Origin of the sequence: Zestomonas insulae (assembly GCF_016901015.1) — a bacterium.
GTDB lineage: Bacteria > Pseudomonadota > Gammaproteobacteria > Pseudomonadales > Pseudomonadaceae > Aquipseudomonas > Aquipseudomonas insulae.
In genome coordinates this window covers 499,242-550,657 of record NZ_JAFEUP010000005.1, presented here as the reverse complement: position 1 = coordinate 550,657, position 51,416 = coordinate 499,242, and the positions used below count along the sequence as shown (strand labels likewise).

The following is a 51,416-nucleotide window of genomic DNA, read 5'->3' as shown; positions in this document are numbered from 1 at the left end:
TACATCGAGATGTTTTATAACCCCAAACGCCGGCACAGCAGCGCTATGCAGCTATCGCCAGTGGAGTTTGAAAAGCGCTATTTCCAAAGCTTGGAGAGTGTCTAGGAAAGCCGGGGCGATTCAAATAGCCTTTTCTGTGAAAGAAAATGAGGGTCCGAAGACTTTACTAGCAAAATTTAAGAGGCGATAGGCTCAGTTAAGATTCAACGTGATCAGAGAGGCCTGTCGCCTTCACACCTGCAGCACGATTTTACCAATCACAGCCCCGAATCAGAGGGACACTGGGCGGAGGTCTCGAAACATGCCTAGCCGACCTGCTAGTTGCGCCCGAATTGGCTTCTAGGTTACAGCAGGGATAAATCTTATTTTTCCGAGCCTCTAGGGCAGTGCGCCACAATGGGGCAAGATCGGATTGGTATGGACAAGACCATAAACCAACACCAGTCTGATAATCTTCTTCTATATATTCAGCAGACTCTCTGCCGCCAGATCGATAGGCAGCCCATAACGATTTAACGTCTCTGAATGCCATTATTGATGGCCTTATATCTTTAATGAAATCGCTAAAATCATCGTACAACAACGGTGCATACATCCAAACCAAAGAAGAATGCACTCCTAAGAAAGCACCATTATTGTGATCCCTCCAAGTGCTTAACTTTTCGATAGCGTGACGCATATCGCTACGGAACTGACTAGGAGACCTTGCCCCAAGCCTTGTAATTTCGCGATCAGATATGTATTTGGCATTGATAGCTAATAGGGCCGCCTCGATACAAACAACATACTCACATCCAAAAGCGTCATTAATAAATTTCGCTTTCTTATACTCAAACTCATTAGTGTTTGGTATTGCGCTAGCTTGGCTTAGGTGCCGACCATCACACCCGTTCCACATGACATCAAGATCATGCCCCTCGTAGGAGAATAATTTCCCACAGAATGGGCAATTCCTCCGCATAACAACATTATGCTTAACGCATATATTTATGCTAGCGCATTTAGTTCTACGCCAGTAAGAGAACCCAACTCTATCTACATCCTCTAACGCACACTTCGGACAATACGATGCACACTCACTGCCAGTGCTATAGACAAAGCCATTCGAGAAATACTCTTCCTGTGAGTATGAAATGTCCTGCCTGCTTTTGAATAATGAATTCTTGGGATACGAAGTATGATTGTGAACCATACGATTGAATCCATAACATCCAAACCATCCCAAAGCGGAGCAAACCAACTTCAACTCCTCCGAACGAATAGTTGATTTATATATTCGTTCAAGTTTTGGGCGGGTTACAGAATCCGAATTCAATAGGATGTTTCGAGCTAAAAACGAAGAGATCGACTCTTCCGGCTGAATAGTCGTCAGCATTGGTTTCAATATAGAAGTTGGCTGTACGGACAGATGGACCGTCAAGCATCCAGCCGATCGGCTTTGGGAGGGCCGAGGCCCTCCTATGCGGTTGCGACAGTTTTTATTGTTTCGCGACAGTTTTTATTGTCTAAAACCAAGCGAGCGCGGCGCTGGGAGTGGCTTATTCGACGGTCACCGACTTGGCCAGATTGCGCGGCTGGTCGACGTCGGTGCCCTTGAGCACCGCGACGTAGTAGGACAGCAACTGCAGCGGCACGGTGTAGAGGATCGGCGCCAGCGCGTCGATGATGTGCGGCACGTGCACCACGTGCGTGCCGTCGCCGTTCTCCAGGCCGGCGTCGCGGTCGGCGAACACCACCAACTCGCCACCGCGGGCACGGACTTCCTGCAGGTTGGACTTGAGCTTCTCGAGCAGCTCGTTGTTCGGCGCCACGGTGACCACCGGCATGTCGTTGTCGACCAGCGCCAGCGGGCCGTGCTTGAGCTCGCCGGCCGGGTAAGCCTCGGCGTGGATGTAGGAGATTTCCTTGAGCTTCAGCGCACCTTCCATGGCCACCGGGTACTGCGCGCCGCGGCCGAGGAACAGCGTGTGGTGCTTCTCGGCGAACAACTCGGCGACCTTCTCCACGGTCTTGTCCAGCGCCAGTGCCTCGCCAAGGCGCGCCGGCAGGCGGCGCAGCTCGTCGACCAGCTCGGCCTCGACCGCCGGGTCGAGGCTGCCACGCGCGCGGCCGAGGGCCAGGGTCAGCAGCATCAGGCCGACCAGCTGGGTGGTGAACGCCTTGGTCGAGGCCACGCCGATTTCCGGACCGGCCTGGGTCAGCAGGGTCAGGTCGGACTCGCGCACCAGCGAGCTGATGCCGACGTTGCACAGCGCCAGGCTGGCCAGGTAGCCGAGCTGCTTGCCGTTGCGCAGCGCCGCCAGGGTGTCGGCGGTCTCGCCGGACTGCGAGATGCTGACGAACAGGGTGTCCGGCTGCACCACCACCTTGCGGTAGCGGAACTCGCTGGCCACTTCAACCTGGCAGGGCAGCCCGGCGAACTCCTCGAGCCAGTAACGGGCGACCATGCCGGCGTGATAGCTGGTGCCGCAGGCGACGATCTGCACGTTGCGCACTTGGGCGAACAGCGCAGCCGCCTGCGGGCCGAAGGCCTCGACCTGCACCTGCTGCTGGCCGAGACGGCCTTCCAGGGTGCGCTGTACCACGCTCGGCTGCTCGTGGATTTCCTTCAGCATGAAATGGCGGAACTCGCCCTTGTCGGCGGCTTCCGCGCCTTCGTGGTACTGCACCTGTTCACGCTGCACCGGGCGGCCGCTGGCATCCCAGATCTGCACGCTGTCGCGGCGGATTTCGGCGATATCGCCCTCCTCCAGGTACATGAACTGGTCGGTGACCTGGCGCAGGGCGAGCTGGTCGGAGGCGAGGAAATTCTCGCCGTGGCCGAAGCCGATCACCAGCGGGCTGCCGCTGCGCGCGGCGAGCAGGCGATCCGGTTGCTTGGCGCTGATCACCGCCAGGCCGTAGGCGCCGTGCAGCTCGGCCACCGTAGCCTTGAGCGCGCTGGTCAGGTCGCCGACGTCGCGCAGCTTGTGATCGAGCAGGTGGACGATCACTTCGGTGTCGGTGTCCGAGCTGAACACGTAGCCGAGGCCCTTGAGGCGGCTGCGCAGCTCCTCGTGGTTCTCGATGATGCCGTTGTGCACCACCGCCAGGTCGCTGCCGGAGAAATGCGGGTGGGCGTTGCGCTCGCTCGGCGCGCCATGCGTGGCCCAGCGGGTGTGGGCGATGCCCAGGCGGCCCGCCAGCGGTTCGCCGTCGAGGGCGCGCTCCAGCTCGCTGACCTTGCCGACCCGGCGGCGTCGCTCAAGCGCGCCGGCGCTGCTGAACACCGCCAGGCCGGCGCTGTCGTAGCCGCGGTATTCCAGGCGCTTGAGGCCTTCGACGAGGATTGCGGTGATGTTGCGTTCGGCGATAGCGCCCACGATGCCGCACATAGTGTCTTCTCCTTTCGCTTCAGGCGGCGACGCACATCAGCTTGATGCCGCGCGCCTGGATCTGGTGGCGCCACTCTGGGGACAGGCGCTCGTCGGTAATCAGGGTGTGTACGCTGCTCCACGGCAGCTCGAGGTTGGGAATCCGCCGGCCGAACTTGTCGGCCTCGACCATCACGATGACTTCGCGCGCCACCTCGGCCATCACCCGCGACAAGCCGAGCAGCTCGTTGAAGGTGGTGGTGCCGCGCTGCGGGTCGATGCCGTCGGCGCCAATGAACAATTGGTCGAAATCATAGGAGCGCAGCACCTGCTCGGCGACCTGGCCCTGGAAGGACTCCGAATGCGGGTCCCAAGTGCCGCCGGTCATCAGCAGCACCGGCTCGTGCTCCAGATCACTGAGGGCCTTGGCGACATTCAGCGAGTTGGTCATCACCACCAGGCCAGGCTTGAAACCGAGCTCGGCGATCATCGCTGCGGTGGTGCTGCCGCTGTCGATGATGATCCGCGCGTGCTCGCGGATCAGCCCCACCGCGGCGCGGGCAATCGCCTGCTTGTACGGCGAGACCGGCTGGCTGGCGTCGCCGATCAGCTCCTGGGGCATCGACACTGCGCCGCCATAGCGGCGCAGCAGCAGGCCGTTCTTCTCCAGCTCGGCGAGATCCTTTCGAATCGTAACTTCCGAGGTGCTGAAGCGCTTGGCCAGTGCATCGACGCTAACCTCGCCCTGCTCGCCCAGCAGGGCGAGTACGGCGTGACGGCGCTGTGGGGTGTTGCGTTTGGTCATCTAAATCTTTCGATTCGAAACTTAGTAGCGCAATTCAAAACCTGTAGCCGCCTGCCGTCAAGTCTCGCGCATGAAAAAGGCGGCCCTACGGCCGCCTTGTTTCACTTCTTGAGCTTCTCCGGCCGCTTCCAGCCGTCGATGTTGCGCTGTTTGGCGCGCCCCACCGCCAGCGCCGCGGCGGGAACGTCCTGGGTGATCACCGAGCCGGCCCCGGTGGTCACTCCGGCGCCAAGGGTCAGCGGCGCAACCAGCGAGCTGTTGGAACCGATGAACACGTCCTCGCCCATCACCGTGCGGTGCTTGTTGGCGCCGTCGTAGTTGCAGGTGATGGTGCCGGCGCCGATGTTGGTCCGCGCGCCGATCTCGGCATCGCCCAGGTAGCTCAGGTGGCCAGCCTTGGCGCCCTCGCCGAGCACCGCGTTTTTCAGTTCGACGAAGTTGCCGACGTGCGCCTTGGCGCCGAGCACTGCGCCGGGGCGCAGGCGGGCGAACGGACCGCAATCGGCACCCTCGCCGAGCTCGGCGCCTTCCAGGTGGCTGTTGGCCTTGACCACCGCGCCACGCCGCAGGGTGCTGTTCTTGATCACGCAGTTGGCGCCGATCTCCACGTTGTCCTCGATCACCACGCGCCCCTCGAGGATCACGTTGATGTCGATCAGCACGTCGCGGCCAACCGTCACTTCGCCGCGCACATCGAAGCGCGCCGGATCGCGCAGGGTCACGCCCTGGGCCATCAGCTGGCGGCCGGCGCGCCACTGGTAGTGGCGCTCCAGTTCGGCGAGCTGGATACGGTCGTTGGCGCCCTGCACTTCCATTGGCCCCTGCGGCTGCTCGGTGGCGACCACCAGGCCGTCGGCGACCGCCATGGCGATCACGTCGGTCAGGTAGTACTCGCCCTGCGCGTTGTCGTTCTTCAGGCGGCCCAGCCAGTCGGTCAGACGCGCGCGCGGCACGGCGAGAATGCCGGTGTTGCCCTCGCGCACGGCGCGCTGCTCGGTCGTGGCGTCCTTGTGCTCGACGATCGCGGTGACCTGCCCGGCGGCATCGCGCAGGATGCGCCCGTAGCCGGTCGGGTCCGGCAGCTCGACGGTGAGCAGCGCCAGTTGCTGGCTGCCGGCCTTGGCCAGCAGGCGTTCCAGCGTGGCGGTCTCGATCAGCGGTACGTCGCCGTAGAGGATCAGCACCTGCTCGGCGCTCAGCCCTGGCAGCGCCTGGGCGACCGCATGACCGGTGCCGAGCTGCTCGGCCTGCAGCACGAACTGCAGGTCGTCCGCCGCCAGCCGCTCGCGCACCTGCTCGGCGCCGTGGCCGATCACTACGTGGATACCCTGCGGCTGCAGCGCCCGTGCGGTATCGATGACGTGACCGAGCATGGACTTGCCGGCCACCGGGTGTAGCACCTTGGGCAGCGCGGAACGCATGCGGGTACCTTGGCCGGCGGCGAGGATGACGATATCGAGGGACATGGCGAAGGATCCTAGAACGATGGCACGGGCGACGGATTGAGCGCCGCGCCGTGAAAACGGCGGAAAAGAAAAAGGGTAGCCAAGGCTACCCTTTTACTCGATCGCGATGAAGTCGCCGGCTTAGCCGCCGAACTTCTTGCGGACCTGCTGAATGGTGCGCAACTGAGCGGTTGCCTCGGCCAGACGGCCGGCGGCAGCGCCGTAGTCGAACTCGGCACCTTTGCTGTGCAGGGCCTTCTCAGCTTGCTTGAGTGCTTCCTGAGCAGCGGCCTCGTCGAGGTCGCCGGCACGTTGCACGGTGTCGGCCAGGACCTTGACCATGTTCGGCTGCACTTCCAGGAAACCACCAGAGATGTAGAACACCTCGGCTTCGCCACCCTGCTTGATCAGGCGAATCGGACCCGGCTTGAGGTCGGTGATCAGCGGCGCGTGACCCGGCGCGATACCCATATCGCCGAGGTTGCCGTGCGCGATAACCATCTCCACCAGACCGGAAAAGATCTCGCCTTCCGCGCTGACGATGTCGCAATGGACTGTTATAGCCATACGCTTGCCTCACATCAGCGCCCGTTGCCGGGCGCCAGGTGGATTACAGTTTCTTGGCTTTCTCGATCGCTTCGTCGATGCTGCCGACCATGTAGAACGCCTGCTCCGGCAGGTGGTCGTAGTCACCGTTGAGAATGCCCTTGAAGCCAGCAATGGTGTCTTTCAGCGACACGTACTTGCCCGGCGAACCGGTGAAGACTTCGGCCACGAAGAACGGCTGGGACAGGAAGCGCTGGATCTTACGAGCACGGGATACCAGTTGCTTGTCGGTCTCGGACAGTTCGTCCATACCGAGGATCGCAATGATGTCTTTCAGCTCTTTGTAGCGCTGCAGCACGTACTGGACGCCGCGCGCGGTGTCGTAGTGCTCCTGGCCGATCACCAGCGGATCGAGCTGGCGAGAAGTCGAGTCCAGCGGATCAACGGCCGGGTAGATACCCAGCGAGGCGATGTCACGGGACAGAACGACGGTGGCGTCCAAGTGGGCGAAGGTGGTCGCCGGCGACGGGTCGGTCAGGTCGTCCGCAGGAACGTAAACGGCCTGGATCGAGGTGATCGAACCGGTCTTGGTGGAGGTGATGCGCTCTTGCAGGGCGCCCATTTCCTCGGCCAGGGTCGGCTGATAACCCACTGCGGACGGCATACGGCCGAGCAGTGCGGACACTTCGGTACCGGCCAGGGTGTAACGGTAGATGTTATCGACGAACAGCAGAACGTCGTTACCTTCGTCACGGAACTTCTCGGCCATGGTCAGGCCGGTCAGCGCCACGCGCAGACGGTTGCCTGGCGGCTCGTTCATCTGACCGTAGACCAGGGCTACCTTGTCGAGAACGTTGGAGTCCTTCATCTCGTGGTAGAAGTCGTTCCCTTCACGGGTACGCTCACCCACACCAGCGAACACGGAATAACCGCTGTGCTCGATGGCGATGTTACGGATCAGTTCCATCATGTTCACGGTCTTGCCGACACCGGCACCACCGAACAGACCGACTTTACCGCCCTTGGCGAACGGGCAAACCAGGTCGATAACCTTGATGCCGGTTTCCAGCAGCTCGTTGCCGCCGGCTTGATCGGCGAACGACGGAGCTTCGCGGTGGATGGTCCAACGCTCTTCTTCGCCGATCGGACCAGCTTCGTCGATCGGGTTGCCGAGCACGTCCATGATCCGGCCCAGGGTCGCTTTACCGACCGGTACCGAGATGCCGGCGCCCGTGTTGGCGACGTCCAGACCGCGTTTCAGGCCTTCGGTCGAACCCATGGCGATGGTACGTACCACGCCGTCGCCCAGCTGCTGCTGAACTTCCAGAGTGGTCTCAACGCCTTGAACTTTAAGGGCGTCGTAGATAGCCGGCACCTGATCACGCTGGAACTCCACGTCGATCACGGCGCCGATGATTTGAACGATACGTCCGCTACTCATATCTGGTTCCTCTAAATTTTGAACCGTTAAACCGCGGCAGCGCCGCCGACGATTTCCGAGATCTCTTGGGTGATCGCTGCCTGACGCGCCTTGTTGTAGATCAGCTGCAATTCGCTGATCAGCTCACCGGCGTTGTCCGTGGCGTTCTTCATCGCGATCATCCGCGCCGCTTGTTCAGCTGCGTTGTTCTCGACCACCGCCTGGTACACCTGCGATTCCACGTAACGCACCATCAAGCCGTCGAGCAGCTCCTTGGCGTCGGGTTCGTAGAGGTAGTCCCAGTGATGCTTGAGGTCTTGATCCGGATCGGCCACCAGCGGAACCAGCTGCTCCACTGTCGGCTTCTGCGTCATCGTGTTGATGAACTTGTTCGAGACCACGGACAGGCGATCAATACGACCGTCCAGGTAGGCATCGAGCATCACCTTGACGCTGCCGATCAGATCATTGATCGACGGCTCTTCGCCCAGGTGACTGATGGCCGCGACCACGTTACCGCCATAACTGCGGAAAAACGCCGCGCCCTTGCTGCCGATCACGCAGAGGTCGATCTCGACACCCTGTTGGCGGCTGCTGCTCATGTCCTTGACCAAGGTCTTGAACAGGTTGATGTTCAAGCCGCCGCACAGTCCACGGTCACTGCTCACCACGATATAGCCTTCGCGCTTTACTTCGCGCTCGACCATGAACGGGTGACGGTATTCCGGGTTGGCATTGGCCAGATGACCGATCACCTGGCGAATACGCTCCGCGTAGGGACGGCCGGCCGCCATGCGCATTTGTGCCTTGCGCATTTTGCTCACCGCCACTTTTTCCATGGCATTGGTGATCTTTTGCGTGCTTTTGATGCTCGCAATCTTGCTGCGAATCTCTTTTGCGCCTGCCATTTCACACCTATCGGTTTAGCAAGCGGGGGCCTTCCGGCCCCCACCGCGGCTTACCAGGTTTGGGTGGCCTTGAACTTCTCGATGCCGGCTTTGATGGCCGCGTCGATATCGTCGTTGAAGTCACCCTTCACGTTGATCTTCGCCATCAGTTCGGCGTGATCGCGGTTGAAGTAAGCAATCAGAGCCTGCTCGAAGTTACCGACCTGCTTGATCTCGATGTCCTGCAGGAAGCCACGCTCAGCGGCGTACAGCGACAGCGACATGTCGGCGATCGACATCGGCGCGTACTGCTTCTGCTTCATCAGCTCGGTCACACGCTCACCGTGCTCAAGTTGCTTGCGGGTGGCTTCGTCCAGGTCCGAGGCGAACTGGGCGAAAGCCGCCAGTTCACGGTACTGGGCCAGTGCGGTACGGATACCGCCCGACAGCTTCTTGATGATCTTGGTTTGCGCGGCACCACCAACACGGGATACCGAAACACCGGCGTTCACTGCCGGACGGATGCCGGAGTTGAACATGGCGGATTCCAGGAAGATCTGACCGTCGGTGATCGAGATCACGTTGGTCGGAACGAACGCGGAAACGTCGCCAGCCTGAGTTTCGATGATCGGCAGAGCGGTCAGCGAACCGGTTTTGCCGGTCACGGCGCCATTGGTGAACTTCTCGACGTACTCTTCGGAAACGCGGGAAGCGCGCTCCAGCAGACGGCTGTGGAGATAGAACACGTCGCCCGGGTAGGCTTCACGGCCTGGCGGACGGCGCAGCAGCAGGGAGATCTGGCGGTAGGCCACGGCTTGCTTGGACAGATCGTCATAGACGATCAGCGCGTCTTCGCCGCGGTCGCGGAAGTATTCGCCCATGGTGCAGCCGGCGTACGGCGCCAGGTACTGCAGTGCGGCGGATTCGGAAGCACTGGCTGCCACCACGATGGTGTTGGCCAGGGCACCGTTCTCTTCCAGCTTGCGCACCACGTTGGCGATGGTCGATTGCTTCTGACCGATAGCCACGTACACGCACTTAATGCCGCTGTTCTTCTGGTTGATGATCGCGTCGATCGCCAGAGCGGTTTTACCGATCTGACGGTCACCGATGATCAGCTCGCGCTGGCCACGGCCAACCGGGATCATGGCATCGACCGACTTGTAACCGGTCTGCACCGGCTGGTCGACCGATTTACGCCAGATCACGCCCGGCGCCACTTTCTCGACCGCGTCGGTCGCGGTGGCGTTGATCGGGCCTTTGCCGTCGATCGGGTTACCCAGGGCATCGACCACGCGACCCAGCAGTTCCGGACCAACCGGAACCTCGAGGATGCGGCCGGTGCACTTGGCGCTCATGCCTTCGGCCAGGCCGAGGTAGCTGCCGAGTACCACAGCACCGACGGAGTCTTGCTCCAGGTTCAGTGCCATGCCGTAGATGCCGCCCGGGAACTCGATCATTTCGCCGTACATGACGTCGGCGAGACCGTAGATGCGCACGATACCGTCAGACAGGCTGACGATGGTGCCTTCGTTGCGGGCCTGGGAAGAGACGTCGAGTTTCTCGATGCGTCCCTTGATGATTTCACTAATTTCGGATGGATTGAGTTGCTGCATTGCTCTGCTGCCCCTTCAAACTCAGGATTTCAACGCTTCGGCCAGTTTCGCGAGTTTGCCGCGAACCGAGCCATCGATAACCAAGTCGCCGGCGTGGATCACGACGCCACCAATCAGGCTGGCATCCTCCACGACGTGCAGACGCACTTCCCGGCTGAGCCGTGCGCTGAGAACCTTGGCGAGTTTGTCTTGCTGTTCTGCGCTCAATGCGAAGGCACTGGTCACTTCCACTTCCACCGATTTTTCCTGCTCGGCCTTGTACAGCTCGAACAGTTCGGTGATTTCCGGCAACAACGCCAAACGGCTGTTGTCGGCCAGGACATTGAGGAAGTTCCGCACCTGGGCGTCGAACTTGTCACCAACCACCTCGACAAAGGCGTTGGCTTTTTCTGTGCTCGTCAGACGCGGGGCCGAGAGTACGCGCTGCATGGTTTCGTCTTGCGATACCGCTGCAGCCAGGCCGAGCATGGCTGACCAGGAGGCCAGTTGCTGATGGGCCTGGGCATACTCGAAAGCTGCCTTGGCGTAAGGTCGGGCCAGCGTGGTCAGTTCTGCCATGATCGCCCTCGCTTAAATTTCGGCTGCTAGCTTGTTAACCAGCTCCGCGTGCGCGTTTTGATCGACGGTGGCACCCAGGATTTTCTCGGCGCCGCTGACAGCCAGAGTACCCAGTTGGGCACGCAGGGCGTCTTTCACACCGTTCAGTTCCTGCTCGATCTCGGCCTGTGCCTGCGCCTTCACACGGTCGGCTTCGGTACGGGCTTGATCACGGGCTTCGTCGACGATCTGAGTCGCGCGCTTTTTCGCTTGCTCGATGATCTCGGCTGCCTGGGCCTTCGCCTCGCGCAGTTGCTGAGCCACTTTTTCGTGGGCCAGCTCCAGATCACGAGCCGCGCGGTTGGCAGCGTCCAGACCTTCAGCGATCTTCTTCTGGCGTTCGCGCAAAGCCGTGATGACCGGAGGCCATACGAACTTCATGCAGAACAGCACGAAAATGAAGAACGCAACGGCCTGGAAAATCAGGGTTGCATTAATGTTCACGCCAACACCTCGCTCGTTCGTTGTTTCGTCACACTAATCGACTCGAAATCGAGTGATTAGCCGGCGATTTGTCCAACGAAGGGGTTCGCGAAGGTGAAGAACAGGGCGATACCCACACCGATCATGGTCACGGCGTCGAGCAGACCGGCGACGATGAACATTTTAACTTGCAGCATCGGAACCATTTCCGGCTGGCGAGCAGCGCCTTCCAGGAATTTGCCGCCCAGCAGGCCGAAGCCGATAGCAGTACCCAGAGCACCCAGGCCGATCAGCAGAGCAACGGCAATCGCGGTCAGACCAACTACAGTTTCCATTTTTCCTCCGACTCTATGTCGTATTGGTTAAGGTTTGGTAAAGCGGGTTAAAGCAAAATCAGTGGTTGTCTTCGTGAGCCATCGACAGGTAGACGATGGTCAACATCATGAAGATGAACGCCTGAAGGGTGATGATCAGGATGTGGAACACCGCCCACGCCCAGTTCAGCGCAACACCCAGGGTGCTGAGCAGGAACATGCCACTGCCGAACATCACGGCAATCAGGATGAAGATCAGTTCGCCGGCATACATGTTGCCGAACAGACGCAGGGCCAGCGAAACCGGCTTGGCGATCAGGGTGACGAACTCGAGCAGGAAGTTCACCGGCACCAGGATGGCCTGCATGAGGATGTTCTTGCTGCTGAACGGATGCAGGGTCAACTCGCCGAGGAAACCGCCGATGCCCTTGACCTTGATGCTGTAGAAGATGATCAGCGCGAACACCGAGATGGCCATGCCCAGCGTGGCGTTCGGGTCGGTGGTCGGCACCACGCGGAAGAACAGGTGGTCGTTACCGGTGATCTTGGCGGCCAGCATCGGCAGGAAATCGACCGGCACCAGGTCCATCAGGTTCATCAGGAAGATCCAGACGAAGACGGTCAGGGCCAGCGGCGCGATCAGCGGGTTTCGACCGTGGAAGGTGTCCTTGACGCTGCCGTCGACGAACTCGACCAGCACTTCGACGAAGTTCTGCAGGCCGCCCGGCTGGCCGGAGGTGGCTTTCTTCGCCGCCATACGGAACAGCAGGATGAATACCAGGCCGAGCACCACGGACCAGCCGAGGGTGTCGACGTGGAACGCCCAGAAGCCCATTTCCTTCGCTTGTTCAGCGGTGTGGGCGAATCCCCAGTCACCCGACGGCAGACGCCCGAAGGTCAGGTTCTGCAGGTGATGCTGGATGTAGCCCGAAGCGGTTTGTTCTGCCATGTTTGCCTCAAACGCCCTAAGGTCTCGAAAATCTTGCTCTTACCAGCAGGGGTGCGAACCAGTTGACCGCCAGGGCCAGGAGGAACACGCCGAACAACGCCAGCGCTTCCAGAGGTTTCACCCCCACGAACGTCAGTGCGAACAGCACCGCCGTGAGAATCAGCTTGCCCGCCTCGCCGGCATAAAAAGACCGGACGATGGACTGGGCGGCCCGCGCTCCGCTAAAGCGAAACGCCTTGTGGGCGAAGTACAGATTGGGCAACCAGGCGATCAGCCCACCGCACAATCCCGAATATCCCGCGACCACACCTCGCCATTGCCACAACAGGACAACCGCCAGAACCACGGCGACGAGTTGGATCAGCAGTACCGGGAACACCGGCAGACGATGGAAAGGCAGGCGTTGCGGCTTGCGGTCATCCATCACTCGGGTCCTCGGCGTAACCAGCGGTCGGCGGCTGCTAAATCAATGACTTGGCATGTTTTGTGCCGACAAAATGCGCGCAGAGTATAGGGGGCGGTTCCCCCCTATTCAACTGCCCGGTAGTGATTTCCGACTACCCGCTACACCGCCATTTGTTTCAGCGGATGTGGGCCAGAACCCCTTGCAGTTCATCCAGCGAACTGTAGCGGATGACCAGCTGACCCTTGCCCTTCTGGCCATGCTTAATCTGCACCGGAGCCCCAAGCTTCTCGGCTAGACGCTGTTCCAGGCGGCTGATGTCCGGGTCGCTCTTCGGCTCGGCAACCGGCTTGTCCGGGGCGCTCAGCCAGTGACGTACCAGGGCTTCAGTCTGGCGTACGGTGAGGCCTCGTGCGACAACGTGTCGCGCCCCTTCGACCTGGCGTTCGGCCGGCAGACCGAGCAACGCACGGGCATGGCCCATCTCCAGGTCGCCGTGGGCGAGCAGGGTCTTGATCTCCTCTGGCAGGGCGATCAAGCGCAGCAAGTTGGTGATGGTCACGCGCGATTTGCCGACCGCCTCGGCGACCTGCTGCTGGGTCAGCTGGAATTCCTGCTGCAGGCGCTGCAGGGCGACTGCCTCTTCGATCGGGTTGAGGTCTTCGCGCTGGATGTTCTCGATCAACGCCATGGCGATGGCCGCTTCGTCCGGCACCTCGCGGACCAGCGCGGGAATCTTGTCCAGGCCGGCCTGCTGGCTAGCGCGCCAACGCCGCTCACCGGCGATGATCTCGTAGCGACCGCCACCGATCGAACGCACCACGATCGGCTGCATGACGCCCTGCACCTTGATCGAGTTGGCCAGCTCCTCGAGGGCAGTCGGATCCATGTCGCGGCGCGGCTGGTACTTGCCGCGCTGAATCAGCTCGAGCGGCAGGTGTTGCAGCTCGCGGGTGTCGGCCCGGGCGGCTTCATCCTGGAGCGCGACGACGGTGTGGCCTCCCAACAGGGCATCCAGTCCGCGTCCGAGACCTCGTTTTTTGCTGGTCATCGACGTTCCTTATGCTTTGGTGGCGGGCGCCGCTGCGCCGCGGGTGACACTGCGCTGGCGGCGCGACAGCTCGCCGGCCAGCGCCAGGTAGGCCAGCGCCCCACGGGATTGCTTGTCGTACACCAGCGCCGGCATGCCGAAGCTGGGCGCCTCGGCCAGGCGCACGTTGCGCGGGATAACCGTGTCGTAGAGCTGCTCGCCGAAATGTTCCTTGAGTTGCGCGGAGACGTCATTGGTCAGGCTGATGCGCGGGTCGTACATGGTGCGCAGCAGGCCCTCGATGCGTAGCTCCGGATTGAGCAGCTGGGCGATGCGCTGGATCGAGTTGATCAGGTCGGTGAGTCCTTCCAGCGCGTAGTACTCGCACTGCATGGGGATGATCACCCCATCGGCCGCGACCAGCGCGTTGACGGTGAGCATCGACAGCGACGGCGGGCAGTCGATGAGGATGTAGTCGTAGTTCTCCCGCACCGGGGCCAGTGCTTCACGCAGGCGTTTTTCCTTGGCCGGCAGGTTGAGCAGCGCGACTTCGGCGGCGGTGAGGTCGCGGTTGGCCGGCAGCAGCTGGTAGCCGCCGTGTTCGGAGAACTGCATGGCCTCGACCAGACTGCACTCGCCGATCAGCACGTCGTAGATGGAGTGCTCCAGACCGAGCTTGTCCACGCCGCTGCCGGTGGTGGCGTTGCCTTGCGGATCGAGGTCGACCAGCAGCACGCGGCGCTTGGTGGCAACCAGCGAAGCGGCCAGGTTGATGCAGGTGGTGGTTTTGGCCACGCCACCTTTCTGGTTGGCAATGGCAAACACTTTGGCCATGGTCGGCGTCTGTTCCAGTCAGTGAGTGCGGCGCAGTATCAACAGATGGCGCTGGCCTTGGCAACCGGGAACCTTGAGCACCTCGGTGCTTTCCAGGCGAAAGTCGGCGGACAGCGCCTGCAGCTCGTCATCGGGCTGCACACCCTTCATCGCCAGCCAGCGGGTATCGGTGTCGCCGAGGTGGCGGGTCCAGTCGGTGAAGTTCTTCAGTTCGCTGAACGCCCGCGAAACGATGCCGGCGAACGGCTGCGGCGGGGTGAAGGCCTCGACGCGGCTATTGACCACCTCGAGGTTGGCAAGTTTCAGCTCCAGCTTGACCTGGGTGAGGAAGCGGGTCTTCTTGCCGTTGGAATCGAGCAGGGTGAAACGCCGCTCGGGAAACAGGATCGCCAGTGGCACACCAGGCATGCCGCCGCCGCTGCCGACGTCGAGCCAGGTGTCGCCACCCAGCGCCACCGCCGGCACTACGCTGAGGCTGTCGAGCAGGTGGCGCGAAACCATCTCGTCCGGATCACGCACCGCGGTGAGGTTGTAGGCCTTGTTCCACTTGATCAGCAGGGCCAGGTAGGCCAGCAGCTGATCGTGCTGGGCGGGGCTCAACGCGACATCCAGGGCCCGCGCGCCTTGCGCGAGCTCCTCGGCTTGGCGCTCGGTTACCAAGGACATCAGGCGCTCTGCTCCAGTTGGCGGCCAGCGCCGCGTTTCTTCAGGTGAATCAGCAGCAGGGAAATCGCCGCCGGGGTGACCCCAGGAATCCGCGACGCCTGGCCGAGTGTTTCCGGCCGGGTGGCGCTGAGCTTGTGCTGGATTTCCTTGGAAAGCCCGGAAATCCCGGCGTAGTCCAGTTCGGTTGGCAGCCGGGTGTCTTCGCTGGCACGCAGGCGGGCGATCTCGTCCTGCTGGCGATCGATGTAGCCGGCGTATTTGGTCTTGATCTCGACCTGCTCGGCGACTTGCGGATCGTCCGCGCCGACGCCGGTGACCTCGGCCAACCCGGCGTAATCGATTTCCGGGCGGCTGAGCAGGTTGAGCAGGTTGTACTCGTGAGACAGCGGCGTGCCAAAACGCGCGGCGATGGCATCGCCCTGCGGAGTGTTCGGCCGCACCCAGGTGCTCTTCAGGCGCTGCTCTTCGCGTTCGATGCCTTCGCGCTTGGCGCAGAACGCCGCCCAGCGCGCATCGTCGACCAGGCCCAGCTCGCGACCTTTCTCGGTCAGGCGCAGGTCGGCGTTGTCCTCGCGGAGGATCAGCCGGTACTCGGCGCGCGAGGTGAACATGCGGTACGGCTCCTGCGTGCCGAGGGTGATCAGGTCGTCGACCAGCACGCCGATGTAGGCCTCGTCGCGACGCGGACACCAGCTGTCCTTGCCCTGCGCGCGCAGCGCGGCGTTGGCGCCGGCCAGCAGGCCCTGGGCGCCGGCCTCTTCGTAACCGGTGGTGCCGTTGATCTGGCCGGCGAAGAACAGCCCGCCAATCACCTTGGTCTCCAGGCTGTACTTCAGATCGCGCGGATCGAAGTAGTCGTACTCGATGGCGTAGCCGGGACGCACGATGTGGGCGTTCTCCATGCCGCGGATACTGCGCACGATCTGCAGCTGCACATCGAACGGCAGTGAGGTGGAGATGCCGTTGGGGTACAGCTCGTGGGTGTTCAGGCCTTCCGGCTCGATGAACACCTGGTGGCTGTCCTTGTCGGCGAAGCGGTGGATCTTGTCCTCGATCGACGGGCAATAGCGCGGGCCGATGCCCTCGATGACCCCGGAATACATCGGCGAGCGATCTAGGTTGCTGGCGATGATCTCGTGGGTGCGCGCATTAGTGTGGGTGATCCAGCAGCTGACCTGCTGCGGATGCTGCTCGGCGCGACCGAGGAACGACATCAGCGGAATCGGCGTATCGCCCGGCTGCTCGGTCATCACCGAGAAATCCACGCTGCGCCCGTCGATGCGCGGCGGCGTGCCGGTCTTCAAGCGGCCGACACGCAGCGGCTGCTCACGCAGGCGCTGCGCCAGGGCGATCGAGGGTGGATCGCCGGCGCGGCCGCCGGAGTAGTTCTGCAGACCGATGTGGATAAGTCCGCCGAGGAAGGTGCCGGTGGTCAGCACCACGGCTTCGGCGAAGAAGCGCAGGCCCATCTGGGTGACCACGCCTTTGACCTCACCCTGCTCGACGATCAGGTCGTCGCAGGCCTGCTGGAATATCCACAGGTTGGCTTGGTTCTCGAGATTCTCGCGGATCGCGGCCTTGTACAGCACGCGGTCGGCCTGTGCCCGGGTGGCGCGCACGGCCGGGCCCTTGCGGCTGTTGAGCACGCGGAACTGGATACCGCCGAGGTCGGTGGCGGTGGCCATGGCGCCGCCCAGCGCATCAATTTCCTTGACCAGGTGGCTCTTGCCGATGCCGCCGATCGCCGGGTTGCAGCTCATCTGCCCGAGGGTTTCCACGTTGTGCGTCAGCAGCAGGGTCTTCACGCCCATGCGTGCAGCGGCGAGCGCAGCCTCGGTACCGGCGTGGCCACCGCCGATCACGATCACGTCAAAACGGGAAGGGTAATCCACCACGCACCTCGTGCCTGTTCAGATAGGGGAATTGGGAAAGGCGGCAAGTATAGGGAGTTAGCCCCGCTGAATGAAGTCTTCTGCACAAAAAATAGCCAGTTCTGCATGGAGCTCTGCGGCTCTGCTCGATAAATAGAAATAAGAGAATGAATTTATATAAAGCCTTATTTTTATATTTACTCTTAGTGTGGAGCCTTTCTGTGGATAACCATCTGCAGGCCAGGAAAATCATGGTGTGCGCCAATGTATAAGGCTGTGCTGCTCCTGGCAGAAAGCTCTGTGAACCCCGGGGAGAGCCTGTGCATGAATCCTTTGGTTATCCACAGGTCGGGTTATCAGCCGTTTTCCAACAGGCTTATCGACCGAGTTCCGGGGCAGTTGTGCACAGGGCTCAGGTGCTGTGCATAAGGCGCAGGCGTACCCCTGCCGGATGGCAGGAGTCGAGTGGAAAGCTGGGTTACTTGCCGATACAGAAGCTGGAGAAGATCCGCCCGAGCAGGTCGTCGGAGCTGAACGCACCGGTGATCTCGCCGAGCGCCTGCTGGGCCTGACGCAGGTCTTCGGCGAGCAGTTCGCCGGCCCCGGCCAGAGTCAGCTGCGCATGGCCGTGTTCGAGATGGGCGGCCGCCTGACGCAGCGCCTCGAGGTGGCGGCGCCGCGCACTGAAGCCACTCTCGGCCGTCTGCTCGTAGCCCATGCAGGCCTTCAGGTGCTCGCGCAGCAGCTCCAGGCCGCGGCCGGATTTGGCCGACAGGCAGAGCGTCGCATGACCATCTTCGCTCAGCTCCATGCCGATGGTTTCACCGCTGAGGTCGGCCTTGTTGCGAATTAGCGTGACCTTGGCCGGCTCCGGGCGGCGGTCGAGGAATTCCGGCCAGAGGGCGAACGGATCGGCGGCTTCCGGTGCCGTGGCGTCGACCACTAGCAGCACGCGGTCGGCCTCGTCGATGGCTTTCAGCGCGCGTTCCACGCCGATCTTTTCCACCAGGTCTTCGGTGTCGCGCAGGCCGGCGGTGTCGACCACATGCAGCGGCATGCCATCGATGTGGATATGTTCGCGCAGCACGTCGCGGGTAGTGCCGGCGATCTCGGTGACGATGGCCGCCTCGCGCCCGGCGAGGGCGTTGAGCAGGCTGGATTTACCGGCGTTGGGGCGCCCGGCGATGACCACAGTCATGCCGTCACGCAACAGCGCGCCCTGGCCGGCCTCGCGTTGCACTGTGGATAAGTTGCTGCGCAGCGCCTCGAGCAGGCTCAACACATGGCCGTCGGCGAGGAAATCGATCTCCTCTTCGGGGAAATCGATGGCCGCCTCAACATAAATGCGCAGCGCGATCAGCTGTTCGGTAAGGCCGTGCACGCGCCGCGAGAACTCGCCCTGCAGCGAGCGCAGCGCGTTGCGCGCGGCCTGCGCCGAACTGGCTTCGATCAGGTCGGCGATCGCCTCGGCCTGCGCCAGATCGAGCTTGTCGTTGAGGAAGGCGCGTTCGCTGAACTCGCCAGGCCGCGCCTGTCGGGCGCCAAGTTGCAGGCAGCGCTGCAGGAGCATGTCCAGCACTACGGGGCCGCCATGCCCCTGCAGTTCAATGACGTCTTCGCCGGTGAAGGAATGCGGCCCGGGGAAGAACAGCAGCAGGCCCTGGTCGATCACCTCGCCCTGCTCATCGTGCCAGGATCCGTAGTGCGCATGCCGCGGCTTGGCTTCCAAACCGCTCAGGCTGATGCCGATGGCTCGTGCCAGCGGGCCGGAGACGCGCACGATACCGACCCCGCCACGACCCTGGGCGGTGGCGACGGCGGCGATGGTGGGCTGGGCTGCATGCATGGCGGCGCTCTCTGTGGATAACTAACAGATAGCAAAACGCCCCACGAGGGGGCGTCTTGTTGGTCGGCGAAGCGATCAGGCCTGCTGGGCGGCCGCGCGCTCGATCTGCCGGGTAATGTACCACTGCTGTGCGATCGACAAGCAGTTGTTGACCACCCAGTACAGCACCAGGCCGGCCGGGAACCACAGGAAGAAGAAGGTGAAGATGATCGGCATCAGCTTCATCACCTTGGCCTGCATCGGGTCCGGCGGGGTCGGGTTGAGCTGCTGCTGGATGAACATGGTGGCGCCCATGATGATCGGCAGGATGAAGAATGGGTCTTTGCTCGACAGGTCGGTGATCCACAGCAGCCAAGGGGTCTGGCGCATTTCCACGCTTTCCAGCAGCACCCAGTAGAGCGACAGGAACACCGGCATCTGCACCAGGATCGGCAGGCAGCCGCCGAGCGGATTGATCTTCTCCTTCTTGTACAGCTCCATCATCGCCTGGGACATCTTCTGGCGATCGTCGCCGAAACGTTCCTTGAGCGCCTGTAGCTTCGGCGAGACGGCACGCATGCGTGCCATCGACTTGTAGCTCGCCGCGGACAGCGGGAAGAACGCCAGCTTGATCAGGATGGTCAGCGCAATGATCGACCAGCCCCAGTTGCCGAGCAGGTTGTGGATATGTTGCAGCAGCCAGAAGATCGGCTGGGCAATGAACCACAGGATGCCGTAGTCGACCGTCAGCTCCAGGCCCGGCGAAAGTTCTTTCAGGTGCTTCTGGATCTTCGGACCAGCGTACAGCGTGGCGCTGGTTTCCGCCTGGCTGCCGGCGGCGACGTTGAGAGTCGGGCCGGTCAGCCCGACGATGTAGTTGCCTTGGGCGTCCTTGCGGGTCTGCAGAGTGTTCTGCTCACCCTTGGCCGGAATCCACGCGGTCACGAAGTAGTGCTGCAGCCAGGCGACCCAGCCGCCCTGCACGGTTTCCTTGAAGCCCTGCTTGTCCATGTCCTTCATCGACACTTTCTTGTAGGGCTCGGACGGCGTCCACAGCGCGGCACCCAGGTAGGTCGACACGCCGGTGGCGGTGCTCGACGACGGATCGGCGCTGCTGTCGCGCTTGAGCTGGGCGAACAGGTTGCCGCTCCACGGCTGGCCGCTCTGGTTGTCGATCTTATAGCCGACGCCGAACTCGTACTGACCGCGCTTGAACGCGTAGCGCTTGACGTAGTTGACCCCGCCTTCGCTGAGGGTCAGCTCGACCACCAGTTGGTCCTGGCCGTCGACCAGTTGGTAGCTCGCGGCCTTGCTGCTCCACAGTGCGCGGCCGCTGGCCTTGTCCGGGGCATTGCTGCCAATCAGGCCGCTTTGCGCCAGGTAGGTGCGCTCGCCGCCGTTGTCGAACAGCTGGAACGGCACGTCCGGGCGATCCTGACGGCGCGGGTAGGCCGGCAGGGTCAGCTGGACGATGTCGCCGCCACGCGGGTCGATGGCCAGATCGAGCACGTCGGTGCGCACGCGGATCAGCTGGTCGCTCGCCGCCGGGGTAGCGGCGACCGGTGCGGTGCTGGCGTCGGCCTGGGCGGTCGGTACGTCGTCATTGCTGGTGGTGCCAGGCGCCGTATCCGGCAGCGCCGCTGTCGCCGAGGGGGCAGCAGGGGCTGGGAGTGCGGCTTGACCGTAGTCCTGGTTCCATTGAAGGACCATCAGGTAGGACACGATTGCCAGGGCGACGATCAGGATCGAGCGTTTGATATCCATGATTACTCGGCCATCGAAGAAGGGCGGGAAGGGCTAACGGGAGGTACGGGATCAAAGCCCCCGGGATTCCAGGGGTGGCAACGACCGAGTCGGCGCAGGGTCAGCCAGCTGCCGCGCAGCAGACCATGCTGGTCGACGGCTTCATAGGCATAACAGGAACAGCTGGGATAGAAACGACAGTGACTGGCCATCAGGGGACTGATGGCGTAGCGGTAGAACTGGATCGGGATGAGCGCCAGTTTACGCATGCTGATCGTTGCCTGTAGCGGCCTGAGGCGGCGATTCCGTTGTGGGCTTGTTACGCGCGAGGCGCTTCCAGAGCTTGCCGAACTGATGTGCCAGCTCGGCATTTTCCTGGTCGCCAATACCCTTGCGCGCCACCACGACAATGTCCCAGCCGTTCAGCTCGAGCTGATGCAGACGGAACGAATTGCGGATGACACGTTTGAGGCGATTGCGCTCGACTGAGAGCTTGACGCTCTTCTTGCCGATGACCAACCCCAAGCGGGGATGGCCCTGATCGTTCTGGCGGGCGAGAAGCAGGACGTTCTTGCCGGGAACCTTGGCGCTGGGGGAGTCGAAGACCGTTTTGAAGTGTCGAGGAGTCAGCAGGCGCTTTTCCCGACCGAAGTCTTGACTCACCACCGGGACTGACTGATCAGACAGTCAGACGCTTACGGCCTTTGGCGCGACGACGCGACAGGACTTGGCGGCCGTTCTTGGTGGCCATGCGAGCACGGAAACCGTGAACACGAGCGCGCTTGAGAGTGCTGGGTTGGAAAGTACGTTTCATGACGTGTTACCTGGTGAGCGATGCGGGCCGGAATGGCCCCCGTTTTAAGAGACCGGCAATTCTAGAGAAAGCTGGAGGTCAGGTCAATTTCCAACCAGCCCTTCGAGTAATTAAATAAAGAAGAGAATGTATTAAAGCTTTTCTGTAGTGCTTGTAATGCTTAGGGCGGCCGCTTTCTGTGGAAAACTTGCTGCAGGGCCGACGTGGACTGCCGTTCAGTGTGCGGAAAGGTTGTCGATAAGCGGTGCCGAAGGTGTCGGTATCCTGCGCGCAGGCTGGGGATGAAAGCGGCTTTTGTCCACAGTGGTTCGTATCCGCTGCTTGTCCCCAGGCTTTTCCTAGGGGCTCAAGCGCGGTTATCCACATGGTTCTGACAGCGCCGATTTCGCTGCTTAGGTGGAATTAACACTTTGATTTTCCTTGGTCTCTGGGAAATCTTCATGTGGATAACTGGGGGGCTGGCCGCTACAATGCGAGCTTGCTTTTCAGCGGCGCAGCCGATTCGGGGGATATCTTGTCCGTGGAACTATGGCAGCAGTGCATCGAGCTTCTTCGCGATGAACTCCCGGCTCAACAATTCAACACCTGGATTCGCCCCTTGCAGGTCGAACTGGCCAGCGGCGAGCTGCGCGTCTATGCGCCGAATCGCTTCGTGCTCGACTGGGTCAACGAGAAGTACCTGGGTCGCTTGCTCGAGCTCCTCAGTGAGCGCAGCCAGGGTCTGGCGCCGGCACTGTCCTTATTAATAGGTAGCAAGCGCAGCGCAGCGGCGGTGCGCAGTCCTGCGCCGGTGGCGCCAGCTCCGGCTCCTTCGGTAGTGAGCCGCCAGGAAGTCGATAGCCTGGCCATCGAAGCCGGGCATGTCAGCCACGACCCAATGGCCGCAGTCAGCCCCCCGGTCGCCCCGGCGGTGCGTACCGAGCGCACGGTGCAGGTCGACGGCGCGCTGAAGCACACCAGTTACCTGAACCGCACCTTCACCTTCGAGAACTTCGTCGAAGGTAAATCCAACCAGCTGGCCCGCGCGGCGGCCTGGCAGGTCGCCGATAATCCCAAGCACGGCTACAACCCGTTGTTCCTTTATGGTGGCGTCGGTCTGGGGAAAACTCACTTGATGCACGCGGTGGGTAACCACCTGCTGAAGAAGAACCCGAATGCCAAGGTGGTCTACCTCCATTCCGAGCGATTCGTCGCCGACATGGTCAAGGCCTTGCAGCTCAACGCGATCAACGAGTTCAAGCGCTTCTACCGGTCGGTAGACGCCCTGCTGATCGACGACATCCAGTTCTTCGCCAAGAAGGAACGCTCGCAGGAAGAATTCTTTCACACCTTCAATGCGCTGCTCGAAGGTGGTCAGCAGGTCATCCTGACCAGCGATCGTTACCCGAAGGAGATCGAGGGTCTCGAGGAGCGCCTGAAGTCGCGCTTCGGCTGGGGGCTGACGGTGGCGGTCGAACCGCCGGAGCTGGAAACCCGCGTGGCGATCCTGATGAAGAAGGCCGAGCAGGCGAAGATCGACCTGCCGCATGACGCCGCGTTCTTCATCGCCCAGCGCATCCGCTCCAACGTGCGTGAACTGGAAGGGGCATTGAAGCGGGTCATAGCCCACTCGCACTTCATGGGCCGCGATATCACCATCGAGCTGATCCGCGAGTCGCTCAAGGACTTGTTGGCGCTGCAGGACAAGCTGGTCAGCGTCGACAATATCCAACGGACGGTCGCCGAGTACTACAAGATCAAGATTGCCGACCTGCTCTCCAAGCGGCGTTCGCGCTCGGTGGCACGGCCGCGCCAGGTGGCCATGGCGTTGTCCAAGGAACTCACCAACCACAGCCTGCCGGAGATCGGCGATGCCTTCGGCGGTCGCGATCACACCACGGTATTGCACGCTTGTCGTAAGATTGCTGAACTTAGGGAATCCGACGCGGATATCCGCGAGGACTACAAGAATCTGCTGCGCACTCTGACTACCTGATTCCAACGCAGCCCACGAGGCAAGGGACTAGACCATGCATTTCACCATTCAACGCGAAGCTCTGTTGAAACCCCTGCAACTGGTCGCTGGCGTCGTCGAACGCCGCCAGACCTTGCCGGTTCTTTCCAACGTTCTGCTGGTGGTCGAGGGGCAGCAGCTGTCGCTGACCGGCACTGACCTGGAAGTCGAACTGGTTGGCCGTGTCACTTTGGAAGAGCCCGCCGAGCCAGGCGAGATCACCGTACCGGCGCGCAAGCTGATGGATATCTGCAAGAGCCTGCCGAACGACGTGCTGATCGACATCAAGCTCGATGAGCAGAAACTCACCGTCAAGGCCGGGCGCAGCCGCTTCACTCTGTCGACTCTGCCGGCCAATGATTTCCCCAGCGTTGAGGAAGGCCCTGGCTCGCTGAATTTCAGCATGGCGCAGAGCAAGCTGCGACGCCTGATTGAGCGCACCAGTTTCGCCATGGCCCAGCAGGATGTGCGCTATTACCTGAACGGCATGTTGCTGGAAGTGCAAACCGGCCTGTTGCGCGCCGTCGCCACCGACGGGCACCGTCTGGCGATGTGCGCCATGGAAGCCGGTATCGAGCAGACCGAGCGCCACCAGGTGATTGTGCCGCGCAAAGGTATCCTCGAGCTGGCCCGCCTGCTCACCGACCAGGATGGCACGGTCAATATCGTCCTCGGCCAGCATCATGTGCGCGCCACCACCGGTGAGTTCACCTTTACCTCGAAACTGGTCGACGGCAAGTTCCCGGATTACGAGCGCGTGCTGCCGCGTGGCGGCGACAAGCTCGTGGTCGGAGATCGCCAGGCGCTGCGCGAAGCATTCAGCCGCACCGCCATTCTGTCCAACGAAAAGTACCGCGGCATTCGCCTGCACTTAGCGTCCGGTCTGCTGAAAATCCAGGCCAATAACCCCGAGCAGGAAGAAGCCGAAGAGGAAGTGGCGGTCGACTACAACGGCGCTTCGTTGGAGATCGGTTTCAACGTCAGCTACCTGCTCGACGTGTTGGGCGTGATGGGCACCGAGCAAGTCCGCCTGGTGATGTCCGATTCAAACAGCAGTGCGCTGCTTCAGGAAGCGGACAACGACGAGTCAGCTTACGTGGTCATGCCGATGCGGCTGTAAGGCCGCCTGGGTAATCACCACCTTACATGTCGCTCAGTCGTGTAACGGTCACCGCAGTGCGCAATCTGCAGGCGGTGACCCTCTCCCCCTCCCCCCGCATCAATATTCTGTATGGCGCCAACGGCAGCGGTAAAACCAGCCTGCTGGAGGCGATCTATCTACTCGGTTTGGCGCGTTCGTTTCGCAGTCAGCGCTTGCAGCCAGTCATTCAGTACGAGCAGGCCGCCTGCACGGTGTTCGCCCAAGTCGCACACGCAGATGGCGGGTTGTGCAATCTGGGCGTGTCGCGCGACCGCCAGGGCGATTTCAGCATTCGCATCGACGGGCAGAATGCGCGCAGCGCCGCGCAGTTGGCCGAAGTGCTGCCGCTGCAGCTGATCAATCCGGACAGTTTCCGCTTGCTCGAGGGTGCGCCGAAGATTCGTCGGCAGTTTCTTGATTGGGGAGTGTTCCACGTGGAACCGCGTTTTCTCGGTGCCTGGCAGCGCCTGCAGAAGGCCCTGCGGCAGCGTAACTCCTGGCTGCGCCATGGTACACTGGACGGCCCGTCGCAAGCGGCCTGGGACCGTGAGTTGAGCCTCGCCAGCGATGAGATTGACGGCTATCGGCGGGCCTACATCCAGGCGCTGAAACCGGTGTTCGAGAAGGTCCTGCGCGAATTGGTCGAACTCGATGGGCTGACCCTGAGTTACTACCGCGGCTGGGACAAGGATCGCGAGCTCAGTGCGGTGCTTGCCGGATCGCTGTTGCGCGATCAGCAGTTGGGGCACACCCAGGCGGGCCCCCAGCGTGCCGATCTGCGTTTGCGCGCCGGCGCACACAATGCCGCGGATATTCTCTCGCGAGGCCAGCAGAAGCTGGTGGTGTGCGCACTGCGAATTGCTCAAGGTCATCTCATGGGGCAGGCCAAGCGCGGGCAATGTATTTATCTGGTGGACGATCTGCCATCAGAGCTGGATGAACAGCATCGGCGTGCATTGTGCCGCCTGTTGGACGAACTGGACTGCCAGGTGTTCATCACCTGTGTGGAACACGAATTGTTATGTAATGGCTGGCGCGCGGACACGCCGGTTGCCCTGTTCCACGTGGAACAAGGCCGAATCACACCATGGGAGTGAAGGCATGAGCGAGAACAACACGTACGACTCCTCCAGCATCAAGGTGCTGAAAGGGCTGGATGCCGTACGCAAGCGCCCGGGCATGTACATCGGTGACACCGATGACGGCACCGGCCTGCATCACATGGTGTTCGAGGTGGTCGACAACTCGATCGACGAAGCGCTTGCCGGCCATTGCAGCGAGATCAGCATCACCATCCACCCGGACGAGTCCATCACCGTGCGCGACAACGGTCGCGGCATTCCGGTGGACATCCACAAGGAAGAAGGTGTCTCGGCGGCGGAAGTGATCATGACCGTCCTGCACGCCGGCGGTAAGTTCGACGACAACAGTTACAAGGTCTCCGGCGGTCTGCACGGCGTGGGCGTGTCGGTGGTCAACGCGCTGTCCAAGGAGTTGATCCTGACCATTCGCCGCAACGGCAAGGTGTGGGAGCAGGTCTATGTTCACGGCGTGCCGCAGGCACCGCTGGCACCGGTCGGCGACACCGAGGGTACTGGCACGGCAATTCACTTTAAACCGTCGGAAGCCACCTTCCAGAACATCCATTTCAGCTGGGACATCCTGGCCAAGCGCCTGCGCGAACTATCGTTCCTCAACTCCGGGGTCGGCATCGTCCTCAAGGACGAGCGCAGTGGCAAGGAAGAGGTGTTCAAGTACGAGGGCGGCCTGCGCGCGTTCGTCGAGTATCTGAACACCAACAAGACCGCGGTCAACCAGATCTTCCACTTCAACATGCAACGTGAAGAGGATGGGGTCGGCGTCGAAGTGGCGTTGCAGTGGAACGACAGCTTCAACGAGAACATCCTTTGCTTCACCAACAACATTCCGCAGCGCGACGGCGGTACCCACCTGGCCGGTTTCCGCTCGGCCCTCACCCGCCACCTGAACAACTACATCGAGCAGGAAGGCCTGGCGAAGAAGTTCAAGATCGCCACCACCGGTGACGATGCGCGGGAAGGCCTCACCGCGATCATCTCGGTGAAGGTGCCGGATCCCAAGTTCAGCTCGCAGACCAAGGACAAGCTGGTTTCGTCCGAAGTGAAAACTGCGGTGGAACAGGAAATGGGCAAGTTCTTCGGCGACTACCTGCTGGAGAACCCCAACGAAGCCAAGGCGGTGGTCGGCAAGATGATCGACGCAGCGCGGGCCCGTGAAGCCGCGCGCAAGGCGCGTGAGATGACCCGTCGCAAAGGCGCGCTGGACATCGCTGGCTTGCCCGGCAAGCTGGCCGACTGCCAGGAAAAAGACCCGGCGCTGTCCGAACTGTACCTGGTGGAGGGTGACTCCGCGGGCGGTTCTGCCAAGCAGGGCCGCAACCGCAAGACCCAGGCGATCCTGCCGTTGAAGGGCAAGATCCTCAACGTGGAGAAGGCTCGCTTCGACAAGATGTTGTCCTCGCAGGAAGTCGGCACCCTGATCACCGCGCTCGGCTGCGGTATCGGGCGTGAGGAATACAATATCGACAAGCTGCGTTATCACAACATCATCATCATGACCGACGCCGACGTCGACGGCTCGCACATCCGCACCCTGCTGCTGACCTTCTTCTTCCGTCAGCTGCCGGAACTGATCGAACGCGGCTACGTGTATATCGCCCAGCCACCGTTGTACAAGGTGAAGAAGGGCAAGCAGGAGCAGTACATCAAGGACGACGAGGCCATGGATGAGTACATGACCCAGTCGGCCCTGGAAGAGGCCAGCCTGCACGTCAACGAATCTGCGCCGGGCATCGCTGGTGAAGCGCTGGAAGCGCTGGTCAACGAGTACCGTGCGGTGATGAAGACGCTCAAGCGCCTGTCACGGCTGTACCCGCTGGAGATGACCGAGCACTTCCTGCACCTGCCCAAAGTCTCGCTGGACGACCTGTCCAGCCAGAGCGCCATGCAGGATTGGCTGGCGCGCTTCGGCGAGCGTCTGAAAACCACCGAGAAGTCCGGCCTGGCCTTCAAGGTCAGCCTGCGCGAAGACACCGAGCGCCACCTGTGGCTGCCGGAGGTCGAGCAGACCGCCCACGGCGTGTCCAGCTACATCACCTTCAACCGCGACTTCTTTGCCAGCAACGACTATCGCGCCGTTACCGCAATCGGCGAGCGGCTGAACAACCTGCTGGAAGACAGCGCCTACGTGAAACGTGGCGAGCGCAAGAAGGCGGTTGTCAGCTTCAAGGAAGCGCTCGACTGGCTGCTGGTGGAAAGCACCAAGCGCCACAGTATCCAGCGCTACAAAGGTCTCGGCGAGATGAACCCCGAGCAGCTGTGGGAAACCACCATGGACCCGGAAGCGCGCCGTATGCTCAAGGTCACCATCGAGGATGCCATCGCCGCCGACCAGATCTTCAACACCCTGATGGGTGACGAGGTCGAACCGCGCCGGGCGTTTATCGAGAGCAACGCCCTGGCGGTGTCCAACCTCGACTTCTGAGGTTGCACGTCCGCTGCACAGACCCCGACCTCGTGTCGGGGTTTTTTATGGGCGCTATAGTGGCGTGTCAGTCGTGTGGAGAGCCAAGAGATGGATCAGGAACAGCCGCCGGAGCCGGTCAGCGACGAGGCGATTCGCGCCTACATGCAGCGGCAGATTCGCTCCGGGCGGGTCAAGGCGGCGGTGCTGGTGGTGCAGAACCAGCAGGCCTTTCCCGAGGTGGCCGCGGAGCGCATCGTGCGTTGTTTCAACGAGCTGGAGTCACCCTATCTGAAGCGCTAGGAGCGCCTCAGACGTCAGCAGTGACCTGTTCGCTGCAGGTCTGCCGCGTGGCTTGCGCGTCCAGTTCGCGCTGGGCCTGTTCGACCCAGGCGAAGGCACGATCGTTGAGGTTGGCAATCGCCCGTGGGCCCTCGCCTTCGGCGTGCAGCACCGGGCCGATCACCACCTGGATGGTGCCTGGGTACTTGGCCCAGCCCTGCTTCGGCCAGAACACCCCGGCATTGTGCGCGATCGGCAGCACCGGCAGGTTGGCGTTCACCGCCAGCGCTGCGCCACTGCGCGAGAACTTGCCGATCTCGCCGACCGGAATCCGCGTGCCCTCCGGGAAGATCAGTACCCAGCAGCCCTGCTGCAGGCGCAGATGACCCTTCTGCGCCACCTGCTTGAGGGCGGCCTTGGGGTTGTCGCGGTCGATGGCGATCGGCTTGAGCAGGGCAATCGCCCAGCCGAAGAACGGCACATAGAGCAGTTCGCGCTTGAGCACCTGGCTTAGCGGCTCGAAGTAGCCGGAGAGGAAGAAGGTTTCCCAGGTGCTCTGGTGCTTGGCAAGAATCACGCAGGGTTGCGCGGGGATGTTCTCGGCGCCCTTCACTTCGTAGCGCAGGCCGACCATCACCTTGGCCAGGCCGACCGCAAAGCGGCACCAGGTCTGCACGATGAAGCGATAGCGGGTGCGGAAGTTGCCCAGCACGGGCAGGCAGAGCATGCCGATCAGGCACCAGACCAGCGCGCTCAGCGACAGCAGCAGGTAAAAGAAGAGGGTTCTGATGGCCTGCACTGTCGACATTGCGGTTCTACGCCTCGTTAACCAACTGATCGGCGACGGCCGCCAGATCATCGAAAATCAAAACCCCAGGCGGTAACGGTTTGCCCAGGGTGCGTTCGCCCTTGCCGGTCTTTACCAACACGGGCTGACTATCGACGGCCCGCGCGGCTTCAAGGTCACCGCTGCTGTCACCGACGAACCAGATGCCCTCCAGACTGACCTGATAATGCGCGGCGATCTGCTGCAACATGCCGGGTTTCGGCTTGCGGCAGGCGCAGCCATCGTCCGGTCCGTGCGGGCAGTAGACGATCAGGCCGAGCTCACCGCCCTGCTCCGCCACCAGCTGACGCAGGCGGCTGTGCATGGCCTCGAGGGTCGCCACATCATAATAGCCACGCGCGAGACCGGACTGGTTGGTGGCCACCGCCACTGTCCAGCCGGCCTGCGACAGGCGGGCGATCGCCTCGATGGCGCCCGGAATCGGGATCCATTCGGCGACGGATTTGATATAGGCGTCGGAGTCCTGGTTGATGACTCCGTCGCGGTCGAGGATCAGTAGTTTCATAGCCACTCGAAAGGTACTGCGGCGTTATCTCGCTCTCACCGCGCTCGCCAGAGGGCGAGCGCGGCGCGGAGCGATCAGCCGAGCAGCGAGATGTCGGCGACGCCGAGGAACAGGCCGCGCAGCTTGGCCAGCAAGGCGTAGCGATTGGCGCGTACCTGCGGATTCTCGGCGTTGACCAGCACCGCCTCGAAGAAGCTGTCGACCGGCTCGCGCAGCGCGGCCAGGCGCGCCAGCGCCTCGCTGTAGTGGCGTGCCTCGGCCAGCGGTTGCACGGCCTGGTCGGCCTGCTGGATCGCCGCATTCAGCGAGAACTCGTTGGGCGTCTCGAAGAAGTGCGCCTCGACCGTGGCGGCGACGCCGCCCTCGGCCTTGCTCAGCAGGTTGGACACGCGCTTGTTGGCGGCGGCCAGGGCTTCGGCTTCCGGCAGCTTGCGGAACGCCTGCACGGCCTGCACACGCTGGTCGAAGTCCAGCGGCGACGCCGGGCTGACCGCACGCACTGCCTGGTAGCTGGCGACTTCCACGCCTTCGTCTTCGTAACGCGCCCGCAGGCGGTCGAAGATGAAGTCGAGCACCTGGCTGGCCAGCCCGTCGGCCTTGACCTTGCCGCCGAACTGCTGGATGGCGAAGGCCACGGTTTCCGTCAGGTCGAGGTCGAGCTGCTTCTCGATGAGGATGCGCAGCACGCCTAGAGCGGCACGGCGCAGGGCGTAGGGGTCCTTGCTGCCGGTTGGCAGCATGCCGATGCCGAAGATTCCGACTAGGGTGTCGAGCTTGTCGGCCACCGCCACCGCGGCACCGGTGAGGGTGCTCGGCAGCTCGGCGCCGGCACCGCGCGGCATGTACTGCTCGGTCAGCGCCAGGGCGACATCGTTGGCCTCACCACCCTTGAGTGCGTAGTAGTAGCCGGCGATGCCCTGCATCTCCGGGAACTCGCCGACCATCTCGGTGGCTAGGTCGCACTTCGACAGCAGACCGGCCCGCGCGGCACGCTGGCCGTCACCGCCGATGCGCTCGGCGATGAACGCGGCGAGCATCGAGACGCGCAGCGCCTTGTCGTAGACCGAACCGAGCTGGGCCTGGAACACCACGTTGGCGAGACGCTGGTTGAAGCTTTCCAGCGGCTGCTTCTGGTCCTGCTTGAAGAAGAACTCGGCGTCGGTCAGGCGCGGGCGCACGACCTTCTCGTTGCCGGCGACGATCTGCGCTGGGTCCTTGCTGACCAGGTTGGCCACGGTGATGAAGCGCGGTAGCAGCTTGCCGTCGGCGTCGAGCAGGCAGAAGTACTTCTGGTTGTCCTGCATGGTGGAGATCAGCGCTTCCTGCGGCACGGCAAGGAAGCGTTCCTCGAAGCTGCAGACCAGCGGCACCGGCCACTCGACCAGCGCGGTGACTTCGTCGAGCAGCTCGGCCGGGACGATCGCACTGCCCTGCTGTTCGGCGGCCAGCGCAGCGACGCGTTGCTCGATCAGCGCGCGACGCTCGGCGAAGTCGGCCAGCACGTGGGCACTGCGCAGGTCTTCCAGGTAGGTGCTCGGCTTGGAGATGCGCACCTGATCCGGGTTGTGGAAGCGGTGACCGCGCGACTCGCGCCCGGCGCGCTGGGCGAGGATGGTGCAGTCCACCACCTCGTCGCCGAACAGCATCACCAGCCACTGGGTCGGGCGCACGAACTCTTCGCGGCGCGCCGCCCAGCGCATGCGCTTGGGAATCGGCAGCTCGTTCAGCGAGGTTTCGACGATGCCCGGCAGCAGGCCGGCGGCCGGCTGGCCGGGGATGTTCTGCGAAAAGCGCAGCTTCGGCCCGGACTGATCGATCTGCGCCAGCTCGACGCCACACTTCTTGGCAAAGCCGAGCGCGGCCTGGGTCGGTTGGCCATCGGCGCCGAACGCGGCCTGCAGTGGCGGGCCGTCGAGGTTGACGCTGCGGTCCGGCTGCTGGGTTGCCAGCTGCTCGACCAGCACCGCCAGGCGCCGCGGTGCGGCGTATACCTGGGCGCCGGCGTAGCTCAGGCCGGCGGCCTTGAGGCCCTTCTCGATGCCGGCCAGGAAGGCGCCGGCGAGGCTTTTCAGGGCCTTCGGCGGCAGCTCTTCGGTACCCAGTTCGACGAGGAAATCTTGTGCACTCATTCTGCAGCCTCCAGCTTGGCCAGTACTTCGTCACGCAGTTCGGGGCTGGCCATCGGGAAGCCGAGCTTGGCGCGCGCGTTCAGGTAACTCTGCGCCACGGCGCGGGCCAGGGTGCGCACGCGCAGGATGTAACGCTGACGCTCGGTCACCGAGATGGCGCGGCGGGCGTCGAGCAGGTTGAAGGTGTGCGAGGCCTTGAGGACCATCTCGTAGGTCGGCAGCGGCAGCTCCAGCTCGATCAGGCGGTTGGCTTCCGACTCGTAGAAATCGAACAGCTCGAACAGCTTCGGCACGTTGGCGTGCTCGAAGTTGTAGGTCGACTGCTCGACCTCGTTCTGGTGGAACACGTCGCCGTAGGTCACCGGGCCGAACGGGCCGTGGGTCCAGACCAAATCGTAGACCGAGTCGACGCCCTGCAGGTACATGGCCAGGCGCTCCAGGCCGTAGGTGATCTCGCCGGTCACCGGGTAGCACTCGAGGCCGCCGACCTGCTGGAAGTAGGTGAACTGGGTGACTTCCATGCCGTTCAGCCAGACTTCCCAGCCCAGGCCCCAGGCGCCGAGGGTCGGCGATTCCCAGTTGTCCTCGACGAAGCGGATGTCATGCACCAGCGGGTCGATGCCGATCGCCTTCAGCGAGCCGAGGTACAGCTCCTGGATGTTTTCCGGGTTGGGTTTGAACACCACCTGGAACTGGTAGTAGTGCTGCAGGCGGTTGGGGTTCTCGCCATAGCGACCATCCGCCGGGCGCCGGCTCGGCTGCACGTAGGCGGCGTTCCAGTTCTCCGGGCCGATGGCGCGCAGGAAGGTGGCGGTGTGGAAGGTGCCGGCGCCCATTTCCATATCGTACGGCTGCAGGATCACGCAGCCTTGCTGCGCCCAGTATTGCTGCAGGGCGAGGATCAAATCTTGGAAGGTGCGCACGGCAGGCGTAGGCTGGCTCACGAAAATTCACCTGTTCTGAGGCTGCGACAGAAAGGGCGGGAGTATACCCCAATAGTCGCCCCCTCCACTGCCCGGGAAGGCTTATGCCACGCTGCTTCTGGTGTTCTGACGATCCGCTGTACATGGCCTACCACGACGAGGAATGGGGGGTGCCGCTGCGCGATGCGCGGCAGCTGTTCGAACTGCTGCAGCTGGAAGGCGCGCAGGCCGGATTGTCGTGGTTCACCGTGCTGAAGAAGCGTGCGCGCTACCGCGAGGTGCTGCACGGCTTCGATCCCCAGCGCCTGGCGCAACTCAGCGATGCCGAGATCGAGCAACTGATGCAGGACTCGGGGATCATCCGCAACCGCCTCAAGCTCAAGGCGGTGCGGCAGAACGCCCAGGCCTGGCTGCGCCTGGACGATCCGGTCGAGCTGCTCTGGTCGTTCGTTGGCGGCCAGCCGAAGATCAATCGTTTCACCGGTCGCGGCGACGTGCCGGCGGTCACCGACGAGGCCGAGGCGATGAGCAAGGCGCTGAAGAAGGCCGGCTTCACCTTCGTCGGGCCGACCATCTGCTACGCCTTCATGCAGGCCGCGGGGATGGTCATGGACCATACCCTCGACTGCGATCGGCACGCCGCACTGAGCCGCTAAGCGCGCTACAACCACGGGGCGGGCGGCGGTTACAATGCGCGCCTTTGCGAATTTCGGGAGTTGCCTGTGGATAAGCTCAAAGGCGCGGTGATCGTCGGGGCCCTGCGGCTGTTCGCCCTGCTGCCCTGGCGGGCCGTGCAGGCGGTCGGCGCGGCGATCGGCTGGCTGATGTGGAAGCTGCCCAACCGTTCGCGCGAGGTGGCGCGCATCAACCTCAGCAAGTGCTTCCCCGAGCTCGACCATGTTGCGCTCGACGACCTGCTGCGGCGCACCCTGATGGACACCGGGCGGACCTTCACGGAAAGCGCCTGCGCGTGGATCTGGCCGGCGCAGCGCTCGATCGAGCTGATCCGCGAAGTGGAAGGCCTCGACGTGCTGCAGGCGGCGCTGGACAGCGACAAGGGCCTGGTTGGTATCACCAGCCACCTGGGCAACTGGGAAGTGCTCAACCACTACTACTGCAGCCTGTGCAAGCCGATCATTTTCTACCGCCCGCCGAAGCTCAAGGCGGTCGATGAACTGCTGCAGAAGCAGCGCGTGCAGCTCGGCAACCGTGTGGCGCCGTCGACCAAGGAAGGCATCCTCAGCGTCATCAAGGAAGTGCGCAAGGGCGGCGCGGTGGGCATTCCCGCCGACCCGGAGCCAAGCGAGAGCTCGGGCTTCTTCGTGCCGTTCTGCGCCACCCAGGCGCTGACCAGCAAGTTCGTCGCCGGCATGCTCGCCGGCGGCAAGGCCAACGGGGTGTTCATCCACGCCCTGCGGCTGGCCGACGGCTCGGGCTTCAAGGTGATCTTCGAGGCCGCGCCGGAAGGCATGTACAGCAGCGACGCGGAGACCTCGGTGGCGGCCATGAGTCAGGTGGTCGAGCGCTACGTGCGCACCTGGCCGAGCCAGTACATGTGGACCATGAAGCGCTTCAAGAAGCGCCCGGCCGGCGAGCCGCGCTGGTACTGATCCCCGCAGAAGGCGCCGAAAGGCGCCTTTTTTCTGCTAGATGCTGGGCGAATAGCGCATTTTGGGTTATTAAAACCGCTACCACCTGCCAGCGGGGCCATGCATGTCCAACCAGCGTCAGTATCCGCGTACGCCGATGAAGTGCCGCATCAAGATCTGCCACCCGAGCTTCGGCGAACTGGTCGCGCAGACCCGCGACCTGTCCGACGGCGGTGTCTACGTACGGCATACCGAGCTGCTCGCCCTGCCGCTCGGCACGCGGGTCACCGGGCAGGTGCAGGACCTGCCGTTCGATGCGCCGATCCTCAGCATGGAGGTGATGCGCGCCGACGCGGAGGGTGTCGGCCTGCGCTTCTGCACGGACGAGGATGCCCGGCAGTACGCCGCCGAGTGATCAGGGCGCCGTTGGCGCCGCCTTGTCCAGTTTGCGCAGGAACACATTCATCTCCTTCTCCGCCTGCTTGTCGCCGTGGCTCTGCGCCGCGCGGATGCCCTGCTGCCAGGCGTCGCGTGCACCGTCCAGGTCGTGCTGGGCCTGCAGGGCCTTGCCGAGCAGCTTCCAGGCCGCCGAGTAGTTGGCATCGAAGCCGACGCAGGCGCGCAGGTGCTCGGCGGCACGCGGATAGTCCTGCTGATCGAGATAGCCCTTGCCGAGGCCGAAGCGCAGCAGGGCGTTGTCGACGCCCTTGGCCAGCAGCTTTTCCAGTCCGTCGAGCATGCGTTGTTCCTCAGAAGAAGGTCAGGCCGACCTGGAACAGGCGTTCGACGTCGCGGATGTACTTCTTGTCGACGAGGAACAGGATCACCTGGTCGCCGGAGCGGATTTCGGTGTCGTCGTGGGCGATCAGCACCTCGTCGTTGCGGATCACCGCGCCGATGGTGGTGCCCGGCGGCAGGGCGATGTCCTCGACCCGGCGGCCGACCACCTTGCTCGACTTGGCGTCGCCGTGCGCGATCACCTCGATCGCCTCGGCGGCGCCGCGGCGCAGCGAGTGGGCGCTGACGATGTCGCCGCGGCGCACGTGGGTGAGCAGGCTGCCGATGGTCGCCAGCTGCGGGCTGATGGCGATGTCGATGTTGCCGCCCTGCACCAGGTCGACGTAGGCCGGGTTGTTGATGATGGTCATCACCTTGCGCGCACCGAGGCGCTTGGCCAGCAGCGAGGACATGATGTTGGCCTCGTCGTCGTTGGTCAGGGCGAGGAACAGGTCGGTGTCGTCGACATTCTCTTCCATCAGCAGGTCGCGGTCCGAGGCGCTGCCCTGCAGCACCACGGTGCTGTCCAGGGTGTCGGACAGCTGCCGGCAGCGCGCCGGGTTCATCTCGATGATCTTCACCTGGTAGCGGCTCTCGATCGCCTCGGCCAGGCGTTCGCCGATATGCCCGCCGCCGGCGATGACGATGCGCTTGTAGCTGTCCTCGAGACGCCGCAGCTCGCCCATCACCGCGCGGATGTCGCCCTTGGCGGCGATGAAGAACACCTCGTCGTCGGCCTCGATCACCGTGTCGCCCTTCGGCGCGATCGGCCGGTCGCGGCGGAAGATCGCCGCCACCCGGGTGTCGACGTTGGGCATGTGCTGGCGGATCTGGCGCAGCTGCTGGCCGACCAGCGGGCCGCCGTAGTAGGCCTTGATCGCCACCAGCTGGGCCTTGCCCTCGGCGAAGTCGATCACCTGCAGCGCGCCGGGGTACTCGATCAGGCGCTTGATGTAGTTGGTCACCACCTGCTCGGGACTGATCAGCACGTCGACCGGGATCGCCTCGTTGTCGAACAGCCCGGCGCGGGTCAGGTAGGCCGACTCGCGGACCCGGGCGATCTTGGTCGGGGTGTGGAACAGGGTGTAGGCGACCTGGCAGGCGACCATGTTGGTCTCGTCGCTGTTGGTCACCGCCACCAGCATGTCGGCGTCGTCCGCGCCGGCCTGGCGCAGCACCGTGGGGAACGAGCCGCGGCCTTGCACGGTGCGGATGTCGAGACGATCGCCGAGGTCGCGCAGGCGTTCGCCATCGGTGTCGACCACGGTGATGTCGTTGGCCTCGCTGGCCAGGTGTTCGGCGAGCGTCCCGCCGACCTGGCCGGCGCCGAGAATGATGATCTTCATCCGGAAGGAATCCTCAGCCGCGCGGACCGGCGGCGATCTTGATCAGCTTGGCATAGTAGAAGCCGTCGTGGCCGCCGTCCTGCGGTAGCAGCTGGCGGCCGTGCGCCTGTTTCACGCCGAACGGCCCGGCGATGTCCAGCTCACGGGCGCCCGGGGTGCGGGCCAGGAAGGCAGCGATGTTGTCCGAGTTTTCCTCAGGCAGCACCGAACAGGTGGCGTAGAGCAGCACGCCGCCGACCTCGAGGGTCGGCCATAGCGCATCGAGCAGTTCGCCCTGCAGCTGGGCCAGCGCCGGGATGTCCTCGGCCTGGCGGGTCAGCTTGATGTCCGGGTGGCGACGAATCACCCCGGTGGCCGAGCACGGCGCATCGAGGAGGATGCGCTGGAACGGCGTGCCGTCCCACCAGGCGGCGGTGTCGCGGCCGTCGGCGGCGATCAGAGTGGCGTCGAGGCCGAGGCGCGCGAGGTTGTCGCGCACCCGGACCAGGCGCTTCTCTTCCAGGTCGACGGCGACCACTGCGGCCAGACCCGGCTCGGCTTCGAGCAGGTGGCAGGTCTTGCCACCCGGTGCCGCGCAGGCGTCCAGCACGCGCTGGCCGGGTGCCAGTTCGAGCAGCTCGGCGGCCAGTTGCGCCGCCTCGTCCTGCACGCTGAGGCGGCCTGCGGCGAAGCCCGGCAATTGGGTGACGTCGCAGGCTTCGGCGAGCACCACGCCATCGCGGCTGTAGGCGCAGGCCGTGGCGGCGATGCCGGCGGTCTGCAGCTCGGCGAGGTAGGCGTCGCGGCTGCCGTGGCGGCGATTGACCCGCAGGATCAGCGGCGGATGGACGTTGTTGGCGGCGCAGATTGCCTGCCAGTGCTCCGGCCAGTCGGCCTTGAGGCGCTTCTGCAACCAGCGCGGGTGGGCGGTGTGCAGCACCGGGTCGCGGTCCAGCTCGGCGAACAGTTCCTGATGGTCGCGCTGGGCATTGCGCAGCACGGCGTTGAGCAGGCCTTTGAGCGAGGATTTCTTCAGCTTGTCGACGCAGGCCACCGTCTCGCCAATGGCGGCATGGGCCGGGATGCGCGTATGCAGCAGCTGGTACAGGCCGACCAGCAACAGCGCCTCGACATCGCGGTCGGCGGCCTTGAACGGCTTCTGCAGCAGCTTCTCGGCAAGCAGTGCCAGGCGCGGCTGCCAGCGTGCCGTGCCGAACGCCAGGTCCTGGGCCAGGCCGCGGTCGCGCGGCTCGACCTTGTCCAGCAGCGGCGGCAGGCTGCTGCCCAGCGAGGCCTTGCCGGAGAGTACCGAGGCCAGGGCGCGGGCGGCGGCCAGGCGCGGGTTCATTGGCCGAGCACCAGGCCCGGCGCGAACTGCTCGCGGCGGCTGTTGAACAGGTCGGCGAAGGCCAGCGGCTTGCCGCCCGGTAGCTGCAGGCGGGTCAGGCGCAGGCTGCCCGCGCCGCAGGCCACGGTCAGGCCGTCCTTGCTGGCGGCGAGGATCTGGCCCGGCTGACCACTGCCTTCGCCGAGGGTCGCGGCAAGCACCTTGAGGGGCTCGCCGCCGAGCAGGCTGTGAGTGCCCGGCCAGGGACTGAAGGCGCGGATGCGCCGCTCCAGTTCGGCGGCCGGCAGCTGCCAGTCGAGGCGGCCTTCGTCCTTGCTGAGCTTGTGCGCGTAGGTGGCCTGGGCATCGTCCTGCACCTCACCGACCAGATTGCCGGCGGCCAGGCCGTCGATCGCCTGCAGCACCGCCGGCGGGCCGAGTTCGGCGAGACGGTCGTGCAGGCTGCCGCCGGTGTCGCTGGCGGCGATCGGGGTGTGCACTTTGAGCAGCATCGGCCCGGTGTCGAGGCCGGCCTCCATCTGCATCACGGTGACGCCACTCTCGGCATCGCCCGCCTCCACCGCGCGCTGGATCGGTGCAGCACCACGCCAGCGCGGCAGCAGCGAGGCGTGGCTGTTGATGCAACCGAGTCGCGGGATGTCCAGCACCACCTGCGGCAGGATCAGCCCGTAGGCGACCACCACCAGCAGGTCGGGCTGCAGCGCGGCCAGTTCGGCTTGTGCCTCGGCATTGCGCAGGCTGGCCGGCTGGTGCACCGGGATGTCGTGGGCGGCGGCGAGTTGCTTGACCGGGCTCGGCGCCAGTTTCTGCCCGCGACCGGCCGGGCGGTCCGGCTGGGTGTACACGGCGACGATCTGGTGCCGACTGGCGAGCAGGGCTTTGAGGTGCTCGGCGGCGAAATCGGGGGTGCCGGCGAAGACGATACGCAGGGGCTCGGTCATGGGTTCACCAAAATGAAAAAAGGCTTGCCGGAGCAAGCCTTTGGATCGGGGCGTCAGGCGCGCTGGCGATGCTGCTTTTCCAGCTTCTTCTTGATCCGGTCGCGCTTGAGGCTGGACAGGTAGTCGACGAACAGCTTGCCGTTGAGGTGATCGCACTCGTGCTGGATGCACACGGCGAGCAGGCCTTCGGCGATTTCCTCGAACGGCTTGCCATCGCGGCCGAGCGCCTTGATCCGCACCTTCTGCGGGCGGTCGACGTTCTCGTAGAAGCCGGGCACCGACAGGCAGCCTTCCTGGTACTGGTCCATGTCCTCGGTCAGTGCTTCGAACTCGGGGTTGATGAACACCCGCGGCTCGCTCTTGTCCTCGGACAGGTCCATCACCACCACGCGCTTGTGCACGTTGACCTGGGTCGCGGCGAGGCCGATGCCCGGCGCGTCGTACATGGTCTCGAACATGTCGTCGACCAACTGACGCAGCGCGTCGTCCACCACCTCCACCGGTTTGGCGATGGTGCGCAGGCGCGGATCGGGGAATTCGAGGATAGTCAGGATCGCCATATGCGTTTGTGATGCACTTGTGGAATAAAGTCAAAAACCGCTGCTAATATGCTGAACGCCATGAAAAAAGGCTTCAGGCCGCGTCCCGCAAGGGCTCCAGCGCGGTGCTAGGGTGCTTCAGAGAAGACACATAATAAAGGGATTCCGCGCATGAGGAAAACACTACTCGCCCTGCTACTCCTCGCCGCTGGTGGCGTGGCCCAGGCCGACGTGCAACTGAGGGAGGGGCACCCGGACCGGTACACCGTGGTCAAGGGCGATACCTTATGGGATATCTCCGGCAAGTTCCTCCGCGAACCCTGGAAGTGGCCGGAACTCTGGCACGCCAATCCGCAGATCGAGAACCCGCACCTGATCTACCCGGGCGACCAGCTGTCGCTGGTGTATGTCGACGGCCAGCCGCGCCTGGTGCTCAACCGCGGCGAGTCGCGCGGCACCATCAAGCTGTCGCCGAAAGTGCGCAGCACGCCGATGGCCGAAGCGATCCCGACCATTCCGCTGCAGGCGATCAACAGCTTCCTGCTCAGCAACCGCATCATCGACAAGCCGGAAGACTTCGACGGTCAGCCGTACATCGTTGCCGGCAACGCCGAGCGCGTGGTCAGCGGCGCCGGTGACCGCGTCTATGCGCGTGGCCTGCTGCAGCCGGGCACCTCGGCCTACGGCATCTTCCGCCAGGGCCGCACCTACATCGACCCGGACACCGAGGAATTCCTCGGCATCAACGGCGACGACATTGGCAGCGGCGACGTGGTCGCCGAGGAAGGCGACATCGCCACCCTCGAGCTGACCCGTTCGACCCAGGAAGTGCGCCTCGGCGACCGCCTGTTCCCCACCGAGGAACGCGCGATCAACTCGACCTTCATGCCCAGCTCGCCGAGCGGCGAGGTCCGCGGTCTGATCCTCGACGTGCCGCGTGGCGTGACGCAGATCGGCCAGTTCGACGTGGTCACCATCAACAAGGGCAAGCGCGACGGCCTGACCGAAGGCAACGTGCTGGCGGTGTACAAGACCGGCGAGACGGTGCGCGACCGGGTCACCGGCGAAGCGGTGAAGATCCCCGACGAGCGTGCCGGCCTGCTGATGGTGTTCCGCACCTACGACAAGCTCAGCTACGGCCTGGTGCTCGGTGCCAGCCGCCAGCTGGCGATCCTCGACAAGGTGCGCAACCCCTGAGTTGAAGCCGTTACCCAGAACCCCCGCGCCGCGGGGGTTTTGTTTTTCCGCGATCAAGGATGATCCGTATGACGACCCTCGCCCCCGCCGAGCTGGAAGCCCGGCTGCGCCTGCACGTATTGCCCGAACTCGGGCCACGGCGCCTGCGCAAACTGATCGCCGCATTCGGCGACGCCTCCTCTGCCCTCAGTGCCCCGGCCAGTGCCTGGCGCGCGCTCGGCTTACCGGCCTGCAGCGCCGAGGCGCGACGCTGCGCCACCACCCGGCAGCGCGCCGCGCTGGCGCTGGACTGGCTGCAACAACCGGGTCAGCAGCTGCTGATGTGGGACGACCCCGGCTATCCGGCGCTACTCGCCGAGCTGAGCGATGCGCCGCCGCTGCTGTTCGTCGCCGGTGATCCAGGTCTGCTCGAGCAGCCGCAGCTGGCCATGGTCGGTAGTCGCCGTGCCTCGCGGCCTGGGTTGGACAATGCGCGCGCCTTCGCCCGCAGCCTGGCTGGCGGCGGCTTCGTGATCACCAGTGGCCTGGCGCTGGGCATCGATGGTGCCGCGCATGCCGGCGCGCTGGACGTTGGCGGCAAGACCGTGGCGGTGCTCGGCACCGGGCTCGAGCGGCTCTACCCGCAGCGCCATGCGTCGCTGGCCGCAGCGATCTGCGCCGGCGGTGGTGCGCTGGTCTCCGAGCTGCCGCTCGACTGCCCACCGCAGGCCGCCAACTTTCCGCGCCGCAATCGGATCATCAGCGGCCTGGCGCTCGGCGTGCTGGTGGTCGAGGCCAGCCCGTCGAGCGGCTCGCTGATCACCGCGCGGCTGGCCGCCGAGCAGGGCCGCGAGGTCTACGCCCTGCCCGGCTCGATCCATCATCCCGGGGCGCGCGGCTGCCATCAGCTGATCCGCGAGGGCGCGGTGCTGGTCGAGTGCGTCGAGCACATCCTCGAGGGTTTGCGCGGCTGGCAGCAGAGTGCCGCGCCCGTCGCCACCCCGGAGCCTGCGGTCAGCGCGCATCCTTTGGTGCGCCTGCTGCATGCCGCGCCGGCGAGCAGCGAGGCGCTCGCCGTGGCCAGTGGCTGGTCGTTGCCCGAGGTGCTGGTGGCGCTCACCGAGCTGGAGCTGGCCGGTCGGGTGATCTGCGAAGGCGGGCGCTGGGTGAACTGCGCCGGCTAGCTTGGGTACACTGCGCGCCAGCGACGTGAGGAGAGCGTGAATGGTCAGCAGTTGGCAGGTACAGCGGGTGGCGCGCGTGGTGCGGGCGGGCGGGGTGATCGCCTATCCGACCGAGGCGGTCTGGGGCGTGGGCTGCGACCCGTGGGACGAGGACGCGGTGCACCGCCTGCTGGCGCTCAAGGACCGTCCGCTGCACAAGGGCCTGATCCTGGTGGCGGACAGCATCCGCCAGTTCGATTTCCTTCTCGACGACTTCCCTGACGCCTGGCTGGATCGTCTTGGCAGCACCTGGCCGGGGCCGAACACCTGGCTGGTGCCGCACCAGAACCGTCTGCCCGCGTGGATCACCGGCGAGCACAACCGGGTCGCCCTGCGGGTCAGCGACCACCCGCTGATCCGCGAGCTGTGCGCGCTGGTCGGTCCGCTGGTGTCGACCTCGGCCAACCCGTCCGGGCGCCCCGCGGCGCGTTCGCGGCTGCGCGTCGAGCAGTACTTCCACGGCCAGCTCGACGCGGTACTCGGCGGTGCCCTCGGCGGGCGGCGCAACCCCAGCCTGATTCGCGACCTGGTTAGCGGCGAGGTGATTCGCCCGGCTTGAGGCGCCCCCTTGTCACGGCAGCAACACGGTCGAACCGGTGGTCTGCCGGGCGCTCAGCGCGGTCTGCGCCTTTGCCGCGTCGGCCAGGCTGAAGCGCTGGCCGATGTCCACCTGCAGCTTGCCGGCGGCGAGCATGGCGAACAGCTCGTCGGCCATCGCCTGCAGGCGCTCCTGGGTGTTGGCGTAGCCGAACAGCGTCGGCCGGGTCACGTACAGCGAGCCCTTCTGCGCCAGCACGCCGAGGTTGACCCCCTCGACCGGCCCCGAGGCGTTGCCAAAGCTGACCAGCAGGCCGCGCGGTTCCACGCAGTCCAGCGAGGTGGTCCAGGTGTCCTTGCCCACCGAGTCGTAGACCACCGTGCACTTGGCCCCGTCGGTCAGCTCGAGCACCCGTGCGGCGACGTCCTCGCGGCTGTAGTCGATGGTCTTCCAGGCGCCATGCGCTTCGGCGAGCTTGGCCTTCTCAGGTGACGACACGGTGCCGATCAGCTGCACGCCGAGCGCCTTGGCCCACTGGCAGGCGATCAGCCCGACGCCCCCGGCGGCGGCATGCCAGAGGATGGTTTCGCCGGGCTGCACCTCGTAGGTCTGGCGCAGCAGGTACTGCACGGTGAGGCCCTTGAGCAGCACCGCGGCGGCCTGTTCGAAATCGATCGAGTCGGGCAGCTTGACCACCTGGGTGGCCGGCATCACGTGCAGTTCGCTGTAGGCGCCGAGCGGCGCGGTGGCATAGGCGACCCGGTCGCCAAGCTGCAGACCCTGCACCGCACTGCCGAGCGCCTCGATCTCGCCGGCGCCTTCGGTGCCGAGGCTGGAGGGCAGCGCCGGCGGGGTGTACAGGCCGTTGCGGAAATAGGTGTCGATGAAGTTCAGGCCGATCGCCCGATTGCGCACGCGCACTTCGTGGGGGCCGGGGGCGGCGGGCTGGTAGTCGACGTACTCGAGCACCTCCGGGCCGCCATGGCGGGAAAACTGGATACGCTTGGCCATGTTCTGCCTCCTTCTGCAAAGCCTTCATGCAAGCCGCCACACTGACCGCCGTCAAGCTTCGCGCGGGGGCGACGATGGTATGCTTGCGGCCTCCCTTTTTACCGCCGTTCTGCCCAGCAAGGTGAAGTCGTGACCGTTTCCGTCGATGCCGTGAAGGCTTATCTGCTCGACCTGCAAGACCGTATCTGCGCCGCCCTGGAGGCCGAAGACGGCGCCGCGCGCTTCGTCGAAGATGCCTGGCAGCGGCCTGCCGGCGGCGGCGGGCGCACGCGGGTGATCGAGAACGGCGCGCTGATCGAGAAGGGCGGGGTGAACTTCTCCCACGTGTTCGGCAGCGGCCTGCCGCCGTCGGCCAGCGCGCACCGGCCGGAGCTGGCCGGACGCGGCTTCCAGGCGCTCGGCGTGTCGCTGGTGATCCACCCGGAGAACCCGCAGGTGCCGACCTCGCACGCCAACGTGCGCTTCTTCATCGCCGAGAAGGAAGGCGAAGAGCCGGTCTGGTGGTTCGGCGGCGGCTTCGACCTGACCCCCTACTACGCCAACGAGGACGACTGCGTGCACTGGCACCGGGTCGCCCGCGACGCCTGCGCGCCGTTCGGCGCCGACGTCTACCCGCGTTACAAGGAGTGGTGCGACCGCTATTTCCACATCAAGCACCGCGGCGAGCCGCGCGGCATCGGCGGGCTGTTCTTCGACGACCTCAACCAGTGGGACTTCGATACCAGCTTCGCCTTCCTGCGCGCCATCGGCGATGCCTACCTGGCGGCCTACCTGCCAATCGTCCAGCGCCGCAAGGCCACCCCGTTCACTGCCGCGCAGCGCGAGTTCCAGGCCTTCCGGCGTGGCCGCTACGTCGAGTTCAACCTGGTCTACGACCGTGGCACGTTGTTCGGCCTGCAGTCCGGCGGGCGCACCGAGTCGATCCTCATGTCGCTGCCGCCGCACGTGCAGTGGGGCTACGACTGGAAGCCGGCGCCGTGCAGCGAAGAGGCGCGGCTGACCGAATACTTCCTGCAGGATCGCGACTGGCTGGCCGGCCGCTGATCCGGCGTAGGATGGGTTGAGCCGCGCGATACCCATCATTGGCCCGAAACCGCGATGGGTATCGCTGCGCTCGACCCATCCTACCGCCCGCTTCATTCCAAGGATTTTCCATGGACCGCTACTGCGTCTTCGGCAACCCGATCGGCCACAGCAAGTCGCCGCAGATCCACCGCCTGTTCGCCGAGCAGACCGGCGAGCAACTCAGCTACGAGGCGCTGCTCGCCCCGCTGGATGACTTCGCCGGCGCCGCCCGGGCGTTCTTCGCCGAGGGCCGCGGTGCCAACGTTACCGTGCCGTTTAAGGAGGAAGCCTTCCGCCTGGTCGACGAACTAGCGCCGCGCGCGCAACGCGCCGGCGCGGTGAACACCCTGATCCGCCTGGAGGATGGCCGCCTGCGTGGCGACAACACCGACGGTGCCGGGCTGGTGCGTGACCTGACCGGCAACGCCGGCTTCGCCCTCGCCGGCCAGCGCATCCTGCTGCTCGGCGCCGGCGGCGCGGCGCGCGGGGTGATCGAGCCGCTGCTCGCCGAGCAGCCGGCGGCGCTGCTGGTGGCCAACCGCACGCTGGCCAAGGCTGAGGAACTGGCGCGGCTGTTCGGCGCGTTCGGTCCGGTGGCGGCGAGCAGCTTCGCCGAACTGCAGGGACCGTTCGACCTGATCATCAACGCCACCTCGGCGAGCCTCGCCGGCGAGCTGCCGCCGCTGACCGCGGAGTTGATCCGCCCAGGCCACACGCGCTGCTACGACATGATGTACGGCAAGGAACCGACCGCCTTCAACCGCTGGGCCGCCGCGCATGGTGCGGCGCAGACCGTCGACGGCCTGGGCATGCTGGTCGAGCAGGCCGCCGAGGCGTTTTGGCTGTGGCGCGGGGTACGCCCGGCGAGCGCGGCGGTGCTCGCCGAGCTGCGCCGCCAACTGGCCTGACGGCCTCTGCCACGGGGCTCGGGGGCTGCACGGCGGCGCTGGCATTCCCTATACTGCGGAGGCCGGCACGGACGCTCTGGCCCCCTTTTACTGCCCAGCGGACCGCCTTCGTGACCAGTCTTCGTCGTTCTCTCGCCAGCCTGCTGCTGGCCTGCACCACCACCCTCCTCGCCAGCCACGCCGCGGCCGCCGACAAGGCGCTGCCCAAGCAGCAGGAACTCGCCTCCGGCAGCGCGCTGCTGGTCGACCTGACCACCAACCAGGTGCTCTATTCGAGCAACCCCGAACTGGTGGTGCCGATCGCCTCGGTGACCAAGCTGATGACCGCGATGGTCACCCTCGACGCCAAGCTGCCGCTCGACCAGGTGCTGCCGATCGTCATCAAGGACGTGCCGGAGATGCGCGGCATCTATTCGCGGGTGCGCATCGGCAGTGAGCTGAGCCGCCGCGACATGCTGCTGCTGGCGCTGATGTCCTCGGAGAACCGCGCCGCAGCCAGCCTGGCGGAGAACTACCCGGGCGGCGTGCCGGCGTTTATCGCGGCGATGAATGCCAAGGCCAAGGCGCTCGGCATGAGCCACACCCGCTACGCCGACCCGACCGGCCTGTCGGAGAAGAACGTGTCCAACGCCAGCGACCTGGTCAAGCTGCTCAAGGCCAGCCAGCAGTACCCACTGCTCGGCCAGTTCAGCACCACCGGCGAGCACACCCAGGCGTTCCGCAAGCCCAGCTACAGCCTCGGCTTCCGCAACACCAACCACCTGGTGCACAAGGCCGACTGGAGCATCCAGCTGACCAAGACCGGCTTCACCAACAAGGCCGGCCACTGTCTGGTGATGCGCACCATGATGAACGGCAAGCCGGTGGCCTTTGTGGTCCTCGATTCGTTCGGCAAGTACACCCACATGGCCGACGCCGGGCGCCTGAAGAAGTGGGTCGAGACCGGGCGCATCACCCCGGTGGCGCCGGCGGCGCTGGCCTACAAGCGGCAGAAGCAGCTGGAACGCGCGAGGACCATGCAGGCCGCGCAGTAACTCGTTCAGAAACAGCAAAGCCCGGAGATGATCCGGGCTTTGCTGTTTCTGGGGGCCGTTTTTCGCGCCGCCGAATACCTGTCGTGCAGGCAAGGTCCTGTAGGAGCGGATTCATCCGCGAAAGGGCGTGGCCGGCATCGCGAATGAATTCGCTCCTACAGGAACCAGCGGTACTCGCGGGCGCTGACGTCGTGGAGGAAGTCCAGGTGGTCGTGGCGCTTGTTCTCGCAGTAGACGAAGACGAACTCGGCGCCGAGCTTGTCCTGCACCACCGGGTGGCTTTCCATCGCCGCCACCGCGCCGAACATGTCCTTGGGGAAGTCGATGCCGCTGGCGCGGTCCTCGTTGAGCGGGGCGATTGGTTCGAGGGCGGCGTCGAGGCCGTGTTCCATGCCGCTGAGGATCGCCGCCAGGACCAGGTAAGGGTTGGCGTCGGCGCCGGCCAGGCGATGCTCGATGCGCAGGTTCTTGCCGTCCGATTCGGGGATGCGGATGCACGCATCGCGGTCCTCGAAGCCCCAGCTGGCGCGGCTCGCCGCGTTGACCCGCGAGCCGTAGCGGCGGTAGGCGTTGTGGTTGGGGGCGAAGATCGGCATGCAGTGCGGCAGCAGCTCCAGGCAGCCGGCCACCGCGTGGCGCAGCGGGCGCTGCTGCTCGCCGTCGAGCAGGTTGGCGCCGTTGGCGTCGTACAGGCTGACGTGCACGTGCATGCCGCTGCCCGGCGCCTGCAGGTAGGGCTTGCTCATGAAGCTGGCCCGGTAGCCGTGCTGCATCGCCACGCCGCGGGTGCTGCGGGTGAACAGCGCGGCCTGGTCGGCGGCACGCAGGCCGTCGTCGCAGTGGGCGAAGTTGATCTCGAACTGTCCGGGGCCGATCTCGGCGGTGATCACGTTGGCGTCGACGCCCTGCTCCTGGGCGGCGCTGACCATTTCGTGGAGCACCTCGGAGAAGCGCGACAGGCGCTCGATGTGCATGTTCGGCTGGTCGTCCTCGTCATCGGTCAGCGGGTCGCGGGGGAACTGCGGCAGGCCGTCCTTGAGGCGCTTGTCGAACAGGTAGAACTCCAGCTCGAAGGCCACCACCGGGCGAATGCCGCGTGCTTCCAGGCGCTTGAGCACGCGGGCGAGCACTTCGCGCGGCTCGAACTCGATCGGCGCCTCGGTGCCGTCGGAGCTGATCAGCATCTGCCCGAGCGGCTGGTTCTCCCAGCGCACCGGCTTGAGCGTGCCGGGGATCAGGCGGCGCGGCGCGTCCGGGTCGCCGTCGTTGAAGCAGTAGTCGCCGATCGGGTGCAGACCGCCCTGCACGCCGAGCAGCACGCAGTTCTGCGGCAGCTTCAGCGGGCTGCCGGCGGCGACCTTCTCGAGCATCTCGATCGGGTAGCGCTTGCCGTAGAAATGCCCGGGGATGTCCAGGCAGATCAGGTCGACGTAGCGCACCGCCGGGTACTGGGCGCGGAACGCGCGGACTTCGCTGAGCAGGTCGGGGAATGGCGTGGTCATGTCTTGTCCTTCATGTACTTGGGCATCGAGCAAATTCAGATCAAAACCGTATGAGCGAAGGCCGGGCAAGGCGAAAGCGGGCGAGGACGCGGAGTTTACGAGCGGTAAATGAGCAGTCCGAGCCCGCTTTCAACGCAGCGTGGGCGAGCGCAATAGGTTTTGGCTGAATTTCAGGTGAAGACCCAGAGCACCCTCGTTGGCTTGTCGGTGAGATTGGCGTAGCGGAACTGCGCGTGCGCCGGGAGTTGGAAACTGTCGTTGCGGCCGAGCACGGCCGGCTGCTCGCTGTCGCCGAGCCACACGGTCAGCTCGCCTTCGAGGACGAAGCCGCCCTGCTCCGAGCTGTCGTTGAGGTGCCCCTCGCCGCTGGTGGCGCCCGGCTCGAGGATGCTGTCGAGCATGGAAAAGCCTGCCGACATGCTCGGCGAGACCAGCACGTCGGTGATGCCGCCGGCGTAGTAGAGGGTGCGGCGCTCGTCCGGGCGGGTCACCCAGGACAGCTCGCGCGGCTTGCTCAGGCTGTAGAAGTAGGTGGTCGGCACGCCCAGCGCTTCGCTGATCGCGGTGAGGTCGGCGACGGTCGGCCGCGACAGGCCGCGTTCGACCTGGGAGAGAAAGCCCACCGAGCGCTCGACCCGCTCGGCCAGCTCGCCGAGGGTGACGTTCTTGTGCTTGCGCAGGTCGCGAATCAGGATCGCGAGGCCTTCGATTTCGTCCTGTTTGTCCATCGGGTGTCCTTGCAAGGAAGCGGAATGCGGCATGCCGGGCGTCTCGTTCATAGGCTGTCGCGCAGGCGGTACCAGGCCTTGCCGGCCGCCTCCAGGGGGGCGCGCAGCAGCTCGCCGCCGGGGAAGCGCGGGTGGCTGAGGCCCTGGTACAGCTCGAGCAGGCGCGGCTCGCCGAGGATCGCGTCGGCCACCGCCCGCGCGCCGGCCAGGGTCGGCAGTACGCCGTGCCCGGAGAAACCCTGCAGCCAGTACTTCTGCCCGCTCGCGCCGATGTCCGGGGCGCGGCTCATGGTGCAGTCGATATGCCCGCCCCAGCCGAATTCGATCGGCACCCCGCGCAGCTGCGGGAACACTCGCTCGAGGTGTGGGCGGGTCGCCGCGACCACGTCCTTCGGCAGGCCGCCGAGGTAGGTGCAGCCGCCGCCGAACAGCAGGCGGTGGTCGGGGGTCAGGCGGAAGTAGTCGGGGACGAACTGGTTGTCGATCACGCAGCTGTTGCGCGGCAGCAGCGAGCGGGCCAGCTCGGGGTCGAGCGGCGCGGTGGCGACCTGGTAGGAGCCGACCGGCAGCAGGCGTGCCGACAGCGTGCGGTCGAGGCGGTCGACGTAGGCGTTGCAGGCCAGCACCAGCACGTCGGCCTGCACTTCGCCCTGTGCAGTGCGCGCCCGGTAACCGTCGCCGCTGGCGCGGTAGTCGAGCACCTGGCTCTGTTCATGGATGCGCCCGCCGGCCTGTTCCAGCGCGCCGGCCAGGCCCTGGGCGAGCTTCAGCGGGTTGAGGTGGGCGGCTTCCGGGTCGTACAGCGCGGCCTGGTAGCGCGGGCTGGCGATCCACTCGGGCAGCTCGGCCTTGGGCAGGAAGCGCATCGCCGCGTAGCCCCATTTGTGCACCGCCTCTTCCTGGGCCTCCTGCAGCTGGCGCACGCGGCGCGGCAGGACCGCGGTCCACAGGCTGCCGGCGCGGTAGTCGATCTCGAAGCCGTGGCGCTGCGGCAAGTCGCGCAGTTCCTCGGCGGCCCAGCGCATGCTGTCCCACAGCGCGCGGGTGCGCTCGACGCCGAGCGCCTTCTCCAGCGGCGGCATGTCGCACGACCAGCCGAGCAGGGCCTGCCCACCGTTGCGCCCGGAGGCCGCCCAGGCCACCCGACTGGCTTCCAGGACGACTACGCGCTTGCCGGCCAGGGCCAGGCGCAGCGCGGTATGCAGGCCGCTGAAGCCGGCGCCGATGACCAGCACGTCGCAGTCGACGCGGCCGTGCAGGGTGGCGCGCAGCGGCATGCTGGTGGGGAAGGTGCGGGCGTAGTAACTGGCGACATGCTGCGCGGATTGCTTGAACACAACGGCCTCATGAAATTCTTTATGGTGAATTTCATGAAAATCTACCGATGAAAATTCATTTTGCCAAGCCTGAGCCGCCCGGCGGCGCCGTCCACCGGCACTACAGCGGTTGCAGCTGCTCGCTCAGGTAGTCGAGAAAACAGGTGATCCGCGAGGCCAGCGCGGTGTTGCGGTAGTACACCGCGTGGATCGGCTGGCGCACGTCGACGTGCTGCGCGGCGAGCACTTCGACCAGGGTGCCGGCGGCGCGGTCGGCGGCGGTCATGAAGTCGGACAGGCACACCAGGCCCTCGCCGGCCAGCGCCAGGGCGCGCACCGTGTCGCCGCTGGAGGCCTTGAGCTGCGGCTCGCAGTGCCAGCGTTCGCCGAGCGCGTGGCGCAGCGGCCAGAGGTTGAGGCTGTCCGGCTGGGTGAAGCCGATCCGCGTGTGTCCGGCCAGCGCCTCGACGCGGTCCGGCGTGCCGTGTCGCGCCAGGTAGGCCGGGCTGGCCAGCACGCGAATCGGGCTGTGCAGCAGCGGTCGCGCGTGCAGGCTGGAATCGCTCAGCGCGCCGATGCGGATCGCCACGTCGGTGCGTTGTTCGAGCAGGTCGATGAACTGGTCGTCACTGTGCAGTTCCAGCTCGATCTCCGGGTAGCGCTGGCGGAAGCCGGCCACCAGCGGCACCACCACGTGCAGCATGAACGGCGAGGCGGTGTTGACCCGCAGCCGCCCGGCCGGCTTCTGCCGGCGCACGCGCATCTGTTCCTCGGCGTCCTCGACGCTGGCGAGGATGCGCCGCGCCTGGGCGAGGAACGCCGCGCCCTCCTCGGTCAGCTCCAGGCGCCGGGTGGTGCGGCGCAGCAGGGTGACTTCGAGCTTGTCCTCCAGCCGGCTGAGCGCGCGGCTGACACCGGAAGCGGTCTGCTGCAGGTGCTCGGCGGCGGCACTGATGCTGCCGCTGTCGACCACGGCGGCAAACACCTGCAGTTCGTCGAGGGTGGATTTCATCGGAATGCTCGGGGCGGCGGTCGCGGATTCGTGATTCTCAGGCAAATATGTTTGCCTGCCTACCGGCTTTTTCCGCGCTCGTCCGCGGCGGACACTGGCCTCCCCAAACGCCTCACTGCACAGGAGCAGCGCATGAGCATTCCCGCCTTCGGCCTCGGCACCTTCCGCCTCAAGGGCCAGCAAGTCATCGACTCGGTGCGTACCGGCCTCGAGCTCGGCTATCGGCACATCGACACCGCGCAGATCTACGGCAACGAAGCCGAGGTCGGCACGGCGATCGCCGCCAGCGGCGTGCCCCGCGACGAGCTGTTCCTCACCACCAAGATCTGGACCGCCAACCTGGCCGGTGAGCAGCTGCTTGCCAGCCTCAAGGACAGCCTGGCCAAGCTGCGCACCGAGCAGGTCGACCTGACCCTGATCCACTGGCCGTCGCCGGGCGATGCGCTGCCGGTCAGCGATTACCTCGGCGCGCTCGCCGAGGCGCAGCGCCAGGGCCTGACCCGCTTGATCGGGGTGTCCAAC

General features: G+C 64.6%; 51 protein-coding genes (1 of these 51 only partly in view). 16 read left to right on the top strand and 35 right to left on the bottom strand.

Features of this window, described 5'->3' with window-relative positions; translation table 11 throughout:
- Positions 1-105, top strand: a 105-nt coding sequence (locus tag JQX08_RS22430) for an IS3 family transposase (RefSeq protein WP_325067624.1), incomplete at its 5' end; no start/stop codon positions are given.
- A gap of 1,433 nt (positions 106-1,538) precedes the next feature.
- Here JQX08_RS22430 and glmS read toward each other — a convergent pair.
- The 21 genes from glmS to rpmH form a co-directional block, all read right to left on the bottom strand.
- Positions 1,539-3,374, bottom strand: a complete 1,836-nt coding sequence (gene glmS, locus JQX08_RS18450) for a glutamine--fructose-6-phosphate transaminase (isomerizing) (RefSeq protein WP_205349875.1) — start codon at positions 3,372-3,374, stop codon at positions 1,539-1,541.
- Between the two features lie 19 nt (positions 3,375-3,393).
- Positions 3,394-4,158 carry a DeoR/GlpR family DNA-binding transcription regulator gene (locus JQX08_RS18445; protein ID WP_205349874.1) on the bottom strand — a complete coding sequence of 255 codons (765 nt, stop codon included), beginning with the start codon at positions 4,156-4,158 and terminating at the stop codon, positions 3,394-3,396.
- A gap of 101 nt (positions 4,159-4,259) precedes the next feature.
- Complete coding sequence (glmU, locus tag JQX08_RS18440) at positions 4,260-5,624, bottom strand: bifunctional UDP-N-acetylglucosamine diphosphorylase/glucosamine-1-phosphate N-acetyltransferase GlmU (RefSeq protein WP_205349873.1); 1,365 nt, start codon at positions 5,622-5,624, stop codon at positions 4,260-4,262.
- A 120-nt stretch (positions 5,625-5,744) separates the two neighbouring features.
- Positions 5,745-6,170: a F0F1 ATP synthase subunit epsilon gene (locus JQX08_RS18435; protein WP_205349872.1), complete on the bottom strand. Its 426-nt coding sequence runs from the start codon at positions 6,168-6,170 to the stop codon at positions 5,745-5,747.
- Between the two features lie 43 nt (positions 6,171-6,213).
- Positions 6,214-7,590: a F0F1 ATP synthase subunit beta gene (gene atpD / locus JQX08_RS18430; protein ID WP_205349871.1), complete on the bottom strand. Its 1,377-nt coding sequence runs from the start codon at positions 7,588-7,590 to the stop codon at positions 6,214-6,216.
- 26 nt (positions 7,591-7,616) lie between these two features.
- Positions 7,617-8,477 (bottom strand): F0F1 ATP synthase subunit gamma, encoded by an 861-nt coding sequence (gene atpG, locus JQX08_RS18425; RefSeq protein WP_205349870.1) that lies wholly within the window; start codon positions 8,475-8,477, stop codon positions 7,617-7,619.
- A gap of 50 nt (positions 8,478-8,527) precedes the next feature.
- Entirely contained in the window at positions 8,528-10,072 is a 1,545-nt protein-coding gene (gene atpA / locus JQX08_RS18420) for a F0F1 ATP synthase subunit alpha (protein WP_205349869.1), read from the bottom strand.
- A 21-nt stretch (positions 10,073-10,093) separates the two neighbouring features.
- A complete protein-coding gene (locus tag JQX08_RS18415; protein WP_205349868.1) occupies positions 10,094-10,630 on the bottom strand; it encodes a F0F1 ATP synthase subunit delta in 537 nt (178 codons plus the stop codon).
- A gap of 12 nt (positions 10,631-10,642) precedes the next feature.
- Entirely contained in the window at positions 10,643-11,113 is a 471-nt protein-coding gene (locus JQX08_RS18410) for a F0F1 ATP synthase subunit B (protein ID WP_205349867.1), read from the bottom strand.
- A gap of 56 nt (positions 11,114-11,169) precedes the next feature.
- On the bottom strand, positions 11,170-11,427 hold the full coding sequence (gene atpE / locus JQX08_RS18405) for a F0F1 ATP synthase subunit C (protein WP_003097235.1): 258 nt from the start codon (positions 11,425-11,427) through the stop codon (positions 11,170-11,172).
- A 58-nt stretch (positions 11,428-11,485) separates the two neighbouring features.
- Complete coding sequence (atpB, locus tag JQX08_RS18400) at positions 11,486-12,355, bottom strand: F0F1 ATP synthase subunit A (protein WP_205349866.1); 870 nt, start codon at positions 12,353-12,355, stop codon at positions 11,486-11,488.
- Positions 12,356-12,371: 16 nt separating this feature from the next.
- The gene (locus JQX08_RS18395) at positions 12,372-12,779 is read right to left on the bottom strand and encodes a F0F1 ATP synthase subunit I (protein WP_205349865.1); all 408 of its coding nucleotides are present in this window, start codon (positions 12,777-12,779) and stop codon (positions 12,372-12,374) included.
- 157 nt (positions 12,780-12,936) lie between these two features.
- Positions 12,937-13,809, bottom strand: coding sequence for a ParB/RepB/Spo0J family partition protein (locus JQX08_RS18390; protein ID WP_205349864.1), 873 nt, complete (start codon positions 13,807-13,809; stop codon positions 12,937-12,939).
- Between the two features lie 9 nt (positions 13,810-13,818).
- Positions 13,819-14,622: a ParA family protein gene (locus tag JQX08_RS18385; protein WP_205349863.1), complete on the bottom strand. Its 804-nt coding sequence runs from the start codon at positions 14,620-14,622 to the stop codon at positions 13,819-13,821.
- A gap of 18 nt (positions 14,623-14,640) precedes the next feature.
- Positions 14,641-15,288: a 16S rRNA (guanine(527)-N(7))-methyltransferase RsmG gene (rsmG, locus tag JQX08_RS18380; RefSeq protein ID WP_205349862.1), complete on the bottom strand. Its 648-nt coding sequence runs from the start codon at positions 15,286-15,288 to the stop codon at positions 14,641-14,643.
- Positions 15,288-17,180 (bottom strand): tRNA uridine-5-carboxymethylaminomethyl(34) synthesis enzyme MnmG, encoded by a 1,893-nt coding sequence (gene mnmG, locus JQX08_RS18375; protein WP_205349861.1) that lies wholly within the window; start codon positions 17,178-17,180, stop codon positions 15,288-15,290. Before mnmG ends, rsmG begins: the two co-directional genes overlap by 1 nt.
- 457 nt (positions 17,181-17,637) lie before the next feature.
- Positions 17,638-19,005, bottom strand: a complete 1,368-nt coding sequence (gene mnmE, locus JQX08_RS18370; RefSeq protein WP_205349860.1) for a tRNA uridine-5-carboxymethylaminomethyl(34) synthesis GTPase MnmE — start codon at positions 19,003-19,005, stop codon at positions 17,638-17,640.
- A gap of 75 nt (positions 19,006-19,080) precedes the next feature.
- On the bottom strand, positions 19,081-20,748 hold the full coding sequence (yidC, locus tag JQX08_RS18365; RefSeq protein ID WP_205349859.1) for a membrane protein insertase YidC: 1,668 nt from the start codon (positions 20,746-20,748) through the stop codon (positions 19,081-19,083).
- A gap of 2 nt (positions 20,749-20,750) precedes the next feature.
- Positions 20,751-20,996, bottom strand: coding sequence for a membrane protein insertion efficiency factor YidD (yidD, locus tag JQX08_RS18360; protein WP_205349858.1), 246 nt, complete (start codon positions 20,994-20,996; stop codon positions 20,751-20,753).
- Positions 20,989-21,390, bottom strand: a complete 402-nt coding sequence (gene rnpA, locus JQX08_RS18355; protein ID WP_205349857.1) for a ribonuclease P protein component — start codon at positions 21,388-21,390, stop codon at positions 20,989-20,991. Before rnpA ends, yidD begins: the two co-directional genes overlap by 8 nt.
- 16 nt (positions 21,391-21,406) lie before the next feature.
- The gene (gene rpmH / locus JQX08_RS18350; protein WP_003100258.1) at positions 21,407-21,541 is read right to left on the bottom strand and encodes a 50S ribosomal protein L34; all 135 of its coding nucleotides are present in this window, start codon (positions 21,539-21,541) and stop codon (positions 21,407-21,409) included.
- Positions 21,542-22,055: 514 nt separating this feature from the next.
- Between rpmH and dnaA the strand changes: the two genes are divergently transcribed.
- The 5 genes from dnaA (at position 22,056) to JQX08_RS18325 (ending at position 28,479) form a co-directional block, all read left to right on the top strand.
- Positions 22,056-23,516 (top strand): chromosomal replication initiator protein DnaA, encoded by a 1,461-nt coding sequence (gene dnaA, locus JQX08_RS18345; protein WP_205349856.1) that lies wholly within the window; start codon positions 22,056-22,058, stop codon positions 23,514-23,516.
- 34 nt (positions 23,517-23,550) lie between these two features.
- Positions 23,551-24,654: a DNA polymerase III subunit beta gene (gene dnaN, locus JQX08_RS18340; protein WP_205349855.1), complete on the top strand. Its 1,104-nt coding sequence runs from the start codon at positions 23,551-23,553 to the stop codon at positions 24,652-24,654.
- Positions 24,655-24,680: 26 nt separating this feature from the next.
- Complete coding sequence (recF, locus tag JQX08_RS18335) at positions 24,681-25,772, top strand: DNA replication/repair protein RecF (RefSeq protein WP_205349854.1); 1,092 nt, start codon at positions 24,681-24,683, stop codon at positions 25,770-25,772.
- 4 nt (positions 25,773-25,776) lie between these two features.
- Complete coding sequence (gyrB, locus tag JQX08_RS18330) at positions 25,777-28,197, top strand: DNA topoisomerase (ATP-hydrolyzing) subunit B (RefSeq protein WP_205349853.1); 2,421 nt, start codon at positions 25,777-25,779, stop codon at positions 28,195-28,197.
- Positions 28,198-28,287: 90 nt separating this feature from the next.
- The gene (locus JQX08_RS18325; RefSeq protein WP_205349852.1) at positions 28,288-28,479 is read left to right on the top strand and encodes a hypothetical protein; all 192 of its coding nucleotides are present in this window, start codon (positions 28,288-28,290) and stop codon (positions 28,477-28,479) included.
- A 7-nt stretch (positions 28,480-28,486) separates the two neighbouring features.
- Here JQX08_RS18325 and JQX08_RS18320 read toward each other — a convergent pair whose 3' ends face one another.
- The 4 genes from JQX08_RS18320 to glyQ all read right to left on the bottom strand — a co-directional run bounded on the left by JQX08_RS18320 (position 28,487) and on the right by glyQ (position 32,883).
- Complete coding sequence (locus JQX08_RS18320; RefSeq protein ID WP_205349851.1) at positions 28,487-29,266, bottom strand: lysophospholipid acyltransferase family protein; 780 nt, start codon at positions 29,264-29,266, stop codon at positions 28,487-28,489.
- 7 nt (positions 29,267-29,273) lie between these two features.
- On the bottom strand, positions 29,274-29,810 hold the full coding sequence (gmhB, locus tag JQX08_RS18315; RefSeq protein WP_239482222.1) for a D-glycero-beta-D-manno-heptose 1,7-bisphosphate 7-phosphatase: 537 nt from the start codon (positions 29,808-29,810) through the stop codon (positions 29,274-29,276).
- 74 nt (positions 29,811-29,884) lie between these two features.
- The gene (glyS, locus tag JQX08_RS18310) at positions 29,885-31,939 is read right to left on the bottom strand and encodes a glycine--tRNA ligase subunit beta (protein ID WP_205349849.1); all 2,055 of its coding nucleotides are present in this window, start codon (positions 31,937-31,939) and stop codon (positions 29,885-29,887) included.
- The gene (glyQ, locus tag JQX08_RS18305; protein WP_205349848.1) at positions 31,936-32,883 is read right to left on the bottom strand and encodes a glycine--tRNA ligase subunit alpha; all 948 of its coding nucleotides are present in this window, start codon (positions 32,881-32,883) and stop codon (positions 31,936-31,938) included. Before glyQ ends, glyS begins: the two co-directional genes overlap by 4 nt.
- Before the next feature lie 83 nt (positions 32,884-32,966).
- Between glyQ and JQX08_RS18300 the strand changes: the two genes are divergently transcribed.
- The 3 genes from JQX08_RS18300 (at position 32,967) to JQX08_RS18290 (ending at position 34,866) form a co-directional block, all read left to right on the top strand.
- Complete coding sequence (locus JQX08_RS18300; protein WP_205349847.1) at positions 32,967-33,518, top strand: DNA-3-methyladenine glycosylase I; 552 nt, start codon at positions 32,967-32,969, stop codon at positions 33,516-33,518.
- Positions 33,519-33,584: 66 nt separating this feature from the next.
- On the top strand, positions 33,585-34,472 hold the full coding sequence (locus tag JQX08_RS18295; RefSeq protein ID WP_205349846.1) for a lysophospholipid acyltransferase: 888 nt from the start codon (positions 33,585-33,587) through the stop codon (positions 34,470-34,472).
- Positions 34,473-34,575: 103 nt separating this feature from the next.
- Positions 34,576-34,866 carry a PilZ domain-containing protein gene (locus JQX08_RS18290; protein WP_205349845.1) on the top strand — a complete coding sequence of 97 codons (291 nt, stop codon included), beginning with the start codon at positions 34,576-34,578 and terminating at the stop codon, positions 34,864-34,866.
- Here JQX08_RS18290 and JQX08_RS18285 read toward each other — a convergent pair whose 3' ends face one another.
- Genes JQX08_RS18285 through def form a run of 5 tightly spaced genes read right to left on the bottom strand, consistent with a single transcriptional unit; the run spans position 34,867 to position 39,402 of the window.
- Complete coding sequence (locus JQX08_RS18285) at positions 34,867-35,190, bottom strand: hypothetical protein (protein WP_205349844.1); 324 nt, start codon at positions 35,188-35,190, stop codon at positions 34,867-34,869.
- A 10-nt stretch (positions 35,191-35,200) separates the two neighbouring features.
- Positions 35,201-36,574: a Trk system potassium transporter TrkA gene (gene trkA / locus JQX08_RS18280; RefSeq protein WP_205349843.1), complete on the bottom strand. Its 1,374-nt coding sequence runs from the start codon at positions 36,572-36,574 to the stop codon at positions 35,201-35,203.
- Positions 36,575-36,587: 13 nt separating this feature from the next.
- Positions 36,588-37,901 carry a 16S rRNA (cytosine(967)-C(5))-methyltransferase RsmB gene (gene rsmB / locus JQX08_RS18275; protein WP_205349842.1) on the bottom strand — a complete coding sequence of 438 codons (1,314 nt, stop codon included), beginning with the start codon at positions 37,899-37,901 and terminating at the stop codon, positions 36,588-36,590.
- The gene (gene fmt, locus JQX08_RS18270; protein WP_205349841.1) at positions 37,898-38,842 is read right to left on the bottom strand and encodes a methionyl-tRNA formyltransferase; all 945 of its coding nucleotides are present in this window, start codon (positions 38,840-38,842) and stop codon (positions 37,898-37,900) included. Before fmt ends, rsmB begins: the two co-directional genes overlap by 4 nt.
- Before the next feature lie 53 nt (positions 38,843-38,895).
- Positions 38,896-39,402, bottom strand: coding sequence for a peptide deformylase (def, locus tag JQX08_RS18265; protein ID WP_205349840.1), 507 nt, complete (start codon positions 39,400-39,402; stop codon positions 38,896-38,898).
- A 150-nt stretch (positions 39,403-39,552) separates the two neighbouring features.
- Between def and JQX08_RS18260 the strand changes: the two genes are divergently transcribed.
- From JQX08_RS18260 to tsaC, 3 genes are all read left to right on the top strand, one after another.
- Positions 39,553-40,578, top strand: coding sequence for a LysM peptidoglycan-binding domain-containing protein (locus JQX08_RS18260; RefSeq protein ID WP_205349839.1), 1,026 nt, complete (start codon positions 39,553-39,555; stop codon positions 40,576-40,578).
- 68 nt (positions 40,579-40,646) lie between these two features.
- Complete coding sequence (gene dprA, locus JQX08_RS18255) at positions 40,647-41,741, top strand: DNA-processing protein DprA (protein ID WP_205349838.1); 1,095 nt, start codon at positions 40,647-40,649, stop codon at positions 41,739-41,741.
- A 40-nt stretch (positions 41,742-41,781) separates the two neighbouring features.
- Positions 41,782-42,339, top strand: a complete 558-nt coding sequence (tsaC, locus tag JQX08_RS18250; RefSeq protein ID WP_205349837.1) for an L-threonylcarbamoyladenylate synthase type 1 TsaC — start codon at positions 41,782-41,784, stop codon at positions 42,337-42,339.
- A 12-nt stretch (positions 42,340-42,351) separates the two neighbouring features.
- On the opposite strand, the gene JQX08_RS18245 is transcribed toward tsaC, so the two are convergent.
- The gene (locus JQX08_RS18245) at positions 42,352-43,329 is read right to left on the bottom strand and encodes an NADPH:quinone reductase (protein ID WP_205349836.1); all 978 of its coding nucleotides are present in this window, start codon (positions 43,327-43,329) and stop codon (positions 42,352-42,354) included.
- Positions 43,330-43,458: 129 nt separating this feature from the next.
- On the opposite strand from JQX08_RS18245, the gene hemF reads away from it, so the two are divergent.
- From hemF to pbpG, 3 genes are all read left to right on the top strand, one after another.
- Complete coding sequence (gene hemF / locus JQX08_RS18240) at positions 43,459-44,373, top strand: oxygen-dependent coproporphyrinogen oxidase (protein ID WP_205349835.1); 915 nt, start codon at positions 43,459-43,461, stop codon at positions 44,371-44,373.
- 110 nt (positions 44,374-44,483) lie between these two features.
- A complete protein-coding gene (gene aroE, locus JQX08_RS18235; RefSeq protein ID WP_205349834.1) occupies positions 44,484-45,302 on the top strand; it encodes a shikimate dehydrogenase in 819 nt (272 codons plus the stop codon).
- Between the two features lie 110 nt (positions 45,303-45,412).
- Positions 45,413-46,336, top strand: coding sequence for a D-alanyl-D-alanine endopeptidase (gene pbpG, locus JQX08_RS18230; RefSeq protein WP_205349833.1), 924 nt, complete (start codon positions 45,413-45,415; stop codon positions 46,334-46,336).
- Positions 46,337-46,491: 155 nt separating this feature from the next.
- Here pbpG and JQX08_RS18225 read toward each other — a convergent pair whose 3' ends face one another.
- The 4 genes from JQX08_RS18225 to JQX08_RS18210 all read right to left on the bottom strand — a co-directional run bounded on the left by JQX08_RS18225 (position 46,492) and on the right by JQX08_RS18210 (position 50,894).
- On the bottom strand, positions 46,492-47,838 hold the full coding sequence (locus tag JQX08_RS18225) for a glutamine synthetase family protein (protein ID WP_205349832.1): 1,347 nt from the start codon (positions 47,836-47,838) through the stop codon (positions 46,492-46,494).
- Positions 47,839-48,008: 170 nt separating this feature from the next.
- Positions 48,009-48,566, bottom strand: a complete 558-nt coding sequence (locus JQX08_RS18220; RefSeq protein WP_205349831.1) for a helix-turn-helix domain-containing protein — start codon at positions 48,564-48,566, stop codon at positions 48,009-48,011.
- A 47-nt stretch (positions 48,567-48,613) separates the two neighbouring features.
- The gene (locus tag JQX08_RS18215; protein WP_205349830.1) at positions 48,614-49,903 is read right to left on the bottom strand and encodes an FAD-dependent oxidoreductase; all 1,290 of its coding nucleotides are present in this window, start codon (positions 49,901-49,903) and stop codon (positions 48,614-48,616) included.
- A 100-nt stretch (positions 49,904-50,003) separates the two neighbouring features.
- On the bottom strand, positions 50,004-50,894 hold the full coding sequence (locus JQX08_RS18210) for a LysR substrate-binding domain-containing protein (protein WP_205349829.1): 891 nt from the start codon (positions 50,892-50,894) through the stop codon (positions 50,004-50,006).
- A 132-nt stretch (positions 50,895-51,026) separates the two neighbouring features.
- Here JQX08_RS18210 and dkgB point away from each other — a divergent pair, with 132 nt between their 5' ends.
- On the top strand, positions 51,027-51,416 hold the 5' end (the start) of the coding sequence (gene dkgB, locus JQX08_RS18205) for a 2,5-didehydrogluconate reductase DkgB (protein ID WP_205349828.1). Its footprint extends 411 nt past the window's final position; the window shows 390 of its 801 coding nt (coding positions 1-390); its start codon is at positions 51,027-51,029; the stop codon falls past the right edge of the window.

Excerpts from the sequence above, each read along its gene's own strand:
- tsaC (WP_205349837.1), top strand. The coding sequence starts at position 41,782 with ATGGTCAGCAGTTGGCAGGTACAGCGGGTGGCGCGCGTGGTGCGGGCG.
- glyS (WP_205349849.1), bottom strand. The coding sequence starts at position 31,939 with ATGAGTGCACAAGATTTCCTCGTCGAACTGGGTACCGAAGAGCTGCCG.
- yidD (WP_205349858.1), bottom strand. The coding sequence starts at position 20,996 with ATGCGTAAACTGGCGCTCATCCCGATCCAGTTCTACCGCTACGCCATC.
- JQX08_RS18285 (WP_205349844.1), bottom strand. The coding sequence starts at position 35,190 with ATGCTCGACGGACTGGAAAAGCTGCTGGCCAAGGGCGTCGACAACGCC.
- aroE (WP_205349834.1), top strand. The coding sequence starts at position 44,484 with ATGGACCGCTACTGCGTCTTCGGCAACCCGATCGGCCACAGCAAGTCG.
- dnaN (WP_205349855.1), top strand. The coding sequence starts at position 23,551 with ATGCATTTCACCATTCAACGCGAAGCTCTGTTGAAACCCCTGCAACTG.
- glmS (WP_205349875.1), bottom strand. The coding sequence starts at position 3,374 with ATGTGCGGCATCGTGGGCGCTATCGCCGAACGCAACATCACCGCAATC.
- def (WP_205349840.1), bottom strand. The coding sequence starts at position 39,402 with ATGGCGATCCTGACTATCCTCGAATTCCCCGATCCGCGCCTGCGCACC.
- glmU (WP_205349873.1), bottom strand. The coding sequence starts at position 5,624 with ATGTCCCTCGATATCGTCATCCTCGCCGCCGGCCAAGGTACCCGCATG.
- JQX08_RS18210 (WP_205349829.1), bottom strand. The coding sequence starts at position 50,894 with ATGAAATCCACCCTCGACGAACTGCAGGTGTTTGCCGCCGTGGTCGAC.
- JQX08_RS18395 (WP_205349865.1), bottom strand. The coding sequence starts at position 12,779 with ATGGATGACCGCAAGCCGCAACGCCTGCCTTTCCATCGTCTGCCGGTG.
- gmhB (WP_239482222.1), bottom strand. The coding sequence starts at position 29,810 with ATGAAACTACTGATCCTCGACCGCGACGGAGTCATCAACCAGGACTCC.
- rsmB (WP_205349842.1), bottom strand. The coding sequence starts at position 37,901 with ATGAACCCGCGCCTGGCCGCCGCCCGCGCCCTGGCCTCGGTACTCTCC.
- atpG (WP_205349870.1), bottom strand. The coding sequence starts at position 8,477 with ATGGCAGGCGCAAAAGAGATTCGCAGCAAGATTGCGAGCATCAAAAGC.
- JQX08_RS18245 (WP_205349836.1), bottom strand. The coding sequence starts at position 43,329 with ATGGCCAAGCGTATCCAGTTTTCCCGCCATGGCGGCCCGGAGGTGCTC.
- JQX08_RS18435 (WP_205349872.1), bottom strand. The coding sequence starts at position 6,170 with ATGGCTATAACAGTCCATTGCGACATCGTCAGCGCGGAAGGCGAGATC.
- atpE (WP_003097235.1), bottom strand. The coding sequence starts at position 11,427 with ATGGAAACTGTAGTTGGTCTGACCGCGATTGCCGTTGCTCTGCTGATC.
- JQX08_RS18225 (WP_205349832.1), bottom strand. The coding sequence starts at position 47,838 with ATGACCACGCCATTCCCCGACCTGCTCAGCGAAGTCCGCGCGTTCCGC.
- JQX08_RS18390 (WP_205349864.1), bottom strand. The coding sequence starts at position 13,809 with ATGACCAGCAAAAAACGAGGTCTCGGACGCGGACTGGATGCCCTGTTG.
- JQX08_RS18290 (WP_205349845.1), top strand. The coding sequence starts at position 34,576 with ATGTCCAACCAGCGTCAGTATCCGCGTACGCCGATGAAGTGCCGCATC.
- fmt (WP_205349841.1), bottom strand. The coding sequence starts at position 38,842 with ATGACCGAGCCCCTGCGTATCGTCTTCGCCGGCACCCCCGATTTCGCC.
- JQX08_RS18300 (WP_205349847.1), top strand. The coding sequence starts at position 32,967 with ATGCCACGCTGCTTCTGGTGTTCTGACGATCCGCTGTACATGGCCTAC.
- JQX08_RS18320 (WP_205349851.1), bottom strand. The coding sequence starts at position 29,266 with ATGTCGACAGTGCAGGCCATCAGAACCCTCTTCTTTTACCTGCTGCTG.
- yidC (WP_205349859.1), bottom strand. The coding sequence starts at position 20,748 with ATGGATATCAAACGCTCGATCCTGATCGTCGCCCTGGCAATCGTGTCC.
- JQX08_RS18385 (WP_205349863.1), bottom strand. The coding sequence starts at position 14,622 with ATGGCCAAAGTGTTTGCCATTGCCAACCAGAAAGGTGGCGTGGCCAAA.
- mnmE (WP_205349860.1), bottom strand. The coding sequence starts at position 19,005 with ATGCATGCAGCCCAGCCCACCATCGCCGCCGTCGCCACCGCCCAGGGT.
- rpmH (WP_003100258.1), bottom strand. The coding sequence starts at position 21,541 with ATGAAACGTACTTTCCAACCCAGCACTCTCAAGCGCGCTCGTGTTCAC.
- JQX08_RS18260 (WP_205349839.1), top strand. The coding sequence starts at position 39,553 with ATGAGGAAAACACTACTCGCCCTGCTACTCCTCGCCGCTGGTGGCGTG.
- recF (WP_205349854.1), top strand. The coding sequence starts at position 24,681 with ATGTCGCTCAGTCGTGTAACGGTCACCGCAGTGCGCAATCTGCAGGCG.
- atpD (WP_205349871.1), bottom strand. The coding sequence starts at position 7,590 with ATGAGTAGCGGACGTATCGTTCAAATCATCGGCGCCGTGATCGACGTG.
- JQX08_RS18325 (WP_205349852.1), top strand. The coding sequence starts at position 28,288 with ATGGATCAGGAACAGCCGCCGGAGCCGGTCAGCGACGAGGCGATTCGC.
- atpB (WP_205349866.1), bottom strand. The coding sequence starts at position 12,355 with ATGGCAGAACAAACCGCTTCGGGCTACATCCAGCATCACCTGCAGAAC.
- atpA (WP_205349869.1), bottom strand. The coding sequence starts at position 10,072 with ATGCAGCAACTCAATCCATCCGAAATTAGTGAAATCATCAAGGGACGC.
- JQX08_RS18445 (WP_205349874.1), bottom strand. The coding sequence starts at position 4,158 with ATGACCAAACGCAACACCCCACAGCGCCGTCACGCCGTACTCGCCCTG.
- gyrB (WP_205349853.1), top strand. The coding sequence starts at position 25,777 with ATGAGCGAGAACAACACGTACGACTCCTCCAGCATCAAGGTGCTGAAA.
- rsmG (WP_205349862.1), bottom strand. The coding sequence starts at position 15,288 with ATGTCCTTGGTAACCGAGCGCCAAGCCGAGGAGCTCGCGCAAGGCGCG.
- dprA (WP_205349838.1), top strand. The coding sequence starts at position 40,647 with ATGACGACCCTCGCCCCCGCCGAGCTGGAAGCCCGGCTGCGCCTGCAC.
- JQX08_RS18220 (WP_205349831.1), bottom strand. The coding sequence starts at position 48,566 with ATGGACAAACAGGACGAAATCGAAGGCCTCGCGATCCTGATTCGCGAC.
- trkA (WP_205349843.1), bottom strand. The coding sequence starts at position 36,574 with ATGAAGATCATCATTCTCGGCGCCGGCCAGGTCGGCGGGACGCTCGCC.
- JQX08_RS18415 (WP_205349868.1), bottom strand. The coding sequence starts at position 10,630 with ATGGCAGAACTGACCACGCTGGCCCGACCTTACGCCAAGGCAGCTTTC.